Here is a 46,982-nt window from a genome sequence, read left to right on the forward strand (position 1 = left end):
GCTCTCCACCTCACCCATTTCGAATACCGATACCTACCGGATTCTTGTTGAGATCACGTCATTGTGGGACGCACTGCACTCTGGGTGTCATCATTGCTACGCCTATCACCTACGGCGTTGGCCTCGAAATATTCGGCAGCACACTGTGGCCCGAAGTCGTCGGCGCTATGTAGGCGCAGTGGCCATAGGCGTTGCATTTCGCTACTCTGCTGAGGCTCACACGGGTGGTCGAAGAGCGTGGGCCGCAATGCGGAAATTTTTCAGGAGCGACCTGCTGATTTTCAGGAGCGACCTGCTGACCGTGTCCGTCTTCGAGCTCGGCCTATTAGGTTGGCTGGCGCTAATGCATTTTCTTGTTTTCCACGAGACCCTGCGGCCTGGTAGTCCGGTGTTTTGGCTCATGATCCAGGTCGGGCTGATCATCGGCTTCTTCGCCGCCTGGCCGCCGACCTCGTTGCTGATCCGGCGCGGCGTCAAAACGGAATTGCTGGGCACGCCGCAGTAGGTGGTGATGCTGCCCTTGCCGAAAACCTCGTCCGCGCAGGTTACGCGGCATGCTCGTACTCGTGGAGGATGCCGCCGAGGCGCCCGCGTCTTCGTATGTTGAGGTAGACCATCTTGTCCGGATCGACGATCGGCTCCGGCAAGGGGTGGCAGCGGGCGGGCGTTGGCTATGCCCTGGTGAGGCCGGTGGCAGTTGTAGAACTCTTCGAACTCCCGTAGGGCGTGGAGGAGATGGTGCTGGTTCCAGATCAAGGTGCGGTCCAGGAGTTCTCGCCGGCAGGTCTGCACCCACCTCTCCATGATCGAGTTCATGCGGGGCATCCGGACGCCGCTGAGCACGACTTCGATCGCCGCATCCTTGAGGACTGCGTCGAACAACTCGGAGAACTTCCCATCCCGGTCCCGGATCAGGAACCGCGCCCGGCAGCCGGCGTCCTCGAGGTCCATGACCAGGTTCTTCGCGGCCTGCGCCACGCAGGATGCGGTCGGGTGCGCGGTGGCGCCCAGGATTCGGATCCGCCGGTTGGCGTGCTCGATCACCGCGAACACGTACATCCGCGCCCCGGCCAGGGGTAACCGTTTCGAGGAAGTCGCAGGCCAGCAGGGCGTCGGCCTGGGAGCGCAGGAAGTCGGCCCAGGTGCTGGAAGCCCGCTCCGGGGCCGGGTCGATCCCGGCCTCCTTCAAGATCTCCCACACGGTCGACGCGGCCACCTTCACCCCTAGAACCAGCAGTTCGCTGTGCAGGCGCCTGTACCCCCAGCTGGGATTCTCCCGCGCCAGGCGCAGCACCAGGGCGCGGACGGAACGCACGGTCCGCGGCCGGCCCGGGCGCCTAGGCCGGGACATGTGCGCGTGGCGGCGGGCGACCAGGTCGCGGTGCCAGCGCAGCACCGTGTCGGGGCGCACCAGCAGCCGCACTCTTCGTAGCACGTCGCGCGGCAGCCGGTGCAGCAGCGCCGCCAGGAACGCCCGATCGCTCGGGGTGAACCGCACCTTCTCCTTACCGATTTGCCGCTCCAGCACCGTGATCTGATGGCGCAGCGCAAGGATCTCCAGGTCCTTGTCTCGATCGCTCATCGGCCGCAGCCGCAGCATGGCGAACGCGTTCGTCACACCCAGGTAAGCCAGTCGCAGCAGCACGGCGGACCATCATGCCGCAGCGATCACCAGCTGCCCGAGAGGGCAGCGCAAGCAACCCGGGTCAAGGTTCCCGACATCCCGTACACCGGCTCTCACCAGGCCGGATGAGGTTTCCGGCAGGGGCAACGTCGAAGTGGTTGCCGGAGAAGGTCAGCGTCTCCCCGTTGAGTAGGGGCCGGATGATCTGGAGCGCCTCCTCGAACATCTCGTGCCGCTGCTCCACGTGCGGCCAGCCGCCGACCACGTGCTCGTTGAGGTTCTCCCCGGCGCCCAGCCCGAGGGTGAACCGGCCGTCCGAGAGCACCCCGATCGTGCTGGCCTTCTGCACCACCACCGCTGGGTGGTAGCGGCGGATCGGGCAGGTCACGAAGGACATCAGCGCGGCCCGGCTGGTCGCGTGGGCGACCGCGCCGAGCACCGACCAGGTGTACGGCGAGTGGCCCTGCGAGTCGAGCCACGGATAGTAGTGCTCGGACGCGACGAGGTGGTCGAAGCCGGCGGCCTCGGCGCGGACGGCGTGGGAGACCAGCTCCTTCGGGCCGGCCTGCTCGCCCAGACTTCTGATCGAGTGGGGGCGGAACGACGGATATCCCCACCTGACCCCTTGACTGCGAGGAAAAGCGTCAGCAATGATGCCTCGCATGCCGGATTCCCCCACCGTTGACGAGCTGGACAGGCGCATCGTCCTGGCTTTGCAGCTGAACGCCCGCGCCTCGTGGAAGCAGATCGCGAACGCGCTGGGCGCCCCCGAGTCGACGGTGACCCGGCGGGGGCAGCTGCTGCTGGCAGACCACGTCGTTGCCGTGACCGGGGTGCTGGACCACCTGCGCTGCGGACTGGGCATCTCGATCTACATGCGCTTCCGCGCCCGGCCAGGCCGTGCCCTGGCCGTGGCCCAGGCGGTGGCCGCGCTGTCGGCCCCGCGATTCGTCACGATCACGATCGGGTCATTCGACGTCGCCGCGGAGGTCGTGGTCAAGAGCCACCGCGACGTGATGTCCGTCGTCAGCCAGCTCGAGAGCATCGACGATGTCGTGGAGTCGGAGTCGATGGTCGTCATCCGCAAGTTCAGCGCGTTCGAGGAGTGGGATCCGGGCCTGCTCGGCGGCCAGGCCACCGGCGTACTGCGCACCGGCGGTGCGGTCACCGACTACGCCCACCGCGACTGGGTGGAACCGGAGCAGCTGACAGAACAGGAATTCGAGATCGCGCGAATCCTGGCCGAGGACGGGCGCGCCACGTACGCCACGATCGCCGCACGGACCGGCATCAGCGAGTCGACGGCCGCCCGGCGGGTGGAGTCGCTCGTCAAGCGCGGATGCCTGAGGTTCCGCTGTGTCTTCGAATCTCCCGTGATCGGGTTCGGGGTGGAGTTCCTGCTCTGGCTCATCGTCGAACCTGGCCGCATCGATGAGGTGGGGGAGAGGCTGGCCAAACACCCCTCGACACGGTACGTCTCCGCCGCCACCGGTCGGCACAACCTGATCCTCCAGGGCGTCCTGCCGCACTACGGGGACCTGTACCAGTACACAACGCAGGTCGTCGGCCAACTGCCCGGCCTCGTCACGGCGGACCTGACCCTGCAGGTGCAGACCCTCAAGCGCGCATGGGTTCCCATCGGCCCCGACGGCCGGCCATCACCGAAGGAGCACAGATGAACCAAGAGCCCTGGCAGTGGGACGAGCCCACCTGGCGCGGGCACATCGGGAAGGTGCGCGCCGGCCGCAGCCTGACCCCGGACCAGTGGCCTGGGGGAGCACGCGTGGCGGTCGCCATCTCGTTCGACTCGGACCACGAGACGATCCCGCTGCGGGACGGCGAGACCAGCCCAGGCAAGCTGGCGCAGGGAGAGTACGGGGCTCGAGTCGCTGCTCCCAAGATCGTCAGATTGCTGGGTGAGTACGACGTCCCCGCCTCGTTCTTCATGCCAGCGGTCTCAGCGCTGCTGCATCCCGAAGAGGTCGAGGCGTACGTGGCCGGCGGCCACGAGGTCGCCGTCCACGGCTGGATCCATGAGCGGAACATGCTCCTGGGCAGGGACGACGAACTCGACCTGACCGGGCGGGCCCTGGACACCCTGGAGCGGCTCTCGGGGGCCCGGCCCACCGGCATACGCACCCCCAGCTGGGACTTTTCCGAGAACACGCTGTCGGTCATCAGAGAGCTCGGGTTCGTCTACGACTCGTCGCTGATGGCTGACGACGAGCCGTACGAGCTGGTCGCCGAGGGACAGCCCACCGGGATCGTGGAGATCCCGGTGGAGTGGATCCGCGACGACGCGCCGTACTTCATGATGGAGCGCTACGCCAGCCTCCGCCCGTACATGCCGCCGCGTTCAGCCCTGCAGATCTGGATCGACGAGTTCGACGCGGCCCGCGCGGAGGGCGGCCTGTTCCAGCTGACCCTGCACCCGCACATCATCGGCCACCGCTCCCGTCTGGTCGTCCTGCGAGCCCTGCTGGACCACATCAGCCAGCACGGCGACGTCTGGTACGGCACCCACGCGCAGATCGCCGATCTGCTGCGACCTTCCATCTCCCGCGTCAACCGAGAAGAGACAGCATGAGCAGCGCAAGCACCACCGCCACCGAGGCCGTCGGTCGGGTTGCCAGCACGAGGCTCACCCCGAAGCAGCGCAAGGCGATCCTCGCCGGCTCCATCGGCAACGCCGTCGAGTGGGTCGACTGGGCCCTGTACGCGACCCTCGCGCCGGTGTTCGCCAGCCAGTTCTTCCCCAGCGAAGACCCGGTCGTCAGCCTGCTCGCGACCCTGGCCGTCTTCGCCGTCGGCTTCGTCATGCGCCCGATCGGCGGGGCCGTCCTGGGCGCCTACGCCGACCGCCACGGACGAAAGAAGGGCCTCACCCTGACCATCGGGCTGATGGCCGGCGCCTCGATCCTCATCGGTCTGATCCCCACGTACGCCACCATCGGCCTGCTGGCCCCGATCGTCCTCCTGCTGGCCCGGCTGGTGCAGGGCTTCTCCGCGGGCGGTGAGTTCGGCTCGTCCTCCTCGTTCCTGGTGGAGTCGGCCGCCCCCGGCCGGCGTGCCTTCGCCGGGTCGTGGCAGCAGGTGTCCGTCGGCTCGGGGGTGCTGATCGCCTCGGGGACCGGCTACACGCTGACCTCGCTGATTAGCGACGAGGCCATGGCGTCCTGGGGCTGGCGGATCGCCTTCACCGTCGGCGGCCTGCTGGGCCTGATCGGACTGTGGCTGCGGGTCTCCGTCGCCGAGACCGACAGCTTCACCCGGGCGAGCGCCGAGGGCCGGACCCGCACCAAGAACCCCCTGACCGCCGTGTTCCGCGACCACCCCATGGCGGCGCTGCGGGTCGTCGGCATCACCATCGCCGGAACGCTCCTCTACTACATCTGGATGAGCTACATGCCCGGGTACGCCAAGAGCGCCATGGGCATCGACCTCAACGAGGCGCTGCTGGCCAACACCATCGCTTCCGCCTACTTCATCACCCTGCTGCCCTTCGTGGCGCTGCTGTCCGACAAATTCGGCCGGAAGGTGACCATGTTCGGCTTCGCCTTCGGCTTCCTGCTGTTCGCGTACCCCGCCTTCCAGCTGCTGGAGCACGGCACGTTCGGAATGCTGCTCCTCGTCGAGCTGATCGGCGTCACGCTCCTGACGGGATACTCGGCCAACTGCGCAGTGATCATGACGGAGCAGTTCCCCCCAGAGGTGCGCTCCACCGGAGTCGCGCTGCCCTACGCCCTGGCGGTCGCCCTGTTCGGCGGCACGGCGCCGTATGTCACGACCTGGATGGCACAGGCCGGCCATCGCGGCCTCACCTGGGTGTACGTCGCCGCGGCAGCCCTGATCGGGTGCGTCGTCTACGCCACGATGCCGGAGACGAAGGACAAGGAGTTCGTGTGAGCTGCCGCCACGTTCTGATCACCGGCGCCGCCGGCGGCATCGGCCTGGCCTGCGCTGCCGCGTTCGCAGCTGAGGGTGACGCCATCACGGGCGTCGATGCGCGGCAGTCGGAACTGACGTCCGCGATGGCCGACCTCGCCCACCGGTACGGCGTCGCGACCGAGTCGATCGCCGCCGACCTGGCGAGCCCGGACTGCGGCGAGATCATTTCCCGCGCCGCCGCGGCGCAAGGGCCCGTCGACGTGCTCGTCAACGCAGCCGGCATCTACCCGGCGAACCCGCTTCAGCAGATGAACGCCGAAGATTGGGATCGGGTCCAGCACGTCAACGTGCGCGCCCCCGTGCTGCTCACCGTTGCGCTCGCCGCGCAGGACCACCGGCCAAGCGCCGTCGTCAACATCAGCTCCGGCGCCGCGACCCGGGCCCGACCCGGCGCCGCCCACTACTGCACCTCGAAAGCGGCGTTGGAGATGGCCACCAAGGCGTGCGCAGTCGAGTTGGCGCAGGCAGGGGTACGCGTCAACGCCGTGGCGCCGGGCTTCATCGAGGTCGACAGCCCGGTGAACCCGGTGACGGACGACTACGCCGCCGCGGTCTCGGTCAACCCCCTCGGCCGAACGGGCCAGCCGTACGAGATCGCAGCCGCCGCCCTCTGGCTGGCCAGCGACGCCGCCAGCTTCACCACCGGCGCCATCCTGCGCGTCGACGGAGGCGCGACGGCGGGCACCACGAGCCTGCCGACCCACTACCCGACGACCACGCCCCTGCAGCGGGCCCAGTGAGGAACGACGTGACGCCAGCAGAGAAGAGTTCATACACCGTGGTCGGCGCCGGCGCGATCGGCGGCACTCTGGCGCATCATCTCGCCCGCGCGGGCCACCCGGTCACCGTCGTCGACGCTGATCGGGAACACGTTGCCGCCATCGCCGAATCTGGCATCACCCTGGTGCACGGCGACGAGGCGGCCTCGGTGCCCGTGGCGGCGGCCATCACGCCAGACGGGGGAGCGGAGTCCCTCGGACGGGTGCTGCTCGCGGTGAAGGCGCAGGCCACCGAGAAGGCGCTCGACTGGGTCGCGCCCCGCTTGGCCGAGGACGGGTTCGTCGTATCGCTGCAGAACGGGTTGAACGAGCAGCTCATTGCCGCCCGCGTGGGCGCCGGCCGCACCGTTGGCGCATTCGTCAACCTGTTCGCTGACGTGACCGGCCCCGGGCAGATCCGCGACGGCGGTCTGGGTGCCCTCGTCATCGGCGAACTGGACGGCACCGAATCCGAGCGGGTTCGCTCGGTGGTGGCCGACCTGCAGTCGTGGGGTCCGGCCCGTGCCACCACCAACGTGGACGGGTACCTGTGGTCCAAGCTCGGGTTTGGGGCGATGCTGACCGCCACCGCGACAGCCGATGTCGCCATGGCGGACCTGATCGACCGGCACCGCCCCCTGATGCACGCGTTGGTCGCGGAGGTCTTCGCGGCCGCGCGGCAGCGCGGGATCTCCCTCGAGGCGTTCGACGCGTTCGACCCGGCCCCGTACGCCGGAGACGACGACGCGGCCAAGGATCTCGCGACTGACCGGCTGGTCGCCTGGCTGTGCACCCAGCCGAAGGACCGCAGCGGCATCTGGCGCGACATAGCCGTTCGTCACCGTCCGACCGAAGTGCCGACCCACTACGGTGCCGTGCTTGACGCCGCCGTCGCCGCCGGCGTCAAGACACCGCTGCTCGTGGCACTACTTGGGGAGATCGAGGAGCTTGAACGCGGCGGGGAGATGTCCGAGGAGCGCCTGCGCCGGCTGGCGGAGGTCGCGCGGTGAAACGCCTGCCCACCGCCAGCGTTGTCGACGCCGTCGATGTGGAGGCTCTGCACGGCTGGGTTGTCGACCGGGCGCGGCATCTCGTCGACGACCTGGTTGCGCTCGCGGAACTGGAAACCCCCAGTGACGATCGTGAGCTGCTGGCCAAGGGTGTGACGTTCGTCGAGGAATGGGTTCTCGACCGGCTCGGTGCGCCAGCGCGACGTGTGCGGCACGAATCTGCCGAGCACGGGTCGACGCTCGTGCTGGACTACTCGGGGACCGGCCAGCGCCAGGTCGTGGGTCTCGGGCACTACGACACCGTGTTCGGCGCCGGGACGACGCGGTCGTGGCCGGTACGCGTCGACGGCGACCGGGTCAGCGGGCCAGGCGTGTTCGACATGAAGGGCGGGCTCGTGCAGCTCATGTGGAGCCTGCGAGCGCTGCATGAGCTTGGCGTCCCGCGGCCTCCGGTGCGGCTCGTGCTCAACGGGGACGAGGAGATCGGCAGTCCCTTCTCGCGCCCGGTGCTGGAGCAGGCCGTCGCCGACGCCGCTGCGGTGCTGGTCTTCGAGGCCAGCGCCGACGGTGCGGTGAAGACGGCCCGGAAGGGAGTGGGCCTCTTCGACGTCACCGCGCGAGGCGTCGAGTCGCACGCCGGGCTGGACCCGGAAGCGGGCGCGAGCGCGATCGATGAGCTCGCCCGGGTGATAACCACCCTGCACGCGGGTGCCGACCTGAAGCGTGGCACCTCCATCAACGTCGGTGTCGTGAGCGGCGGCACGCGGGCGAACGTGGTCGCCGGGTTCGCGCAGGCCAACATCGACGTCCGGGTCGCCACCGCGGAGGAAGAGGCTCGCGTCGACGCGCTTCTTGCGTCACTGGCCCCGCGAGACGAACGGGTGAAACTGGAAGTCTCCGGAGGCTGGAACCGTCCGGTCATGCCCCGCAGCGACGAAATTGGGCGCATGTATGCCCTCGCCAGAAGGGCCGCCGCGCGGCTGGGGGTGGACCTTCGCGAGGCGTCCGTGGGCGGGGCCAGCGACGGCAACTTCGCCGCCGCACTCGGGATCCCGGTCCTTGACGGCTTCGGCGCCGTCGGCGGCGGTGCTCACGCCAGACACGAGCATGTGAGCATCACCGGCATGGTCGAACGCACTGCGCTGGCCGCCAGCGTCATAGCTGCGTTCGCCGTCGAGTGATCCGCCGCTACGCCAGCAGGGCCCGGCGATACATCGGGGAACTGCCCGAACCGCCGGGTCCGGCCCCTGAGCCACGAAAGGAGGAGTCGTGTTGAACGCCACCTCGGCCTTCGAGCCGATCCGATTGCGCGACATCACCATCCCCAACCGGATCTGGATGTCACCGATGTGCCAGTACTCGGCGAGCGGAGACGGTCTGCCCACCGACTGGCACCTGGTCCACTATGGTTCACGCGCGGTTGGCGGAGTCGGCCTGGTGCTGGTGGAGTCCACCGCCGTCGGGCCACGCCACCGCTCGACGGCGGCCGATCTGGGTCTCTGGAACAAGGAGCAGGCTGGCGCGCACCGGCGCCTGACGTCGTTCATCCTCGACGCCGGGGCCGTGCCCGCGGTGCAACTGCAGTGCGCCGGCCGCAAGAGCTCGCACCAGCGCCCCTGGGAGGGGAAGGGGCAGAACGGCGCCGTCCCGCCGGCCGTCGGCGGGTGGACGCCGTTGGCCCCCTCCGCGATCCCGTTCGGGGACCTGTCGGAACCCTGCGAGGCGATGCCCGAGGACATCGACGAAGTGGTTGCCGCGTTCGCCCGCAGCGCCGCATTGGCACATGAGGCCGGCTACCAGGCCGTGGAGGTCCATGCCGGCCACGGCTACCTCCTTCACCAGTTTCTCTCGCCGCTGTCCAACCACAGGACGGACGAGTACGGGGGAAGCCTGGAGAACCGGATGCGGCTGACGCTGCGGGTCGCACAATCCGTGCGCGAGGCGTTCCCCGCGGACAAGCCGGTGCTCGTGCGGGTCACGGCCACCGACTGGGCGCCGGAGGGGATCACCGTGGAGGAGGCGGTCCCGCTGGCCAAGGAACTCGCGGCGCTCGGCGTCGACCTGCTCGACGTCACCTCGGGAGCTCTGCAGCCCGCCTCCCCTCCGCCGACGGGGGACGGGCTCAACGTGGCGTTCGGCCGAACCCTGCGGGAGGCTTCGGGGCTACCGGTCGCCCCGGTCGGCCGGATCAGCCACCACGCCTTGGTCGATGACGTCCTCGCCCGTGGTGATGCCGACGCCGTCCTGATCGGCCGGGCCTTGCTTCGCGACCCCTATTTCGCACTGAGGAATCGGGACGCAGGCAAGTCGGTCTGGCCGAGGAGTACCACCGGGCGCTCTAGGAAGGCTGCCGCCGCGTCGTGTTGGAGTTGGTTGCTCGCCAACTCCGCACCGCCCGGAACGATCATCGCGGTCAAGGGCGCCGACGGCAAGCTCCTGCTGCAGGGCTGGCTGCGGACACGCCGATCGCACCGACGACCCAGGCCGGTCCCCGTTCGCGGGCGTGGTGGGCTAGCTGCCGCCACAGCGCGTCGGTGATGTCGCTGTCGTAGCGCTCGTACACCAGTAGCTTGCGCAGTTCGTCCAGCGGCATCGTCGTGTCCGGCAGACCTGGCACCGGGCGGGCGTCGAACGCCAGCGGCGCGGGTTCGGAGGTCCGCAGCTCGAACGCCTTCTCGGCGGTGGTCAGCGCCGTGTCGGCCGTCCTCGTGTGGGTTGTCGTTGCCATGGTGTTATCCCTTCGAAGGAAGCGCTTCGCCTTGCGCGAGGGCCGAGACCTCGATTGGGACAGCCGGACCTGACACCACGAGCGGTTGTCAGACCGGGACAGGTCGTGCCCGGTCGTGTCGGGTTCGCCGGTGTGTCGATCGTCCGCGCGCCGCTGTGGCGGTTGTCAGTCGGCCCGGGGACCGGTTCTGTCAGGTCGGTGGCGGGTTCGATCGGCCTGTCAGCGGCGCACCGGGGATCGTCAGTACGCCCGCCGGTCCGGGGGCCACCAAGGATGATCAGTTCGCTGTCAATCGAGCAGTGCCCGCAGGAATACCCGTTCGTCCTCTGGGACATATGAGGCGTAGTAGTCGTAGAGATTCTGGCGGGCGATTCGTGCCGCCGCGGTGCCGTCGCCAGCTCGTACCGCCTCAAGCACCTCGGCGTGGTGGCTGATGCTCTCCTCCATTTGCGCGGTGCGGTCGAGCGCGTGCACGATCTTCTCCGCGATGAGGGTGAGCGCCACCGACCGCACCACCTGATTGCAGACCTGGAGCAGTCGATTGCCGCTGGCTCGCGCGACTGCGTCGTGGAACGCCACGTCGGCCTGGCTGAACTCCTCGTATCCGAGGAAAACACTGTCGCGCATCACCTTCAGCCCCGCGTCCATCTCGGCGAGCTGCTCTTCGGTGCGCAACTGGGCGGCGAGCAGGTTGGCGGTCGCGTCCAGCAACATCCGGAACTGGATGAGTTCGGTGAGGGTCAGTTCGGAGAGGCGGGCCAGGGTGGTCATCGACTTCTGCAAGGTGACCGGGGAAAATGGCATGATCTCCGCACCCGCCGGGTCGCCCGCCCGGGAGCGCACCATGCCGTTGCTTTGGAGGACCCGCAGCGCTTCGCGCACGGTCGCGCGGCTGACCGAAAACTGCTGGACTAGGTCTCGCTCGGAGGGCAGTCGTTCACCCGGGCGCAGGTCACCGCGGAGGATCGCCTCCTCGATCTGCTGCACGATCCGTTCGTACGCCCGCACGGGCTGGACCGGCTGAAATCGCGGCCGTTGGGCCACTGGCTACCCCTCGTTGTCAAAGTCTGCAAGAGCGCTGGCGACCAGCGGGATCGCCGTGGTGGGGCGAAGCGATCCGGTCAATAATGACCGTCTGCCGGAAATGGTAACGCCCTACGGCGTCCGGCCGGCGCGACGGGCGAGTCGCGCCGGCCGGGTTCGCCGAGTGTGATTCGTCAGGTCAGGATCAGCTCCGGACTGCCGTTCGGCGCCGGATCAGCAGGGCGCCGGCCAGCCCGACGAGCCCGACGAGGGCCAGCAGTCCGTTGACGAGCAGCGGTGACGGACCACTGCCGGCAGAGGAGGAAGTGCTGGCGAACGACACCGTCTGCCGCGATTCGTCGGACTTCTTCTGTTCAGATGCCGGCGCGTTCGACCGGCCGCTCTGCCCGTTGGCCGCGGAGCCGCCCACCGGCGGGGTGCCGTCGGAGATCTTCCCGTTGGCAGTGGCCAACGACTCGGCGGTCACCTCCGGTGCCTCGCCCCGCTTGTCCGCGGGTATCGGGCTGAGCGCGTCGCACGCCGAGGGGTACCGGTCGCAGTAGCTCCTCGCCGTGCCGACGGTGGTGGCGTTGAGAATCGCGTGCCCGACCGCCCGGGTCAAGGTGTCGGCGGCCGCGTTGAAGATGCGGTTGAGCTGGCCACCATCGGCGTTGACGCGCAGCGGGGTGCCGTCGCCGGTCGAGATCGCGAAGACGGTGTCACCATCGCTGAGGGTGTGGATCGGGTTGATCGCCCGGGCCAGGCCGTCATGCGCGTTGCTGGCCATGCGGGCGGCGGCGGCCTTCTCCAGCGGCGCGTTGGTCGCGACCACCGCGATGGTGGTGTTCATCGACGGCTCCTCAGCCTTGGCGCCGGATGCGCCGGGCGGGTTGCACTCCTGCTTCTTCGGCGTCTGCAGGCCGCGGAACTCGCCGGCCACCTCGTACCGCGCGGCGAGCAGCGAGCAGTCCCGAGGGTCCACCGGGGACCCGACCGAGTTCACCACGACGATCGCTCCGACGACGATGCCGTTGTCGAGCACCATGCTGGCGGTGCCGACCCCGCCCTTCAGGCCACCCGAACGCGCCCCGGTGCCGCCGCCGACCACACCCTGCGCGACGGCGCCGGCCTTGGCGTTCTCGGCGGCGAGCCAGCCCCAGCCGGGGGCGGTACGAGCCCGGAAGTTGCCGCCCCGGCCGAGATCGAAGATGTCCGCGGCCGGAACGATCGGAGCGACTCCGTTGCCGACGCCGACGCCCTCGCCGCGTTCCTCGAGCCAGCGGATGACGCCGTCGGCGGCGGACAGGCCGTACATGCTGCTCCCGCCGAGCATCACCGCGTTGACGCCGGGGTTGGAGTTGAGCGGATCGAGCAGGTCCGTCTCCTTGGTGGCCGGCGCGCCACCTGCCTGGTCGACGCCGGTCACGGACATGCGTGGGGTGTAGACGACCGTGCTGCCGGTGAGGTACGGGGCCCGGGTGGACTGGACCTGGCCGACCTGGACGCCCGGGACGTCGGTGATCGCGTTGTGCTGGCCGGGCAGGCCGGGAGTGCCCGCCGCCGCGGCGGGACCGGGGGTGGCGACGGTGGCGGCCGCGAACACCAGCGCCCCCGCGAGCAGTGCGGCGGACCGCGATGCCATGGATGTCATGAGATCCCCTCTCTGCGGAGTGGATGCCGGACATTTTCCGAGGCCGGGATCGACGGCCCCGGATCCGGCGAAGACCTTGGGATTGAGCTCTTGACCTCTCCTGCGGGCGAGTGAGAGCGTGGGGTCCACTGAGGCTACTGGTCAGACCAGGCAGGGTAAAGAGCGTCCGCAAAGAACGGAGAGCTCGGCGTGCAGGACCCCCGCGTGGCAGTGATTCCCGGCGACGGCGTGGGCCCCGAGGTGGTCTCGGCCAGCCTTCCGGTGCTCCGCGCCGCCGCCCGGCGCGCCGGCAGCAAGCTGGACACGATCGAGCTCGACTGGGGCGGCGAGCGGTATCTGCGCACCGGGAGGGCGATGCCGCCGGACGCCGTTGACGTACTCCGCGGCTTTTCCGCGGTGCTGTTCGGGGCCGTCGGCCGACCGGACGTGCCCGACCACGAGCTCATCTGGGGCCTGATCATCGGGATACGTCAGGCGCTCGACCTCGCGGTCAACGTCCGGCCCGTCCAGTCCTGGGCCGGCGTGCCCACCGTGCTGCGCGAGCCGGACGGGATCGACCTGGTCATCGTGCGGGAGAACACCGAGGGGGAGTACGCGGGCGTCGGCGGCCGGGCACACGCCGCCACCGCGCACGAGCTCGGCATCGAGGTGGCCGTCCACTCCCGACCCGCCATCCTGCGGGCTGCCCGCTACGCCTTCGACCTCGCGCGGACGCGCCGGGGCAAGGTGAGCCTGGTGACCAAGTCCAACGCGCTCCGCCACGGCTACACGCTCTGGGACTCCGTCGTGGCCGAGGTGGCGGCGGAAAATCCCGACGTGGAGTGCGAGCACGTGCTGGTCGACGCGATGGCCGTCCGGCTCGTGCAACAGCCCCGCGAACTCGACGTACTGCTGTGCAGCAATCTCTTCGGCGACATCCTCTCCGACCTCGCGGCCGTGCTCGCTGGCGGAATGGGCATGGCGCCGAGCGCGAATCTCCTACCTGGTGGCGACGTGCCGGCGCTCTTCGAGCCGGTGCACGGCTCGGCCCCGGACATCACCGGGCGTGGCGTGGCCAACCCGGTCGCGTGCATGCTGTCCGGAGCGATGCTCTTCGACCACCTCGGCCTGCCGGTGGCCGGGCGAATCGTGCGAGACGCGGTCGCGGCCGCGCTGCGCGATCCTTCCCTGCGCACCCCCGATCTCGGTGGCAACGCCACCACGAAGGAGCTCGCGGCGGAGATCCTGGCCGCCGTCGAGATCACCACCGCACCATGATCACGTCCCACCCGTCCGTTCGCCAGCCCGGACCGGCCTCGCCCGGCCCCTGCCCCAGGAGAAAAGCCGTGACACGACCGTTCGCCCGGCTCGTGGCGGTGACCGCGACCGTCACGCTCGCGATCGCCGCCGCGGGTTGCTCATCGGGAACCTCGGGAGGCTCCGCCACCACCTCGAGCCTGTCGGTGGGCTTCGTCGCCGAACCGGCCAACCTCGACTTCACCAGCACCGACGGCGCCGCGATCCCGCAGGCGCTGCTCGTCAACATCTACGAGGGCCTGGTCAAGCTCGACCAGGACGGCAAGATCGTGCCGCTGCTCGCCGAGTCGTGGGACGTCAGCCCCGACCGCAAGACCTACACGTTCCACCTGCGCGACAATGTCACCTTCACCAACGGCAAGAAGTTCACCGCCGACGACGTCGTGTTCAGCATCAACCGGGTCAAGACCGACTGGAAGGTCTCGCTGAAGTCGGCCATGGACGTCGTGGCCAACGTAGAGAAGAAGGACGACACCACCGCGGTCGTCACCCTGACCAAGCCGAACAACTCCTGGCTTTACAAGATGACCACCCGGATCGGCGCCATGTTCAGCCGGGACGGGGTCGCCGACCTGGCCAACAAGCCCGTCGGCACCGGCCCCTACAAGCTGGAATCCTGGCGTCGCGGCGACGCGATCACCTACGTGGCGAACGAGAACTACTGGGGCACGAAGCCGAAGGTGGGCAAGGTCGTGCTCAAGTACTTCAAGGACGCCACGGCCTTGAACAACGCTCTGCTGACCGGCGGCATCGACATCATCTCCACCGTCCAGGCCCCCGAGTCGATCCAGCAGTTCTCCGACACCTCGAAGTACGAGGTCATCGAGGGCACGACGACCGGCGAGGTGCTGCTCTCGTTCAACAACTCGAAGGCTCCGCTCAACGACAAGCGGGTCCGGCAGGCGATCCGGTACGCCATCGACCACAAGGCGCTGCTGGACACCGCCTGGGCCGGGCGCGGCCAGCTCATCGGCAGCATGGTGCCGCCGACCGACTCGTGGTACGAGGACCTGACCAACCTGTACCCGCACGACCCCGCGAAGGCCAAGGAGCTGCTGGCCCAGGCCGGACAGAGCAACCTCAAGCTGCGGATGCGCATCCCCAACCTGCCCTACGCCGTCGCGTCGGCCCAGGTGGTCAAGTCGCAGCTCGCCGCGGTGGGGATCACCGTGGACATCGAACCGCTGGAGTTCCCCGCCCGGTGGCTGGACGTCGTGTTCAAACAGGCCGACTACGACATGTCGATCATCAACCACGTCGAGCCCCGCGACATCACCGCGGTCTTCGGCAACAAGGACTACTACCTGCGCTACAACAACCCGAAGGTGCAGGAGCTGTTCGCCAAGGCCGACGCCGGCACCGAGGACGAGCAGGTCGCCGCGATGAAGGAGGCCGCGCGGATCATCTCCGAGGACGCCGCCGGCGACTTCCTCTTCCTGTTCCCCAACCTCATCGTGGCGAAGAAGGGCATGACGGGTCTGCCGAAGAACCTGGTGTCCGAGTCCTTCGACCTGAGCGTGCTGTCCCCGTCCGAGGGCTAGCACGATGGGCCTGTACCTGCTGGTCCGCGCGGCGGTGCTCGTGGTGAGCACCGCCGTCGCCTCGGTCGTCGTCTTCGCGGTCATGGCGGTGCTTCCCGGCGACCCGGCCGAGGTCGCGCTGGGAGTCAACGCCACGGCGGAGGCGGTTGCGGCCAAACGTGCCGAGTTCGGCACGGACCGGCCCCTGACCACCCAGTTCCTGGACTGGGTGTCGGGCCTGCCGGCCGGTCACTTCGGCGTCTCCTACGTCACCTCGGACCGCATCGGTCCACAGATCGTGGACCGGCTCGGGGTGACGCTCTGGCTGGTGCTGTTCGGGATGCTGCTGGCCGTCGTGGTGGCGGTTCCGCTCGGCACCGCCGCCGCGGTACGTCACCGCACCGTGGGCGGGCTGCTCCTGTCCGGGCTCAGCCAGATCGGCGTGGCCGTGCCGGCGTTCCTCGCCGGCATCCTGCTGGTGTTCCTGTTCGCGGTCACCTGGCAGGCCCTTCCCTCCGGCGGCTACACCCCGCTGCGGGAGGACCCCGCCGCCTGGTTCCAGCAACTGCTGCTGCCGTCCCTCTCCCTCGGCCTGGTGCAGGGCGCGGTGCTCAGCCGGTACGTCCGATCCGCGGTGCTCGACGTGATGCGAGAGGACTACATCCGCACCGCCCGTGCCAAGGGACTCGGGCTCTATCGGGCACTGTGGAAACACGGTGCGCGCAACGCCGCGATCCCCGTGGTGACCGTGCTCGGTCTGCAACTGGCCACGCTGCTCATCGGGGCCGTCGTGGTGGAGCGGGTCTTCACCCTTCCCGGCCTGGGCAGTCTCCTGCTCGACGGTGTCGCCAATCGCGACCTGCTGCTCGTGCGGGGCACCGTCATGGTGCTCGTCGTCGCCGTACTCGGCATCAACTTCCTGGTCGACGTCCTGTACGCCCTGCTCGATCCGAGACTGCGGGGGGTCCGATGACCGCACTGGACAACCTTCCGGCCACGGACCTCCGGTACCGCCGGTGGCGCCGTGTCAACCCCAGCATGATGGTCGGCGGCACCCTGGTGGCACTGGTGGTGCTCGCCGCCCTCACCTCGTTCGTCTGGACGCCGCACGACGCCGTGCACGTCGACGCGGCGCACCGGCTGGCACCCGCGTTCAGCGACGGCTTCCTCCTCGGCACCGACAAGTTCGGCCGGGACGTGGCGAGCCAGCTGATGGTGGGCGCCCGCACGACGCTCTTCGTCGGGATCGTGGCGGTGGGCGTCGCCGCGGTACTCGGAACCCCGCTCGGCGTCCTCGCCGGTATGGCCCGCGGCTGGCTCAGCGAGGTCGTCATGCGGGCCAACGACCTGCTCTTCGCGTTCCCCGCGCTGCTGCTCGCGATCATGCTCGGTGCGGTCTTCGGCGCGAGCACCCTCACCGCGATGATCGCGATCGGCGTCGCGACGATCCCGGCGTTCGCCCGGGTCGCCCGCGGCCAGACCCTCGGCGTCATGCACACCGAGTACATCCTCGCCGCCCGCGCCGCCGGACGGTCCCGGCTCGCGATCGCGCTGCGCCACGTGCTGCCGAACATCGCCAGCATCCTCATCGTCCAGGCGTCGGTGTCGTTCGCCATCGCCATCCTGGCCGAGGCCGCGCTGTCGTTCCTGGGCTTCGGCACCCGACCACCCACCCCCTCCTGGGGCCGCATGCTCCAGGAGTCGCAGGAACTCCTGTTCTCGACGCCCCGCCTGGCGTTCCTGCCCGGCCTCGCCATCGCCCTCGCCGTACTCGGCTTCAACCTGCTCGGCGACGGGCTGCGCGACTGGCTCGACCCCAAGCTGCGGGAGCACCGATGACGGCCGCGGCACAGGCACCCGGCATCGGGACCGCGACGGACGCGGTGCTGACGGTCGACAACCTGGGCATCCAGGTCGGTCCGGTTCCCCTCGTGGAGGACGTCTCCGCCACCATCGGCAGCGGCGAGCGGGTGGGGCTGATCGGTGAATCCGGGTCCGGCAAGTCCCTCACCGCGCTGGCGCTGATGGGCCTGCTGCCCGAGGGCCTGCGGGCCACCGGGTCGATCCGCCTGCGCGGAATGCCCGACGACCTGCTGCGAACCGGTGAGCGCCAGCTGGCGAAGGCCCGCGGCAAGGCCGTATCCATGGTGTTCCAGGAGCCGATGACCGCGTTGAACCCGGTGATGCGCATCGGCGACCAGGTCGCGGAGGTGATGCTGCTGCATCGCACCCGGGCCAGCCGGGCCGAGGCGGCCGCGGCGGCGGTCGAGCTGCTCGACCGGGTACGCCTGCCGGACCCGAGGGCGACCGCCCGGGCCTTCCCGCATCAGCTCTCCGGTGGCCAGCGCCAGAGGGTAATGCTCGCCATCGCGCTCGCCAACGACCCCGCCCTGCTGATCTGCGACGAACCCACCACGGCCCTCGACGTCACGGTGCAGGCACAGATGCTCGACCTGATTCTCGAGCTGGCCGCGGAACGGAACACAGCGCTGCTCTTCATTACCCACGACCTGGCCGTGGTGGCCACGGTGTGCCAGCGCGTCCTGGTCATGTACGGGGGCCGGGTTGTCGAGACCGGCGAGGTGTACGACGTCTTCACCGCGCCCCGGCACCGCTACACCGAAGGTTTGATCGCCGCCTCCGACCTGACCGTCGTCGACGAACGGGGCCGCCTCCAGACGATTCCCGGAGCGGTGCCCAACGGCGGTGACTTCCCGGACGGATGCGTCTTCCGCACCCGGTGCCCCCAGGCGACCGCCCGGTGCGAGCGGACACCAGAGTGGTCCGGCACCACCGCGCGGGGGTTCGCCTGCTGGCACCCCGTGGGGGAGGACCGATGACCGAGACTCCGCAGATCGGTACGCCCGGGCCGGCCCGCGTCCCCGGCGACGCGGTGCCGGCGACCGCGAGCACGGGGCCGGACCTGGTGATCAGCGCCCGGCAGGTGGTCCGCCGCTACCGGCGTCCCCGTCGCTCCCTGACCCGGCCCGGGCCGCTCGTCGAGGCGCTCCGCGGGATCGATCTCGACATCGCGTACGGGCAGCGGCTCGGCATCGTCGGCGAGTCGGGGTCGGGCAAATCGACCCTCATCCGGCTCCTCGCCGGCCTGGACCGCCCGACCTCCGGCTCCATCAGCTTCGCCGGACGGGAGATCACCCGGCTCCCGGACCGGTCGCTCAAGTTCCTCCGCCGGAACCTGCAGATGGTCTTCCAGGACCCGATGAGCTCACTCGACCCCCGCATGACCGTTCGCGACATCATCAGAGAGCCCCTCGTGGCGCTGGACCATCCCAACCCCAGGGTTCGCGTGGCGGAACTGCTTGACGCCGTCGGGCTGCCCGCGGCGGCGGCGCACCGCTACCCGCACCAGTTCTCCGGCGGTCAGCGACAGCGGATCTCCATCGCCCGGGCTCTCTCGCCACATCCGAAGGTCCTCGTAGCCGACGAGCCGGTCAGCGCCCTGGACGTCTCGGTCCGGGCACAGATCCTCAACCTGCTCATGGACCTCGTCGACGACTTCTCGCTGACCCTGGTCTTCGTTTCCCACGACCTGTCGGTCGTCCGGCACCTGTGCGACACCGTGGTGGTGATGCACGACGGCGAGATCGTCGAGCGCGGCCCCACCACCGCTGTTTACGAGCGCCCGACCCACCCGTACACCCGGGCGCTGCTCGCCGCCGCGCCCACGCTGCGACAGGCCCTCGCGGTCCACGCGGCGAACCGAGACCGGAAGGAGTCGCAGCAACGATGAGCGTCTCGGCCGAGGTTGACACCATCCGCATCGACGAGGAGGGCGTGGTCGCCTTCACCCAGGCTCTGGTACGCATCCCCAGCGTCAACGATCCCGGCAACGGCCGGTCCGAACAGCCGGCCGCCGACCTCGTCGCCGCCAAGATGCGCGAGTTCGGCTGGAATCCCGTCGTCTCCGAGGCCGCACCCGGCCGCCCCAACGTGGTGGCCGTCGTGGACGGCGGCGGTGGCGACGGGCCGACCCTCATGTTCGAAGGGCACACCGACGTCGTCACCGAGGGCGCCCTCGACACCTGGACCGTCGACCCGTACGGCGCGGAGATCCGCGACGGGCGGCTCTACGGCCGCGGCTCCGCCGACATGAAGGCCGGGGTGGCGGCCATGCTGTACGCGGTGCGCGCCCTGCAGTCGGCCGGGCCGTTCCCCGGCCGGATCAAGGTGTGCGCCCTGGCCGACGAGGAAGGGCTGATGCTCGGCGTCCATCACTTCGTGGACTCCGGTCTCGCCGCGGACGTCGACGCGGCGATCGTGTGCGAGCCCGAGGCCGGCGAGATCTGCCCGGTGTCCAAGGGGGCGATCCGGTTCCGGGTGGACTTCCACGGCCGGATGGCGCACGGCGCCATGCCGCAGCACGCCCGCAACCCCATCCGTACCGCCGGAGCCTTCGTACTGAAACTGGCCGTGCTGGAGCACGAACTCCAGTCCCGCCACGGCACACACCCCCACCTGGGCCTGCCGTACGTCACCCCGACGGTGGCCACCGCGGGCGACCTCGACCAGATCAACGTGATCCCCGCGTACGCGACCGTCGCGATCGACGTGCGCACCGTGCCGGGAGTGGCTCACCCGTCCCTGGTCGAACGGGTCCGCGGCATCGCCACGGCACTGGGGAAGGACGACGAGGTGCGCGCCGAGGTCGCGGTCCTGGTCGACCGGCCGCCGGTGGACACTCCCGTCGACGCCCCGGTGGTCGCCGCACTCGCAGAGGCGCACACCGTGGTGACGGGCGAGCAGCCGACGTACGGGGGAGTGCCGGGTACCACCGACGGCACCATCCTCACCGCCCGCGGCGGCGTGCCGAGTGTCGTCTACGGCCCCGGCGGCAAGTGGATCGCCCATCAGGCCGACGAGTACGTCGAGCTCGCCGACATCGTCCGCTCCACCAGGGTCTACGCCGAGGCGGCCCGCCGGTTCCTGCACGCACCCCGTCCGGTCGGTAACCGGTGACCGCACCGGTTCGACCTGGGCCGAGCAACACCCTGACCGACGTCGCGGGTGTCCGGGTCGGGCACCACCAGCGGACCGGCGGCGGCTGGCTCACCGGGACGACGGTGGTGGTCGCACCGGCCGGCGGGGCGGTCGCCGGCGTCGACGTCCGTGGCGGCGGCCCCGGCACCCACGAGACCGACGTGCTCGACGCGCGAAACCTGGTCGACCGGGTGCACGCGATCCTGCTCGGCGGCGGCAGCGCGTACGGGCTGGCCGCAGTCGCCGGTGTGGTGGACCGCCTGGCGGATGCCGGGATCGGTTTCCCCGTGGGCACCGAGCCGGGGCAGGTGGTACCGATCGTTCCCGCCGCGGTCCTGTTCGACCTCGGCCGCGGCGGCGACTTCCGCGCCACTCCCGGCCCGGACTTCGGGTCGGCCGCCTACGACGCCGCGACCGACGGGCAGGTGGCGCTCGGCACGGTCGGGGCGGGCACCGGTGCGGTGGCCGGCGGCATCAAGGGCGGCGTTGGCTCGGCCAGCGCAGTCGTCGGTGGTGTGACCGTCGGCGCGCTGGCCGTGGTGAACGCGGTCGGCTCGACCGTGGACCCTGCCACCGGCGAGCTGTACGGCGCCCGGTTCGGCCTGGCCGGCGAGTTCGACGGCGCGCGCCCGCCCAACCAGCGGGAGCGGGCCGCCGCCCTGGAGGCCGCCGAAGCGCCCGCCGCGGCAGCCGGCCGTGGCGTCGACCGGTCGTTCCACACCACGATCGGTGTCCTCGCAACCGATGCGACGCTGACCAAGGCCCAGTGCCAGAAGCTAGCCGGCATCGGGCACGACGGCATGGCCCGCGCCATCCGGCCGGTCCACTCGATGTTCGACGGCGACACCGTCTTCGCCCTGGCAACCTGCGCCGGTCCCGCCCTCGACCCGGTGGCGTTCAACGCGGTGCTCGCCGCGGCCGCGGACGCGTTCACCCGGGCGGTGGTCCACGGCATCCTCGCCGCAGGCAGCGCCGGGGGATACCGCGCGTACGCCGACATCTTTCCCAGCGCCGTTCAGGAATGGAGGCGACGATGAGTCTGTTCGAGGCACCGTTCCCGGCCGGCCTGCCGATAGGCGGTGGTTGGGTCCCGGCGCCGACCGCGCCCGTGCGGTTCCCGTACGACGGGTCGGCGGTCGCCGAGGCACCTCTCGGCGACGTCGAGCTGGCGCGCACCGCGCTGGACGCCGCGGCGGCCAGCGCCGACACGATTGCGCGCCTGCCCTCGCACGTCCGCCGGGCGGCCCTGCTGAACACCCGCGACGCGCTCGCTGCCCGGCGCGAGGAGTTCGAGCGGCTGCTCGTGCTGGAGACCGGAAAGCCGCTGGTCGACTGCCGGACGGAGGTGGCCCGTACCCTCGTGACGCTGGAGACCGCGGCCGAGGAGGTGGCCCGGCTGCACGGTGAGACGGTGCCGCTGGACCTGCTGCCGTCCGGCGAGGGACTGATCGGGTTCTGGACGCGCCGGCCGATCGGCGTGGTGGTCGGCATCGCCGGGTTCAACTACCCCCTGCTGCTCGCCACCCACAAGATCGCGCCGGCGCTCGCGGCCGGCTGCCCGGTGGTGTGCAAGCCCGCGCCGCAGACGCCGCTGGCAACGCTCTGGCTGGTGCACCTACTGCGCGAGGCGGGCGCAACGGTCGGGCTGCCGCCGGAGGCGGTGCAGCTCGTCACCGGTGGCGTGGACGTGGGGGAGACGCTGGTGACCGACCGGCGGGTGGGTGCCGTGTCGTTCACCGGGTCAGCCGCCGTGGGGCACACCATCGCCCGGGCCGCCGCACCCACCAAGGTCCTGCTCGAACTCGGGTCCAACGCCGCCCTGGTGGTGTCCGCCGACGCGGACCTGCCCGCCTCCGCCGACGCCGTGGCACGCGGTGGCTACTACGCCTCCGGGCAGGCGTGCATCTCCGTGCAGCGGGTGCTGGTGGAGGCGCCGGTCGCCGAGGAGTTCCTCGGGCTGCTCACCGATCGGGTCTCCGCCGTGACCGTGGGCGACCCGCGTGACGAGGCCACCCGGGTTGCGGCGTTGATCGACCCGCGGTCGACCCGGCGCGTCCGCGGGTGGATCGCCGAGGCGGTCGCGGCGGGCGCGAAGGTCGTGGCGGGCGGCGACGACGACGGCGGGATGCTCCGGCCGACCGTCCTCGCCGACGTGCCGGACGGCCTGGCCGCGTGGGACGAGGAGATCTTCGGCCCGGTGGTCTGCGTGCGCGCGGTCCCCGACATTGACACCGCGTTCGACCTGGTCAACCAATCGCGGTACGGCCTGCACGCGAGCGTCTACACCCGGTCCCTATCGACCGCTTTTGCCGCCGTGGAACGGCTGCAGGTGGGCGGGGTCGTGGTCAACGAGGTGCCGGGATTCCGCGCCGACAACATGCCCTACGGCGGAGTCAAGGATTCCGGCATCGGCCGGGAAGGCCCCCGCTTCGCGGCGGAGGAACTGACGGTGACCCGGATGGCGATCATCCGGTCGGCCTGAACCCCCTGTCGACGCCATGGGCCCGCATCACGAGGACTATCCATGAGCAACTGCTGCGGAGAATGAGGAGTTGAGCCATGCCCGCGTACGACAAGCTGTTTCGGCTCGACGGCCGAAGGGCTGTGGTGGTGGGTGCCGGCAGCGGCATCGGCCGTGAATGTGCCCGAGCGCTGACGGCGCACGGTGCCGAGGTCATCTGCGCCGACCGCGACGCTGAATCCGCCGCCCTCACCGCCCAGATGGCCGACGGCTCCCCGTACACCCTGGATGTCCTGGATGCTTCCGCAGTTTCCCGGGCTGCGGCTGAGCTGGGCGATGTGAGTGTTCTGGTCTTCACCGCCGCCACGAACGTCCGTAAGCGCCTGCTGGACTACACGCAGGAGGAGTTCGACCGGGTCGTCGGGCTCAACCTTGCCGCCTCCTTCGGGCTGCTTCGGGCATTCGGCGACGGGATGGCAAAGCGAGGCAGGGGCAGCATCATCGGCTTCTCCTCTATCCGCGCCTTCACGGTGGAGCCGGGTCAGGGCGTCTACGCGGCCACAAAGTCTGGTCTGGTGCAGCTGCTGCGGACCGCCGCCGCCGAACTCGGGCCGCGCGGTGTGCGGGTCAACGCGGTCGCCCCCGGTGTCGTGGAGACGCCCCTCACGGCGCAGATCAAGGCCAATCCGGAGTGGTACGACGCATACGCCGCCAAGAGCGCGCTCGGGCGCTGGGCACGACCGGAGGAGATGGCGGGTGCCGTGGTCTATCTCGCCAGCGACGCCGCGAGTTTCGTCACCGGCACCTGCTTGATCGTGGACGGCGGGTGGACTGCGGTCGACGGCCGTTTCGAGCCGCCCAACTGAATTTGGTGACGCGGCCAGCGTGCGATGAGCTCGTCATAACCGAGGCCAGTTTGTGCACCCTGTCCTGGTCCAAAACTAGGTTGCTGGCTTGATCAGGGCTTTACGCTGCGGTCTGGTATTCGTTGATCAGCCCGCCGAGGATCGGTCGCCGGTGGACCCGAGCGGCGTCGAGGTCAACGGCGTGCGGCGCAGGTTTCGGTGGCCGCTGATCCAGCGATTGGTGTGGTCGATGGCCGTTGTAGTGGCGGGTGTACCCAGCGAGCACGGCCGCGAGGTGGCGCTCGCCGACGATGAGTATTCGGTCGGTGCACTCCCGGCGTACGGTGCCCACCCACCGCTCGGCGAAGGCGTTTGCGCGGGGGTGCCTGCGGCGGGGTTTTGATCACGTCGATGCCTTCCGCGGTGAACACCGCGTCGAAGACCGCCGTGAACTTCGTATCTCGATCGCGGAGCAGGAACCGCAGTCCCGCTGCGCGCTGGCCGAGCTCCATCAGTAGATTCCGTGCCTGCTGGGCCACCCAGGCGCCAGTTGGATGGGCGGTCACCTCAACCACGTGGACTTGGCGGGTGGCGATCTCGACGAAGAACAGCACGTAGATCCGCTTGAGCACCACCGTGTCGACGGTGAAGAAGTCGCAGGCCAGGATCGTGTGGGCCTGGGCGGTCAGGAACTGCCGCCAGGTCGGTCCGGACCGTCGGGGTGCCGGGTCGACCCCGGCCTGGTTGAGGACAGCACCAACCTCGGCCGCAGCGCCCTCGTCCAGATCGGTGCCGTCGGCGGCGGCGTGCTGCTCGTCGCGATCGCCGCGCTGGTGCTGTCCCGGCGGCTGCGGTGGCGGGTCGTGTCGTGACCGGAGGGGCCGTCATTCATGCCGTATGCAGCGGCGGTCAGGTCGCCGCGAGCAGCGCCATGATGTTCTTCTCGGTGACGTTCGGGCCGGTCAGCTGACCGGCGACGGCGCCGTCGCGCAGCACCAGGACGCGGTCGCAGGAACCGACGAGTTCCTCCAGGTCGGAGGAGATCAGCATGACCGCCAGTCCGTCCACCGCGAGATCGTCGATGAGGGCCTGCACTTCGGACTTGGTGCCGATGTCGATGCCGCGGGTGGGCTCGTCGAGCATCAGCACTCGCGGGTGAGTGGCGAGCCAGCGGGCCAGCAGCACCTTCTGCTGGTTGCCGCCGGAAAGTTCCCCGACCGGCTGGTGCGGGCTGGTCGCCTTGATCCGTAACCGGCGCATGAAGGTCTCGACGATCCGGTCGAGGCGGGCCTCGGAGACGATGCCGGCGCGGGAGAGCCGGGGAAGCGCGGCGAGCGCGATGTTGTCGCGCACTGACAGCGAGGCGATAATGCCCTCGGTTCTACGGTTTTGCGGCAGCAGCCCCACGCCGGCGCGGACGGCGCCGGCGATCGAGCGCCGGCGCAGGCGGGCGCCGGAGACTGTCACCTGCCCGGCGTCCAGCGGCATGGCGCCGGCGATCGCCTTCGCCGTCTCGCTCCGACCGGCGCCCAGCAGGCCGCTGAGGCCGACGACCTCGCCCGGCCGGAGGTTGATCGACACGCCGCCGAGAACGTGGCGGCGGGTGAGGCCGGTAGCCTGCAGGATCGGCGGGTCGGCGGGCTCGACGGCTGATGCGCCGCCGGGGGCGGTCGCCCCGAGCGCCACCCGGCGGCCGAGCATCAACGACACGAGTCGCATCCGGTCGAGGCCGGCGAGCGGGCCGGTGTGTACCAGCCGGCCGTCGCGCAGTACCGTGGCTCGGTCGCAGATCCGCTCGATCTCGGTGAGACGGTGGCTGACGTAGACGATCGACCGGCCCTGGTCGCGCAGCGTGTCGAGCATGCTGAGCAGTCGTTCGACCTGGTCGTCGTCCAAGCCGGCGGTGGGCTCGTCGAGGACGATTACCGAGGTGCCGGTGGCGACCGCGCGGGCCACCGCGACCAACTGCTGGATTCCGGCGTCGAACGACTCGAGGGGCCGTCGTACGTCGATCCGCAGGCCGCAGTCGGCCATGATGTCGCGCGCCCGGGTGTTCATCCGCGCGACGTTGATGAGGCCGAGCCGGTGGCGCGGTTCGCGGCCCAGGAACAGGTTGCGGGCGATGCTCATCTGGGGGACGAGATTGGCCTCCTGGTGGACCGCGCCTATCCCGGCGCGCTCGGCGTCGCGGGGGGAGGAGAACCGTACCGGCGTGCCGTGCAGCCGCAGCACCCCGGCGTCCGGTCGGTCGATGCCGCAGAGCACCTTGACCAGCGTCGACTTGCCGGCGCCGTTCTCGCCGAGGATGGCGTGCACCTCGCCCCGCCGGAGCGTGAACGAGACGTGGTCGAGGGCGCGTGTGCCGGGGAAGTCGCGGACCACGCCCGCGGCTTCGATCACGGTGCTGCTGCCTGCCACGGTGCCTCCTCGTAGCGGCCGGCGAGTCGGCTGAGGCGAATGATTGCGCACGGCGGGTGCAAAGGTAAAGACGTCAGGGGCGGGCGACGTGCAGCCGGACGGCCCGGTTGGCCAGTTCGTCGAGCACGTCGCGGGGGGCAGCGTCGTCGGTCACGAGGTGGTCGATCTCGTCCGTGGGGACGGTCTGCACCATGGTGTCGACTCCGATCTTGGTGTGGTCGGCGAGTACGACGATTTCCTCGGCGGCCGCGGCGAGCGCCCGGTCGACGCTGGCGACCTGCATGTTCGGCGTGGAGACGCCCCGTTCGGGGGTGAGACCGTTGCCCGAGATGAAGGCCCGGCGGACCCGTAGACCGGCGAGCGAGCGCTCGGCGGCGCTGCCCACCAGCGCGAGGATGGCGCCGCGCAGCGTGCCGCCGGTGAGGACGACCTCGACCCGCGGCGCGTTGGCGAGCGCCTGGGCCACCAGCAGCGAGTTGGTCACGACGGCGAGCTCGGCGTACCGGGTGAGCTGTTGGGCGAAGAGTTGGGTGGTGGTGCCGGCGCCGATGACGATGGCGTCGCCGTCCTCGACGAGCGAGGCGGCGAGCTCGGCGATGGCGGCCTTCTCGGCGGCGGCGACCTGGGCCTTCTGGGCGTAGGTGGGTTCGCGGGACAGCGCGCCGGGTGGGGTGGCCAGCGCGCCGGGCAGGGTTGCGCCGCCGTGATGGCGGTTGAGCAGCCCGTCGGCCTCCAGGATCCGCAGGTCACGTCGCACGGTGACCTCTGAGGACTGGACGGCCTGGGCGATGTCCCGCAGGGAGACCGCGCCGTTGGCGTGCATCAGTTCGAGGATGCGTTGCCGGCGCTCGGCGGCGAACATGGTTCGCCGGCCCTCGGTCGCCGTCCGGGAGTCGTCGCCAGGTGCCACGTTGTCCTCTCTTCGTGAACGGGTCGGTCTGGTTCTGATCGTACTCTTCACGCCTCCCCACCCCGCTGAGAGCGCTCCCGGATCGTTTCTGACCGGATCTGATCGAATGGTATTGACTTGAGATCGTGACGGTGATTGATTGTTTCCCAACGATTTCAGGCAGGCTCTCCCGCCCGGCCTGGCCGGCCCAATCGCCGGCCCGGGCCCGGGCGCTGCGGCCTGCCCTCTCGCGCCACGCTCGTGAGAAAGGGGCCCTGAACGATGAGAAGAGCAGCCACCGCGCTGATCGCCGCGGTCTGCGTGATCGGCGGCGTGCCCGGGGTCGCGCGCGCCGAGGCGACCTGGCATCCGGGCACACCACCGATCGCCACACCGTGGACCGGCCAGGTGTCGCCGGACAACGCGCTTCCCGACTACCCCCGGCCGCAGCTGGTCCGTAAGAGGTGGGAGAGCCTGAACGGGGTCTGGCAGTTCGCGGGGGCACAGGAAGGCGAAGCCCCGCCGATCGGCGAGCAGCTCAGCGAGCGGGTGCTCGTGCCGTACCCGATCGAGTCGGCGCTGTCCGGCATTCAGCGGCACGAGGACCGCATGTGGTACCGGCGCTCCTTCCAGGTGCCGGCGAACTGGCGGATCGGCGGCGACGAGCGGCTGCGCCTCAACTTCGGCGCCGTCGACTACGACGCCACGGTCTGGGTCAACGGAGTCCAGGTCGCCACCCACCGCGGCGGCTACGACAGCTTCAGTGTCGACGTCACCGACGCCCTGCGCGGTCGGGGCGCCCAGGAGCTGGTGGTCGGCGTCGAGGACCGCACCGACAAGACCTGGCAGCCGATCGGCAAGCAGCGCAACGTGCCGGACCGGGGGATCTTCTACACCTCGTCGTCCGGGATCTGGCAGAGCGTCTGGATGGAGCCGGCGCCGGCGAGCCACGTCGACCAGCTGCGGATGACGCCCGACGTGGACGACGCCAGCCTCCGACTCACCGCGCAGGTCACCGCGGGCGACGGCCGTACGGTTGAGGCCGTCGCGTACGCCGGCAACAAGGTCGTCGGCCGCGCGTCGGGACCTGCCGGCGCCGAGCTGCGCGTCCCGGTACCGAACCCGCAGCTCTGGTCGCCCGACTCGCCGTACCTCTATGACCTGACGGTGCGGGTGCTGGACGGCCCGAAGGAGGTCGACCGGGTCGAGTCCTACTTCGGCATGCGCGAGGTGACCAAGATCAAGGGCGCGGACGGGAAGCTCCACCTGGCCCTCAACGGCAAGATCCTGTTCAATCTGTCCACCCTGGACCAGGGTTACTGGCCGGACGGCATCTACACCGCACCGACCGATGAGGCGTTGCGCTTCGACATCGCCGAGACCAAGCGGCTCGGCTTCAACACGATCCGCAAGCACATCAAGGTGGAGCCGGACCGGTGGTACTACTGGGCCGACCGCCTGGGCCTCATGGTGTGGCAGGACATGCCCGCCATGCGTACCGGGGGTATCCCACCGGTCGACGCGCGGCAGGAGTTCGAGCGGCAGCTGAAGGAGATCGTCGACGAGCACCAGAGCTGGACCTCCATCACGGTCTGGGTGCCGTTCAACGAGGGCTGGGGCGAGTGGGACCGCACCGCTACCGGCCGGATCGCCGACGAGCTGCGCGCCCAGGACCCGAGCCGGATGGTCAACGCGCACAGCGGCGTGAACTGCTGCGCCTCCAAGGGCGACTCGGGGCGCGGCGACATCATCGACTTCCACCAGTACCTCGGCCCGGCCTCACCGATCCCCAGCGGGGACCGGGTCGCCGTGGACGGCGAGCACGGCGGCCTCGGGCTGGAGGTCCCCGGCCACATGTGGTTCGGCGACGGGCACGGCTACGAGATGACGCCGGACAGCGCCACCCTCACCCGGCGCTACGTGGAGAACCAGCGCGACCTGCTGACCGTGGCCAACCGCTGCGGGCTCTCCGGCGGTGTCTACACCCAGACCACCGACGTGGAGCACGAGGTCAACGGGTTCTACACCTACGACCGCCAGATCCAGAAGATGGACTTCGACCGGGTCCGGGACGTCAACCGTGCCATCGTCCGCTCGGTCGACGGCACCGGCGCGAACGCGCCGCAGCTGCCGCCGGGCACGCCCGGGCTGACCGGGGTGGGCTGGTGGCCGCTGGACGAGGGCACCGGCACGGTGACCGACGACAAGGCCGGCAACCACGACGGGACGCTGATGAACGGCGCGACGTGGACCACCGGCCACTCCGGCAGCGCGGTGCAGCTCAACGGCCTGAATCAGTACGTCGACACCCGCGCCGCGATCCTCGACACCACCGGTAACTACACCGCGTCCGCCTGGGTGAAGCTGGACAGCCTCGGCGGTTTCGCCACCGCGGTGAGCCAGGACGGCAGCAACCACAGCGCCTTCTTCCTGCAGTACTCGGGCGCGGACAACCGGTTCGCGTTCAGCTTCGCCGGGGTCCGGGCGCTCGCGCCGACCGCACCGGAGACCGGCCGCTGGTATCACCTGGTCGGGGTGCGGGACGCCGCCACCGGCACGCTGACGCTCTACGTCGACGGGCAGCAGGCCGGCACGGCCAGCTCCTGCCTGGGCGAGGCGTCCAGCGGACCGACGGTCATCGGACGGGCCTGGTACAACAGCGGCCCGGTCGACTACTGGCGCGGCGCGATCGACCAGGTGCAGGTCTACGATCGCGCCCTGTCCGCCGCCGAGGTCGCCCAGCTCTATGCAGCGGGAGCCAGCAAGTGAGGCAGATCCGCCTCGTCGCCGTCGTCGCCGCGGTGTTGACCGCGGCGGCGACGGCCGCCCCTGGCGCCGCCGCACCGCCGCAGGGCCCGCCGCCGCCGGCTGCCGCGTCCCCGTATCCCACCGTCGGCGCGGGTACCCACTTCCTCGACCACCGGCGCTACCTGACCGGGTACGCCGAGCCGGCCTGGTACGAGGCGAACATCCCCTTCGTGGACCTGCCCGACCAGCAGATCCAGGACGTCTACTACTACCGCTGGCGGGTGTGGAAGGAGCACCTGCGCTACGCCGGCCCGACCGACGGCTGGGTGCTGACCGAGTTCCTCGACTGCTGCGGGTACGCCGCGCCGTACCAGGCCATCAACGCCGCAGCCGGGCACCACGTCACCGAGGGCCGTTGGGTGCGCGACCAGAGCTACCTGAACGACTATCTGACGTTCTGGCTCACCGGCCCTGGGCAGCGGCCGCAGACGGTCAACCCCGAGGCGCCCGACTGGGCGCACGAGTACAGCTTCTGGGCGGCGACGGCCGCCTACCAACGCGCGCAGGTGACCGGCGACTTCGCCTTCCTCCAGCGCCTGCAGGACGCCCTGATCGCCCAGTACCTCGATTGGGACAACCACTTCGATCCGGAGCTGGGGCTCTACTGGCAGCGCCCGGTCTGGGACGCCAAGGAGCTGTCCCCGGCGAGCTACGCCTCCAGCGACCACTTCGGCGGCGTGCACACCTTCCGGCCGTCCATCAACGCCTACCAGTACGGCGACGCGCTGGCGATCAGCGCGATCGCCCGGCGCAACGGCGACGAGAAGGTCGCCGCCGAGTACGCCGGGCGTGCGGCGGCGCTCAAGGCCAACGCGCACCGGTGGCTGTGGGACCCGGAGGCGAAGTTCTGGCTGGACATCATCGACGAGAACAACCCGACCCACGAGCGGCAGCAGGTCCGCACTGAGGTCGGCTTCATCCCGTGGCAGTTCGGCCTGGCCGAGCCGGCCGACTCGGTGGCCTGGCGGCAGCTGCTGGACCCGCAGGGCTTCGCCTCGGCGTACGGGCCGACGACGGTCGAACGGCGCAGCCCCTACTTCATGAGCGAGGCCGCCCAGGGGTGCTGCCACTGGGACGGACCGTCCTGGCCGTACAGCACCTCACAGGCGCTGACCGGCCTGGCAAACCTGCTCGACGACCAGCCGGCGCGGGACGACATCGGTCGCGACGACTACTACGCCCTGCTGCGGACCTATGCGCTCACCCAGTACCGCGACGGCCGGCCGTACGTCGCCGAGGCACACCACCCAGACGAGAAACGCTGGATCTACGACGGACACTCGCACAGCGAGGACTACCTCCATTCGTCGTACACCGACCTGGTCATCTCGGGTCTGCTCGGCCTGCGCCCACAGGACGGCGGCACGCTGAAGCTGAAGCCGCTGGTGCCGGACGCCTGGGACCACTACGCGATCGAGAACGTGCCCTACCACGGGCACAACGTGACGGTGCTGTGGGATCGCGACGGTTCCCACTACGCGCAGGGCGCCGGGCTGCGCGTTTACGTCGACGGCGCGCTGCGTACGGTGGCCGCCGAGCCCGGCCCGCTCACCGTGCCGATCGGCGCGACCGAACCGGCCCCGCAGACCGTACGCCTGGTCAACGACGCGGCGAATCCCCTGCGCACCGGCTACCCCAAGCCCATCGCGTCCTACACCTCGCCGTACGACAATCCCTGGAACGCGCTCGACGGCAAGGTGTGGTTCAACGAGGTGCCGCAGAACACCCGGTGGACCAACTACCGGTCGCCCAACGCGCAGGACTGGTACGGCGTCGACTTCGGCGGCCCGACCCGGGTCCAGGACGTGCGTTGGTACGGCTACGACGACGGGGGCGGCGTACAGGCCGCGGCGGACTACCGGTTGCAGTACTGGACCGACGGCGCCTGGGTCGACGTCCCGGAGCAGCGCCGTTCCAGCCAGCAGCCGATCGGGAACGGCCTCAACCGGATCACCTTCCCGGCGCTGACGACCGACCGGCTCCGGCTGCTCTTCACCAACCCCGTCGGGGCGTTCGTCGGCGTCAACGAACTGCAGGCATGGAGCACCTCCAGCGCGGCCGCCGGATTCGTCGTCGGCGACGGCGGCCAGGTGTCGGTGCGGCCGGGCCAGGCCACCACCGTGACCACCACGTTCACCAACCGGTCCGACCGGCCCGCCGAGGACGTCTCGGTCAGCCTCGCGGCGCCGCGCGGATGGACGGTGACGCCCCTGGACGCCGTGCTCACCCGGCGCGTGCCACCGGTCGGGACGATCACCACCAGGTGGTTGGTCCGCCCGGCGGACGGGGTGGCGCCGTGCGACGACGCGGCGCTGACCGGCGAGGCTGTCTACACCGTCGGCGGGGTGCGGCAGCCGACGCACGCCCGGGCGACCGTCGAGGTCGGCTACGACCCGGCGCAGCCGCGCGGCCTGCGCGGCGACTACTACGTGAGTACGGGACCGGGGGCCTTCGACTTCGGTGCGCTGAAATCGTCCGCGGTCGACCCCAACCTCGACTTCGACGATCTCGAACCGGTCCTGCGGCAGCGCACCGGCCAGTCCGACGACGTCACGGTCCGGTGGACCGGCTCGATCGTGCCCAGGTACTCGGAGACCTACACCTTCTCGATGATCGGCGACAACGGCTTCCGGCTGTGGGTCGACGGGCGACTGTTGATCGACAACTGGACGGACAACTGGGACGTCGAGCGGACCGCCGCCCCGATCACCCTGCGGGCGGGGACCAGCTACGACATCAAGGTCGAGTACTTCGAGCACTACGGCGGCTCGAACCTGCACCTGCGCTGGCAGAGCCCGAGCCAGCCGAAGGGCGCCGTCGAGACCTGTGCGCTGTATCCCCCTGCCGATTGAAGAATCCCTTAGCGAAAGGACCTCTCATGTCCAGGACATCCGGATTGGCGGCGGTCGCGCTGGCCGCGCTGCTGACCACCGCGGCGTGCGCCAAGAGCGAGGACAGCGGCGACACGCCCACACCAGCCGGCAGCGCGGGCCAGCAGGTCGTGCAGAGCGCGGGCGCCACCGGCCCCACCTGCACCCTGCAGAGTTTCGGCGGGCAGAAGTTCGACCTCAAGAAGGACGTGATCGGCTTCTCCCAGTCGGAGAAGGAAGCCAACCCGTTCCGCATCGCCGAGACCAAGTCCATCAAGGACGAGGCCGCCAAGCTCGGCATCGCCAACCTGCGGGTCACCAACGCCCAGTCCCAGTTCTCCAAGCAGATCTCGGATGTTCAGCAACTCATCGCCCAGGGCGCCAAGCTGCTGGTCATCGCGCCGTTGAACTCCGACGGCTGGGAACCGGTGCTGAAGCAGGCGGCGGAGAAGAAGATCCCGATCATCACCATCGACCGCAAGATCAACGCTCAACCGTGCACCGACTACCTCACCTTCATCGGGTCGGACTTCTACGAGCAGGGCAAGCGGGCTGCCGACCAGATGGTCCAGGCCCTCGGCGGCCAGGGTGAGGTCGCCATCCTCCTCGGCGCGCCCGGCAACAACGTCACCACCGACCGGACGAAGGGTTTCAAGGACCGCATCCAGGAGAAGGCACCCGGCATCACCATCTCGTTCGAGCAGACGGGCGAATTCACCCGGGAGAAGGGTCAGCAGGTCACCGAGCAGCTGATCCAGTCCCGACCCGGCACCAAGGGCATCTACGCCGAGAACGACGAGATGGCGCTCGGCGCGGTGACGGCGCTCAAGGGCGCCGGCAAGTCGCCCAGCCAGGTCAAGATCGTGTCGGTGGACGGCACCCGCGCCGCCGTGCAGGGCATCGTCGACGGCTGGCTGTCCGCGGTCGTCGAGTCGAACCCGCGCTTCGGCCCGCTCGCCTTCTCCACCACCCAGAAGTTCCTCGACGGCGAAGGGATCCCGGCCACCGTGATCATCAGTGACCAGGAGTACACCACGGCGAACGCCAAGGAGAGCCTGGGAAACGCGTACTGATGGCGACCGCGGTTCTGGAGGCCCGGGGAATCTCGAAGGGATTCCCCGGCGTCCTCGCCCTCGACGACGTGTCCTTCCGGCTGGACGCGGGGCAGGTCCACGCCCTCGTCGGCGAGAACGGCGCCGGCAAGTCCACCCTGATCAAGGTCCTCACCGGCGTGTACCGGCCGGACCGTGGGACGCTGCTGCTGCGCGACGAGCCGGTCACCTTCGACAACCCCCTCGCCGCCCAGCGGGCCGGGATCTCGACCATCTACCAGGAGGTCAACCTGGTCCCGCAGATGAGCCTCGCGCACAACCTCCTGCTCGGGCGCGAACCGCGCAGCCGGCTCGGGGTCATCGACACGACGCAGCTGTACGCCGAGGCCGAGCGGGTGATGACCCGGTACGGCATCCGCACCGACGTGCGCCGCCCGCTGCGCTCGCTCGGCATGGGCACCCAGCAGATGGTGGCGCTCGCCCGCGCGGTCTCCATCGAGGCCCGCGTGGTGATCATGGACGAGCCGACCTCAGCGCTGGAACCGCGAGAGGTGGACACCCTCTTCGGTGTCATCGCCGACCTGCGATCCGAGGGCATCTCGGTGATCTACGTGAGCCACCGCCTCGACGAGCTGTACCGGATCTGTGACCGGGTCACCGTGCTGCGCGACGGCCGGGTCGCGCACGACGGGCCGCTCGACGAGCTGGCCCGGGTGGAGTTGGTCGCCCTGATGCTCGGCCGCGACCCCGCCGAGATCCGGCGGGATGGCGCGACGAGGTTCACCGGCGAGCACACCACCACGGCCGGCGAGCCGCTCGTCGAGGCCCGCTCAGTGTCCCGCCGGCCGGTCCTGCGCGACGTGTCCGTGCAGGTCCGTCCCGGCGAGGTGGTGGGCCTGGGCGGGCTGCTGGGCGCCGGGCGCAGCGAGACGGCCAAGGCGATCGCCGGTGCCCTACCGGTCGACGCCGGCACGGTGACGGTGGCCGGGCAACAGGTACGTCGTGGCTCTCCGGCGGCGGCGATCCGGGCCGGCGTCAGCCTCGTCCCCGAGGACCGCAAGGCCGAGGGGATCGTGCCGACCCTGTCGGTACGGGACAACATCGCGCTGGCCGCCCTGCCCCAGATGTCCCGCTCCGGAGTGGTGTCCGACGCCCGGATCGACCGGATCGTCGACAGCTTCATGCGGCGGCTGCGCATCAAGGCCGCCTCGCCGTACCAGAAGGTCTCCGAGTTGTCCGGCGGAAACCAGCAGAAGGTCCTGCTGGCCCGGTCACTGGCCACCGGCGCCAAGGTCCTGCTGCTCGACGAACCGACCCGGGGCATCGACGTCGGCGCCAAGGCCGAGGTGCAGGCGCTCATCGACGAGCTTGCGGCCGAAGGGCTCGGCGTGCTGCTGATCTCATCCGACCTGGAGGAACTGGTCGAAGGGGCGGACCGGGTCGTGGTCCTGCGTGACGGCGCGGTCGCGGGCGAGCTGAGTGGCGACCAGGTGACGGAAGAAGCGATCATGGCAACGATTGCCGCGACGGGAGAGACCGATGGCTGAGCTCGCGGCCGCGCCGCACGTGTGGGGAGGGCGGGCACGCCTGCTCACGTGGCTTCAGGAGTACGGCGTCTACGCGTCGGTGCTCGCGCTCCTGCTCTTCAACGTGGTGTTCACGCCGCACTTTCTGGAGGTGGCGAACTTCCGGACGCAGCTCATCCAGGTCGCGCCGGTCGTGATCACCTCACTCGGCATGGCGCTGGTGATCGGCACCGAGGGCATCGACCTGTCCGTCGGTGCCGTCATGGCGCTCGCCTCGGCGATGGTGGTGCTCTACCTCGGCTACGGCGCTCCGGTCGCGATCGTCGCGGCTCTGATCGCCGGCGCGGCCGCCGGCGCAGCCGGCGGGGCGCTGGTGGCGTACGTGGGGGTGCAGCCGATCGTGGCGACGCTGGCGCTGCTGGTCGGCGTACGCGGCCTGGCGAACGTGCTCGTGCCGCAGCTCACCGAGTTCCGCAACCCCACGCTGATCACCCTTGGCAGCCAATCTGTGCTCGGCCTGCCGCTCGTGGTCATCATCGCGGCGGCGCTCACGGTACTGGTCGCGTTTCTGGTCAAGCGCACCACCTTCGGTCGCCAACTGGTCGCCGTGGGCGGCAACCGGGCCGCGAGCCGACTGTCCGGCCTGCCGGTACGACGCGTCCTGATCACCGTCTACATCATCTCCGGCCTACTCGCCGCGGTGGCCGGGGTGCTGGCCACGTCCCGGCTGCAAGCCAGCGACCCCACCTCGCTGGGCCTGCTCATGGAACTGTCCGCGATCACCGCCGTGGTCGTCGGCGGCACCCCGCTCACCGGCGGCCGAGTCCGCGTGCTCGGCACCGTCATGGGCGCCCTGCTCATCCAGCTCCTCCAAGCCACGCTCATCAAGCACAACCTGCCGCAGTCCTGGACCCAGATGGTCCAGGCGGTCATCATCCTGGCCGCCGTTTACGCCGCCCGAGGGAGGCGCGCATGACCACCACCATCGCCGACGCGGACGCCGGCACCGACGCGCGGCGCCGGCCGGGCACGCTGCGCCGCGAACGAATCGGCCACCTCGTCCAGCACCACGGCGCGCTCATGGTGCTGGCGGTCACCGTCCTGCTCGGAGCCGTCGCCTTCGACTCGTTCACCACGCCACAGAACGCCGCGAACATCGTGGTGTCGTCATCGTTCCTGGCCATCGTCGCGATCGGGATGACCTTCGTCATCATCAGCGGCGGCATCGACCTCTCCGTCGGCTCGTCCTTCGTGCTCGCCGGGGTGCTGGCCGCCTACGGCTCCCGGTATGGGCTGCTCGTCGCGCTTTTGCTGCCCCTCACAGTGTGTGGCGCGATCGGCCTGCTGCAAGGGCTGATCGTGGCGCGCACCGGCATGGCGCCGTTCATCGTGACCCTGGCCGGCCTGCTAGGCATGCGTGGACTCATGCTCGCGGTCTCCGGCGAAGGGGCGAACACCTACCTGGTGCAGAACGGCGCCTTTAGCGCACTGGGCCAGACGTCCCTCCTCGGTCTCACCGTGCCGGTCTGGATCACGCTCGGTCTCGTCCTGCTGGGCGGGGTGCTGCTCCAACGCACCGCCTTCGGGCAGAACGTCTATGCCATCGGCGGCAGCGAAGAGGCCGCAGTGCTCATGGGCGTGCCGGTCACCCGGGTCAAGGTCATCGTCTATCTCATGTCCGGACTGCTCGCCGGGTTGGCGGGGGCACTCAACGCCGCCCGCTTGTCCTCGGGCGTGACCATCCTCGGCGCCGGCATGGAACTCGATGTCATCGCCGCCGTGGTGATTGGCGGCACGTTGCTCACCGGCGGCGCCGGCGGGCTCACCGGAACGATGGCGGGAGTGCTCCTGCTCGGCGTCATCCAGAGCCTGATCAACCAGATCGGCGTGCTCACCTCGTCGTTCCAGCAGGTCGTCAGCGGCGCGTTCCTCGCTCTAGTGGTGGTCACACAGCGGATCCTGCACCGGGCGCAGCGATTGTCCTGAGGTCAGGTCGCGGCACGCGCCACAGCCGCGATCAGGACGCTGCCTAGGTGTCCTGCCGATCTTGTAGTGGTTGATCGTTGACGATGTGCCGGTGGTGCGTCGTGGTGAGCTGACCGATGAGGCGTGGGCCGTGATCGCGCCGCTGTTGCCCGAGCCTGGTGGGTCTCGGGACGGTGACGGGATCACCGGCAGGTCATCAACGGGATTCTGTGGAAGCTGCGAACGGGTGCGCCGTGGCGCGACCTGCCCGAACGGTACGGGCCGTGGAAGACCTGCCACGAGCGGCTGCGCCGGTGGACCGCGGACGGGACGTGGGACCGGATCCTGTCCGCGGCGCAGGTCCACGACGACGGCACACCGGTGCAGTGGACGATCAGCGTCGACTCGTCGATCGTGCGGGCGCATCAGCATGCCGCTGGCGCCCGCAAAAAGGGGGCTCCGCGGCAAGTCCGGCGACGCCTGGTGCGCAAGATGGCGAGGCCATCGGCCGGTCCCGAGGTGGGTTGAGCACGAAGGTTCACCTCGCGGTCGACGGACGCGGTCGGCCGTTGTCGATCCTGCTCAGTCCCGGCCAGGCCGGTGACAATCCGCAACTGCTGGCGCTGTTGGACGCGATCCGGGTCAACGAGCCCGGACCTGGACGCCCTCGCAAACGCCCGGCGCTCTGCCCCGCCGAGGAGGCGACGGTGCATGACGTCGGCCTCCCCTATCGCCGGCTTCTCGCTGGGCCCGCACGTGGAGCCGGCTCTGCCGTTCCCCGCGGCGGACCCGTCTCTGTCGAGATGCCGGAGATCAGTGCTGGGCCTGGAACAGCCAGTACTGCTTCTCGATCGCCGCGGTGATCTCGATGAGCAGGCCCTGCGAGACCAGGTCAGTCTGGGCGGTTTCCGATACGGTCCCGCGCAACGTGCGGATGAGGATGAGTAGGGCGTCGCTGATGATCTCGACCACAGCTCCGTCCTCGATATCGCCGTGCTCGATATCCGGCAGAGTGGACGCGCCGGCCACCGTCGCCGCCCGGCCGTCCGGGTTGAAGCCGATGGCGGCGGCCCGTTCCGCGACCTGGTCCGAGAACCCGCGAGCGAGGTCGGCGATCTCGTCCAGCTGCAGGTGAAGGCTGCGGAAGTTCGGTCCGGTGACGTTCCAGTGGGCTTGCTTGGCGAGCAGGCCCAGGTTGATCAGGTCAGCCAGCACCTGCTGGAGCGCCTCACCGGTCGTCTTCCGGGCCTCATCGCTGAACGTGCCACGCACAATCGCCATGGCTTCCTCTCTTCGTGCTTGGGTGGGACAACCCGCCTGGTCGGTCTGTCCCGTGAATGGACCCCTGCCTCAACGCATTGGTTAGTCACCATCTGTCACCAGATGGGGCACCGACCAGCTTATTGTTGACAGATCAACATGAGGGTACAGTCACCGGTGGCGGCTGGATACTCCGCGGTGCGAAGTCTCTGGGCGGGCCCGTTCATCCTTCGCGAGGCACACCGTCACGTAAGAGACGGGCCCTGCCCCGGCTGCCGGCGGTCCGCCCCCCTCGTGATCTCAGGAGGCCCCCTTGTCGACCCGTGTGACGGACAACGTTGCCGAATCCCGCTTCGAAATCTTCGACGGGGAAGAGCTTGCGGGCTTTGCCCAGTACCACCGCTTCAAGGATGAGGTTGCCTTCATTCACACCGAGGTCGATGACCGGTTCGCGGGCCGGGGGCTCGCCGGCACGCTCGTCGAGGCTGCCCTGACCACAGTGCGCGAGCAGAACCTGAAGGTGCTGCCCTACTGCCCGTTCGTCCGCAACTGGATCACGAAGCACCCGGAGTTCAAGCAGCTTGTGCCTTTGGCGCAGCGCCCGCGTTTCGGGTTCTGAGTGACGCAGCGGTGAGCTACGAGCTGTGACCGGAGCGCGACGAGAGGACGACCGCGATGAGCAACCTCGAACCCACCCCGCAGCTGCTGCTGCGGGGTGGCCGGGAGGCTGTCTCCGGGCAGCCCGTCCAGGAACTGCTGAAGCCCCGCATTGCATCCCTCGGCAGCACTGCGGTGCGGCGGCTGCTGCCCAATCTGGGCCGCCGCATGGTGGGCGCTTGGTGTTTTGTCGACCACTATGGGCCGGACGACATTGCCGAGGAGCCGGGCATGTGGGTGCCGCCGCATCCGCACACCGGCCTGCAGACTGTGAGTTGGCTGCATGAGGGAGAAGTCCTGCACCGGGACAGCCTCGGGAGCCTACAGACGATTCGGCCCCGTGAACTCGGCCTGATGACTGCCGGACGGGCAATCTCCCACGCCGAGCAGTCGCCCCGGCAGCACGCAGCCCTGCTGCACGGCGCGCAGCTGTGGGTGGTGCTGCCCGACGCGCACCGCGATACCGCACCCGCCTTCGAGCACCACGCCGCGCTCCCCACCCTCAACTCCCCGGACGGCCTGCACGCAACCGTCATCCTTGGGGAGATCGACGGCATGCGCTCTCCGGGTACGACCTACACGCCCCTGCTGGGTGTGGACATCGCCCTCGCCGACGGTGCTGACGTCCGGCTGCCTGTTGAGCCTGATTTCGAGTACGCCGTGCTGACCATGTCCGGGGTCACCCGTGTCGACGACGTGCTGCTCGAGCCGGGATCCATGCTCTACCTCGGCTGCGGGCGGCGGGAGTTGCGGTTTGAAGCGGATACTGACGCCGGCCTGCTGCTCCTAGGTGGCGAACCCTTCGACGAGAAGATCGTCATGTGGTGGAACTTCATCGGCCGTAGCCAGCAGGACATCGAGCAAGCTCGGGAAGACTGGATGTCCGGCGATCGGTTCGGCGCTATCAACGGGTTCGACGGGCAACCTTTGCCGGCTCCGGAGCTGCCCCCGACGCCGCTCAAGGCCCGGGGCCGCGTCCGCTGAGAACCTGCGGAGGCAGGCTTGCCGCTGGCCGAACCGGCAATTCGGGCACGAACAGCGGATGTACAGCCGTCGCCCGCCGCGTCGTGTGGACCGCTGTTATGCGTAGACCTGCGGTTTGTTGACGCATCAACGTGGGCTGGTTATTGTTGACGCATCACTAACGACGCCGTGGGTGCGGGCTGCCCGGCGGCGACCTCGGCTCAGACGAGGCGCTGGAACGTTCCTGCCCGGCCGGCACTGACAGGGAGAATCATGAGGGCGCTGGTTGCTCGGTCGTATGGGCCGGTGGAAGAGCTCGACTCCGCGGACCTGCCCGCCCCCGTGCCGGGACCGGGCCAACTGCTGGTCCGACTGCAGGCGGCCGCCTTGAACCCCGTGGACCAGGTGCTGATCACGGGCGCGATGCGCGAGGCTCTGCCCGTACGGCATCCGTTCGTGCCGGGTGTCGACGTGAGCGGCGTCGTCGAAGCCGTCGGTGCGGGCGCCACGCGTTTCCGTGTCGGCGACCCCGTCATCGCGTGGAATGGCGTGCCCTCCGGTGCCCTGGCTGAATACGTCCTGATCAACGACGCTCCCTCCGCGTCCCGTCGACCCGCCGAGCTGACCCCGGCGCAGGGCGCGGCCCTGCCCACCGGCGCGCTCACCGCAGCCGCACTGCTGGACCTCACCAACGTCGCCGAAGGCGCTAGCGTCCTCGTCGTGGGTGCGACCGGCGGTGTCGGTTCCTACGCGGTTCAGCTGGCCAAGCGGGCAGGACTGACCGTGCTGGCTACCGGGCGCTCCGGCGACCGCGACTTCCTCGCCCGGCTGGGCGCCGACCATGTCCTCGACTACCGCAGCGTCAACGTGGCCGAGGAGGCACACCGCCTGGTGCCCGGCGGCGTCGATGCGGTGCTCGACCTGGCCAACGCCGGACCCGGGCTCGCCGCTACCGCCGCCGCCGCCAAGGACGGCGGCCAACTGGTCTCCTCGCTCGGCGGACCGCCCGCGTTCGAGCGCGGAGTCACCGCGGCCTACGGCGGAACCACCACACCCGAGGGCCGGCTTGACGCGCTCGCCGCACAGGCCGCCAAGGGAGAACTGCGCATCGAGATCGACTCCGAATACCCGTTCGACCAGGCCCGCCAGGCCCTTCTTGACTTCACGGCCAAGCACGTCCGCGGCAAGATCGCCGTCGTTTTCTGACCGCCCCTGTAACCCGGGCATCCGCCACGGCCAGCTGCCACGCAGCGGGCCACCCCGATCCCGGCCCGTGCGTCCGATAAGAGGGCTGGAGTTGTGGTGGGTGTCCCGTCCTCGAACCGCGGTGCCCGCCGCATGGTCGCCGCCGCCCGGACGTTGTGCTTGATCACGTCATAAGGAGGACCATGAGTCTTCCCGGCTCGCCCGCTGTCTCTTTGCGCGGCGTCAGCCGTACCTACGGCGAGGGGCCGAAGCGGTGCGCGCCCTCGACAGCGTCGATCTCGACTTTCCGGGCGGCAGGTGGACGGCCGTGATGGGGCCATCTGGCTCTGGCAAGTCGACGCTTCTGCACTGCGCCGCAGGTCTAGAGCGGGTGGACGGCGGGCGCGTGCTGCTCGGCGACACCGACATCACCGTCGCTAGCGACGACACGCTCACCGAACTACGCCGCGCCCGGATCGGATTCGTGTTCCAGAGCTTCAACCTGATCGGATCGCTCACCGCCGCGCAGAACGTGGCGCTGCCGCTGCGGCTCGCCGGCCGTCGCCCGACGAAGGCCGAGGTGCATGGCGCGCTGACGGCCGTCGGCATGGGCGAACGGACCGGGCACCGGCCGCGCGAGCTCTCCGGCGGCCAGCAGCAGCGGGTGGCAATCGCACGGGCAATGGTGACGCGCCCCGAGGTGATTTTCGCCGACGAGCCCACCGGCGCGCTGGACACATCCGCCGCGCGCAACGTCCTCGAGTTGCTCCGCAGGACGGTCCAGGGCGGACAGAGCATCGTGATGGTGACACACGATCCGGCTGCGGCGGCCGCCGCCGACTCCGTGGTCTTCCTGCGGGACGGCCGGGTCGTCGACATGCTGGGCGGCGCCGACGTCCGGGCCGTGGCGGACCGTCTCGTGGCGCTGGAGCGCTGAGATGCTGCGGATGAGCTGGGCGAGCTTCCGCGAGCGCTGGACGCTGTTCATCGGGGCGACGCTGACGGTGTGCCTCGGGGTGGCGCTCGTGCAGTCGTCGCTGTTGTTGCTGATCTCGGCCGCGACCCAGCACACGCCGGCCGGACTCTCGCCGGTCGGCGAGATGCGGTTCGCGCAGAGCCGGGAGACGTTGGTGGCCCTGCTCGGCGTGACGCTCGGGTTCGCCGCGCTGCTCGCGGTGTTCATCATCAGCTCGACATTCGCCTTCACGGTCGAGCAGCGCCGCCGTGATCTGGCGCTGCTGCGGCTGATCGGCGGTGGCCGCGGCCACGTGCGCCGGCTACTGCTCGGCGAGGCCGTGCTGCTCGGCGCGCTCGGCACCGTCACCGGCGTGCCGATGGGCGTCGCGCTGATGGCGGTGCAGACCTGGCTGCTGCGGACGCTGGGTTTCGTACCCGATGGGTTCGTCGGGCAGTGGCGCGGGTGGATCCTCCTCGTCTCGTTCGGCGCTGGCATCGCGCTGGCGGTCGCCGGGGTGCTGGTCGCCGCACGGCGCGCCGGCCGCGTACGCCCGCTCGAGGTACTGCGCGACACCGGCGAGGCCGCCCGGATCATGACGATGGGCCGCTGGGGCACCGGCCTGCTGTTCATGGCCGGCGCCGCCGCGCTGATCGTCCTCTCCCCGGTCGGCGGTGCGGTCGGTGGCCAGGCCATGGCCATGAACGTCTCGATCTGCGCCGCGATCGCGTTCACCTTGCTCGGACCGCGGCTGGTGCCCGCGTTCGCCCGGCTGCTGCCGGGCGGGGAACGCTCGCCGAGCTGGCCCAGGCGAACGTGCGCGACAACGCGCGGCGCAGCGCGTCCACTGCGGCGCCGCTGATCGTGCTGGTCGGACTGGTGCTCGGTCAGGCAGGTTCGGCGACGTGATTCACCGCCTCCGTTGAGGCGGAGCAACGACGCGGAACGGCGGCTGATCTGGTGGTCGAGGGCACCAGCCGGGCCGCGGTGGGGCTCGCCGGGGTGCCGGGGCTCGCCGCGGCCTCAACGGAGATCGAGGCACCGGTGGCGTTGACGACCGGCAGTGGCGAGATGGCCTACACCTGGTACTCGTCCGCGCTGATCATCGACCCCGCAGCGTACGAGCGGGCGCATCCGGGCAGCGCCGGGCTGACCGCTCTGCGCGGGAAAGCGGTGGCCGCGGGCCCCGGCGCGGACGGCTTCTCGGTCGGGGACACCGTCGGCGTACGGATCGGTGACGTCGACCTCGGCCGGCTACCGGTCGTGGCGGCGGTCCCATCCGCGATCGGCGGCGGTGCCAGCCTGCTGCTGCCTCCGGGCCTGGTGCCCGAAGACCAGCTGGCCGAGGCGCCGTCCCGCACGTTCGTGACACTGGCCCCCGGCGCGGAGGCGGAGGCCGTCACGACGGTACTGGCCGGCGTGGGCACCATCCGGGGGCTGGACGACTGGCTGGCCGCCGACGACGCGGCGCGGCGCGCGACGAGCACCGGCGTCCTGTTGATGGTTATGGGACTGGGCGGCCTGTACGCGTTGATCGGCGTCGTGAACTCCGTGGTCATCGCCTCGGCAGCGCGGCGGCGCGAGTTCGCAGCAGGTCGGGCGACCGGACTCACGCGCGGCCAGGTGGTACGGATGGTGTTGGTCGAGTCGTCGATCGTCACCACGATCGGTCTGCTGCTCGGCGCCCTGGCCGCCGCGGGCACGTACGTCGCCGTGCTGGTCACCACGTCGGCCGTCACCGGTGTCGCGACGCTGTCCGTGCCGTGGCCGCTCGTGCTGTCGATGGTGACCGGCGCGTTCCTGTTGACCGGCGTGACGAGCACGTTGACGTCCTGGTCCGCGACGCGCCCAAGCTCGGTGTCGCTTCTCGCGGCACGCGAGTGACGCGTGTCTGCGGCGCTCGCTGGACCTGCCGCCGGGCAGGCGAGCACCGATCCGGATCCTGGCCCCGGCCCACCTATAGTGACTGTGGGTCGGCAGAAGACAGTGGGATGAGGCCGGCCTGACCGGCGAGCTTGCCGATGCCGATGCCGAGGCCGAGCGGCCGAGCCCCACAGTAGCTCGGTCTGAGCCGCAATAACCCGGCAGGGCGCCGTTTCACCTCTCCACACCGTTTCCGTCGGAATCACTAGTCATATGGCTGTCTACGGCACGGAGAAGGCGCTCCAACATCTCTCCGAGGAGAACGACCTCACCGGGCGAGAGTGGATCGAAAAATAGTTTCCGTACTGTCTCCACGTGCCTCGGCGCCGCCGCCTTAATCGCCTGACGTCCCTGTTGGGTAAGGCGCACCATGGAGCCGCGGGGGTCATCAGGACAAGGCTCGCGCTGCACCAGGCCGCGCTTCTCCATGCGGCTGATCTGGTGCGATAGTCGACTGCGTTCCCACCCAACCTCCGCACCGAGGTCCCTGGCCCTGAGCAATCCCTCTGCGGATTCGGACAGTGGTGCGAGCAGGGCGTAGTCCGCTCCGGAGATGTTGGAGTCCCGCTGCAGCTGTAGGTCCTGGGCTCGCTGAAGCTCGCGGCGCAGACGCCGGTACTTCGCCCAGACGTCGGCCTCGTGGGGTGTTAGCCACCGCGGCTCGGACACACCGGCAGGTTAACACGTTGTTGACACGTCACGGCGGGCTGCTGAAGCGATAGGACGTGTGCCTTCGGTGCGTTTGCGGTCGTAGTAGGCCCCCGATGGCGGTTGGCATCCCATGCACGTCAATGCGGCCATGCACATCGCTCGGCGCAACCTGCGGTTGTAGCGGCTGGGGTGTGTAGCCGCCCGGTCCGCTTGCCGGAATTGTTCGCGACCGGAGCGAGGAGGCGCTGCGGGCGCGTCTTGCGTACGCGGCATGAGGACCTACTGGCCAGCCGCAGCGGTGAAGGCGGACAACAGGCTTTTGCCGTTGCCTCGTGGGCGCAACTAATCCAAGAAGGATCAGGTGACAAGCCGGTGCGCGATCGAATGACCGAGATCCACCGCCGCCTCACCGACAGGGAAACGGTGTCGGTAGGCGGCACCCCCGGTCACGCCGACACGGGGCGGGGTTCCTCCGCCGTCTGCGCGAGCGCCTGGAACGGGTACATCAGTGATCTGCCACCGTGGACGAGCAGGACTGGGCCGGCTATGTCGCCGGCCTGGACCGCGGACTCGACGAGCTGAACGTGGAGATCGGTCGAGCCGCGGACCGGCCGGAGACGGGACCGAGCGTCGAGGACGTGCTGCTCACGCACACATCGGCGCTGGAGCTCACCGGCTGGCGCATGCGATTCGGCATCCTCGATGCGAGGGTCGCAGCGGTCCTTTCGGGGAATCCTGGCCGCTGAGGACGAATTGAGCCCTATCGAGGCGCTGGTGTCGGCGGTACCGCCGCACCGGCTGAGCCTCTCGCGCGGTCGATGGACGACCTGCGGCGCGTTGCCGGGTCGTGACAGTCGCGTCGTGGGGCCGGACGCCTCGATGAGGCGACCTCACCGGCAGGCGGTGTCCGGCACCGATGGCGCGGAGAGCGTTCCGAGCCATCGGTGAAGATCCCCTGACCGATACCAGCCGGCACGGCGAGAGGTCCGGGTCACGCGGGATTCTGTGCGACGACGACCTTCACCGTGGAGTGCTTGCGACGCAGTTCCTTGAGTGGCTGGTACTCGGGCGAATCCCAGAACCGCTGGACGGTCTCTCGGTCGGGAAATTCGTGGATCACCACGGTCGGCGGCGTCCAGTCGCCTTCCAACACCAGGGCGTTGTCATCGGTGACGATGTTGCGGCCCCCGAAACGCTCGATTAGCGGCCCGGCGCCCTCGACGTACTCCCGGAATCCGTCCTGGGTGGCGATATCAAGGTCGATGACGACATAGGCAGTCACGATTGGTCTCCTCCTTCGACTTGCAGATGGGCGTACGCCATCCACGGTAGGAGCCGATCATGGACGTATCCATGCGAGTGATGCCTCATTCAATACTCGGTCGTACCATCCCGAGGTATCTTTGGCCGCGTGGACGTGTTCAGCGAGGTCATCGGCTCCATGCGGACCGGGCGGGCCAAGTTCGCCCGGACCCGGCACCTGGGACGCTGGGGTAACAGGTTCGGGCCGCATGCGGGGGCGGGCTTCCATATCGTGCTGGCCGGTAGCTGCTGGCTCGTACCGGCTCAGGGTGAGCCTGTTCAGCTGTCCGCCGGCGACGTCGTGCTGTTGCCCCACGGCACGGCGCACGGCCTGACCGACAGCCCGGACCGAACGCTTGCCGCACTGCCGCCGGACACGGATGGCCCGGATGACGGCGACGGGGATCAAGACGTCGGCTCCGCGACCCTGCTCTGCGGCGCCTACCGTCTCGACCACACGCAGGCTCATCCGTTCCTGCGGTCCCTGCCGCAGGTCATCCACCTGCCCGCGCAGCTGGGTCAGCACCCCGCCCTGCGTTCCGCCGTGGACCTGTTGACATCTGACCTGTCCAGCCCACAGCCGGGCGCCGACGCCGCCCGGCCGGCTCTGCTGGATCTGCTGCTGGTGTACATGCTGCGCGCCTGGTTGCAGGAGGAGTCCTCCCGCCGTCCGGGCAGCGGCTGGCATGCGGCGCT

41 protein-coding genes and 6 pseudogenes are annotated in these 46,982 nt (G+C 69.8%); 35 read left to right on the forward strand and 12 right to left on the reverse strand.

All coding sequences use genetic code 11. The features are described 5' to 3' along the window. Window positions 1-178 precede the first annotated feature (178 nt). Window positions 179-505 (forward strand): DUF4396 domain-containing protein, encoded by a 327-nt coding sequence (locus tag ACFOYX_RS09320; RefSeq protein WP_377533882.1) that lies wholly within the window; start codon window positions 179-181, stop codon window positions 503-505. 212 nt (window positions 506-717) lie between these two features. Here the strand turns inward: ACFOYX_RS09320 and ACFOYX_RS09325 are convergent. The 3 pseudogenes from ACFOYX_RS09325 to ACFOYX_RS09335 form a co-directional block, all read right to left on the reverse strand. Next, window positions 718-1,059: pseudogene (locus tag ACFOYX_RS09325) on the reverse strand (integrase); the annotation flags it as partial. A gap of 187 nt (window positions 1,060-1,246) precedes the next feature. Continuing rightward, window positions 1,247-1,600 (reverse strand): annotated as a pseudogene (locus ACFOYX_RS09330) (integrase); the annotation flags it as partial. A gap of 136 nt (window positions 1,601-1,736) precedes the next feature. Then, window positions 1,737-2,210 (reverse strand): annotated as a pseudogene (locus ACFOYX_RS09335) (TIGR03557 family F420-dependent LLM class oxidoreductase); the annotation flags it as partial. A gap of 76 nt (window positions 2,211-2,286) precedes the next feature. Between ACFOYX_RS09335 and ACFOYX_RS09340 the strand changes: the two are divergent. The 8 genes from ACFOYX_RS09340 to ACFOYX_RS09375 all read left to right on the forward strand — a co-directional run bounded on the left by ACFOYX_RS09340 (window position 2,287) and on the right by ACFOYX_RS09375 (window position 10,141). Continuing rightward, window positions 2,287-3,303: an AsnC family transcriptional regulator gene (locus tag ACFOYX_RS09340; protein ID WP_322443239.1), complete on the forward strand. Its 1,017-nt coding sequence runs from the start codon at window positions 2,287-2,289 to the stop codon at window positions 3,301-3,303. Beyond that, window positions 3,300-4,211: a polysaccharide deacetylase gene (locus tag ACFOYX_RS09345; protein WP_322443238.1), complete on the forward strand. Its 912-nt coding sequence runs from the start codon at window positions 3,300-3,302 to the stop codon at window positions 4,209-4,211. The genes ACFOYX_RS09340 and ACFOYX_RS09345 overlap by 4 nt, the downstream gene beginning before the upstream one ends. Then, a complete protein-coding gene (locus tag ACFOYX_RS09350) occupies window positions 4,208-5,530 on the forward strand; it encodes an MFS transporter (protein WP_322443237.1) in 1,323 nt (440 codons plus the stop codon). Before ACFOYX_RS09345 ends, ACFOYX_RS09350 begins: the two co-directional genes overlap by 4 nt. Then, window positions 5,527-6,312, forward strand: a complete 786-nt coding sequence (locus tag ACFOYX_RS09355; RefSeq protein ID WP_322443236.1) for an SDR family oxidoreductase — start codon at window positions 5,527-5,529, stop codon at window positions 6,310-6,312. Before ACFOYX_RS09350 ends, ACFOYX_RS09355 begins: the two co-directional genes overlap by 4 nt. Then, window positions 6,309-7,340 (forward strand): 2-dehydropantoate 2-reductase, encoded by a 1,032-nt coding sequence (locus tag ACFOYX_RS09360; RefSeq protein ID WP_322443235.1) that lies wholly within the window; start codon window positions 6,309-6,311, stop codon window positions 7,338-7,340. Before ACFOYX_RS09355 ends, ACFOYX_RS09360 begins: the two co-directional genes overlap by 4 nt. Continuing rightward, window positions 7,337-8,521, forward strand: coding sequence for a M20 family metallopeptidase (locus tag ACFOYX_RS09365; RefSeq protein ID WP_322443234.1), 1,185 nt, complete (start codon window positions 7,337-7,339; stop codon window positions 8,519-8,521). Before ACFOYX_RS09360 ends, ACFOYX_RS09365 begins: the two co-directional genes overlap by 4 nt. 88 nt (window positions 8,522-8,609) lie before the next feature. Continuing rightward, window positions 8,610-9,878, forward strand: a complete 1,269-nt coding sequence (locus ACFOYX_RS09370) for an NADH:flavin oxidoreductase/NADH oxidase (protein WP_322443233.1) — start codon at window positions 8,610-8,612, stop codon at window positions 9,876-9,878. 32 nt (window positions 9,879-9,910) lie between these two features. After that, window positions 9,911-10,141 carry a hypothetical protein gene (locus tag ACFOYX_RS09375; RefSeq protein WP_322443232.1) on the forward strand — a complete coding sequence of 77 codons (231 nt, stop codon included), beginning with the start codon at window positions 9,911-9,913 and terminating at the stop codon, window positions 10,139-10,141. A gap of 215 nt (window positions 10,142-10,356) precedes the next feature. Here the strand turns inward: ACFOYX_RS09375 and ACFOYX_RS09380 are convergent, their stop codons facing one another. Then, window positions 10,357-11,055, reverse strand: coding sequence for an FCD domain-containing protein (locus tag ACFOYX_RS09380; RefSeq protein WP_322443231.1), 699 nt, complete (start codon window positions 11,053-11,055; stop codon window positions 10,357-10,359). Between the two features lie 241 nt (window positions 11,056-11,296). Further along, window positions 11,297-12,733, reverse strand: coding sequence for a P1 family peptidase (locus tag ACFOYX_RS09385; RefSeq protein ID WP_322443230.1), 1,437 nt, complete (start codon window positions 12,731-12,733; stop codon window positions 11,297-11,299). Between the two features lie 213 nt (window positions 12,734-12,946). Between ACFOYX_RS09385 and ACFOYX_RS09390 the strand changes: the two genes are divergently transcribed. From ACFOYX_RS09390 to ACFOYX_RS09435, 10 genes are all read left to right on the forward strand, one after another. After that, window positions 12,947-13,999, forward strand: a complete 1,053-nt coding sequence (locus tag ACFOYX_RS09390; protein ID WP_322443229.1) for an isocitrate/isopropylmalate dehydrogenase family protein — start codon at window positions 12,947-12,949, stop codon at window positions 13,997-13,999. A 68-nt stretch (window positions 14,000-14,067) separates the two neighbouring features. Continuing rightward, window positions 14,068-15,579, forward strand: a complete 1,512-nt coding sequence (locus tag ACFOYX_RS09395) for an ABC transporter substrate-binding protein (protein ID WP_322443228.1) — start codon at window positions 14,068-14,070, stop codon at window positions 15,577-15,579. 4 nt (window positions 15,580-15,583) lie between these two features. Next, complete coding sequence (locus tag ACFOYX_RS09400) at window positions 15,584-16,531, forward strand: ABC transporter permease (RefSeq protein ID WP_322443227.1); 948 nt, start codon at window positions 15,584-15,586, stop codon at window positions 16,529-16,531. Next, complete coding sequence (locus tag ACFOYX_RS09405) at window positions 16,528-17,397, forward strand: ABC transporter permease (protein ID WP_322443226.1); 870 nt, start codon at window positions 16,528-16,530, stop codon at window positions 17,395-17,397. Before ACFOYX_RS09400 ends, ACFOYX_RS09405 begins: the two co-directional genes overlap by 4 nt. Then, window positions 17,394-18,398 (forward strand): ABC transporter ATP-binding protein, encoded by a 1,005-nt coding sequence (locus ACFOYX_RS09410; protein ID WP_322443225.1) that lies wholly within the window; start codon window positions 17,394-17,396, stop codon window positions 18,396-18,398. Before ACFOYX_RS09405 ends, ACFOYX_RS09410 begins: the two co-directional genes overlap by 4 nt. Beyond that, window positions 18,395-19,309: an ATP-binding cassette domain-containing protein gene (locus ACFOYX_RS09415; protein WP_322443224.1), complete on the forward strand. Its 915-nt coding sequence runs from the start codon at window positions 18,395-18,397 to the stop codon at window positions 19,307-19,309. Before ACFOYX_RS09410 ends, ACFOYX_RS09415 begins: the two co-directional genes overlap by 4 nt. Next, window positions 19,306-20,535 (forward strand): M20 family metallopeptidase, encoded by a 1,230-nt coding sequence (locus tag ACFOYX_RS09420; RefSeq protein WP_322443223.1) that lies wholly within the window; start codon window positions 19,306-19,308, stop codon window positions 20,533-20,535. Before ACFOYX_RS09415 ends, ACFOYX_RS09420 begins: the two co-directional genes overlap by 4 nt. Continuing rightward, window positions 20,532-21,593, forward strand: coding sequence for a P1 family peptidase (locus ACFOYX_RS09425; protein WP_322443222.1), 1,062 nt, complete (start codon window positions 20,532-20,534; stop codon window positions 21,591-21,593). The genes ACFOYX_RS09420 and ACFOYX_RS09425 overlap by 4 nt, the downstream gene beginning before the upstream one ends. Next, complete coding sequence (locus tag ACFOYX_RS09430) at window positions 21,590-23,038, forward strand: aldehyde dehydrogenase family protein (RefSeq protein WP_322443221.1); 1,449 nt, start codon at window positions 21,590-21,592, stop codon at window positions 23,036-23,038. The genes ACFOYX_RS09425 and ACFOYX_RS09430 overlap by 4 nt, the downstream gene beginning before the upstream one ends. Window positions 23,039-23,115: 77 nt before the next feature. Further along, a complete protein-coding gene (locus ACFOYX_RS09435) occupies window positions 23,116-23,883 on the forward strand; it encodes an SDR family oxidoreductase (RefSeq protein WP_322443220.1) in 768 nt (255 codons plus the stop codon). A 100-nt stretch (window positions 23,884-23,983) separates the two neighbouring features. On the opposite strand, the gene ACFOYX_RS09440 is transcribed toward ACFOYX_RS09435, so the two are convergent. Further along, window positions 23,984-24,214, reverse strand: a complete 231-nt coding sequence (locus ACFOYX_RS09440) for an integrase core domain-containing protein (protein ID WP_322443219.1) — start codon at window positions 24,212-24,214, stop codon at window positions 23,984-23,986. A gap of 202 nt (window positions 24,215-24,416) precedes the next feature. Between ACFOYX_RS09440 and ACFOYX_RS09445 the strand changes: the two genes are divergently transcribed. Further along, window positions 24,417-24,734: a hypothetical protein gene (locus tag ACFOYX_RS09445; protein ID WP_322443218.1), complete on the forward strand. Its 318-nt coding sequence runs from the start codon at window positions 24,417-24,419 to the stop codon at window positions 24,732-24,734. A gap of 37 nt (window positions 24,735-24,771) precedes the next feature. Here ACFOYX_RS09445 and ACFOYX_RS09450 read toward each other — a convergent pair whose 3' ends face one another. Together ACFOYX_RS09450 and ACFOYX_RS09455 are read right to left on the reverse strand one after the other, a co-directional pair. After that, window positions 24,772-26,280, reverse strand: coding sequence for a sugar ABC transporter ATP-binding protein (locus ACFOYX_RS09450; protein ID WP_322443217.1), 1,509 nt, complete (start codon window positions 26,278-26,280; stop codon window positions 24,772-24,774). Window positions 26,281-26,353: 73 nt separating this feature from the next. Then, a complete protein-coding gene (locus ACFOYX_RS09455; RefSeq protein ID WP_322443216.1) occupies window positions 26,354-27,190 on the reverse strand; it encodes a DeoR/GlpR family DNA-binding transcription regulator in 837 nt (278 codons plus the stop codon). Between the two features lie 261 nt (window positions 27,191-27,451). Here ACFOYX_RS09455 and ACFOYX_RS09460 point away from each other — a divergent pair, with 261 nt between their 5' ends. From ACFOYX_RS09460 to ACFOYX_RS09490, 7 genes and pseudogenes are all read left to right on the forward strand, one after another. Next, on the forward strand, window positions 27,452-29,938 hold the full coding sequence (locus tag ACFOYX_RS09460; protein ID WP_322443215.1) for a LamG-like jellyroll fold domain-containing protein: 2,487 nt from the start codon (window positions 27,452-27,454) through the stop codon (window positions 29,936-29,938). Next, window positions 29,935-32,829: a PA14 domain-containing protein gene (locus ACFOYX_RS09465; protein ID WP_322443214.1), complete on the forward strand. Its 2,895-nt coding sequence runs from the start codon at window positions 29,935-29,937 to the stop codon at window positions 32,827-32,829. The genes ACFOYX_RS09460 and ACFOYX_RS09465 overlap by 4 nt, the downstream gene beginning before the upstream one ends. 26 nt (window positions 32,830-32,855) lie before the next feature. Further along, window positions 32,856-33,920 (forward strand): ABC transporter substrate-binding protein, encoded by a 1,065-nt coding sequence (locus ACFOYX_RS09470; protein WP_322443213.1) that lies wholly within the window; start codon window positions 32,856-32,858, stop codon window positions 33,918-33,920. Continuing rightward, on the forward strand, window positions 33,920-35,446 hold the full coding sequence (locus tag ACFOYX_RS09475; RefSeq protein ID WP_322443212.1) for a sugar ABC transporter ATP-binding protein: 1,527 nt from the start codon (window positions 33,920-33,922) through the stop codon (window positions 35,444-35,446). Before ACFOYX_RS09470 ends, ACFOYX_RS09475 begins: the two co-directional genes overlap by 1 nt. After that, complete coding sequence (locus ACFOYX_RS09480; protein ID WP_322443211.1) at window positions 35,439-36,401, forward strand: ABC transporter permease; 963 nt, start codon at window positions 35,439-35,441, stop codon at window positions 36,399-36,401. Before ACFOYX_RS09475 ends, ACFOYX_RS09480 begins: the two co-directional genes overlap by 8 nt. Further along, window positions 36,398-37,411 (forward strand): ABC transporter permease, encoded by a 1,014-nt coding sequence (locus ACFOYX_RS09485; protein WP_322443210.1) that lies wholly within the window; start codon window positions 36,398-36,400, stop codon window positions 37,409-37,411. The genes ACFOYX_RS09480 and ACFOYX_RS09485 overlap by 4 nt, the downstream gene beginning before the upstream one ends. Window positions 37,412-37,505: 94 nt before the next feature. Next, a pseudogene (locus tag ACFOYX_RS09490) lies at window positions 37,506-38,247 on the forward strand (IS5 family transposase); the annotation flags it as partial. Here the strand turns inward: ACFOYX_RS09490 and ACFOYX_RS09495 are convergent. Beyond that, window positions 38,204-38,605 (reverse strand): DNA starvation/stationary phase protection protein, encoded by a 402-nt coding sequence (locus ACFOYX_RS09495; RefSeq protein WP_377533880.1) that lies wholly within the window; start codon window positions 38,603-38,605, stop codon window positions 38,204-38,206. The pseudogene ACFOYX_RS09490 and the gene ACFOYX_RS09495 sit on opposite strands and share 44 nt — an antisense overlap. A gap of 358 nt (window positions 38,606-38,963) precedes the next feature. Between ACFOYX_RS09495 and ACFOYX_RS09500 the strand changes: the two genes are divergently transcribed. The 6 genes and pseudogenes from ACFOYX_RS09500 to ACFOYX_RS09525 all read left to right on the forward strand — a co-directional run bounded on the left by ACFOYX_RS09500 (window position 38,964) and on the right by ACFOYX_RS09525 (window position 44,294). After that, window positions 38,964-39,269 (forward strand): GNAT family N-acetyltransferase, encoded by a 306-nt coding sequence (locus tag ACFOYX_RS09500; RefSeq protein WP_322443208.1) that lies wholly within the window; start codon window positions 38,964-38,966, stop codon window positions 39,267-39,269. A 56-nt stretch (window positions 39,270-39,325) separates the two neighbouring features. Then, a complete protein-coding gene (locus ACFOYX_RS09505) occupies window positions 39,326-40,291 on the forward strand; it encodes a pirin family protein (protein ID WP_322443207.1) in 966 nt (321 codons plus the stop codon). Window positions 40,292-40,576: 285 nt separating this feature from the next. Then, window positions 40,577-41,476 carry an NADP-dependent oxidoreductase gene (locus ACFOYX_RS09510; RefSeq protein ID WP_322443206.1) on the forward strand — a complete coding sequence of 300 codons (900 nt, stop codon included), beginning with the start codon at window positions 40,577-40,579 and terminating at the stop codon, window positions 41,474-41,476. A gap of 182 nt (window positions 41,477-41,658) precedes the next feature. Then, window positions 41,659-42,392, forward strand: a pseudogene (locus tag ACFOYX_RS09515) (ABC transporter ATP-binding protein). Window positions 42,393-42,402: 10 nt separating this feature from the next. Then, the gene (locus ACFOYX_RS09520) at window positions 42,403-43,272 is read left to right on the forward strand and encodes an FtsX-like permease family protein (RefSeq protein WP_322443205.1); all 870 of its coding nucleotides are present in this window, start codon (window positions 42,403-42,405) and stop codon (window positions 43,270-43,272) included. 98 nt (window positions 43,273-43,370) lie between these two features. Further along, a complete protein-coding gene (locus tag ACFOYX_RS09525) occupies window positions 43,371-44,294 on the forward strand; it encodes an FtsX-like permease family protein (protein ID WP_322443204.1) in 924 nt (307 codons plus the stop codon). 213 nt (window positions 44,295-44,507) lie between these two features. On the opposite strand, the gene ACFOYX_RS09530 is transcribed toward ACFOYX_RS09525, so the two are convergent. Next, the gene (locus ACFOYX_RS09530; RefSeq protein WP_322443203.1) at window positions 44,508-45,002 is read right to left on the reverse strand and encodes a MarR family winged helix-turn-helix transcriptional regulator; all 495 of its coding nucleotides are present in this window, start codon (window positions 45,000-45,002) and stop codon (window positions 44,508-44,510) included. Window positions 45,003-45,050: 48 nt separating this feature from the next. Beyond that, window positions 45,051-45,223, reverse strand: a pseudogene (locus tag ACFOYX_RS09535) (transposase); the annotation flags it as partial. A 282-nt stretch (window positions 45,224-45,505) separates the two neighbouring features. On the opposite strand from ACFOYX_RS09535, the gene ACFOYX_RS09540 reads away from it, so the two are divergent. Beyond that, the gene (locus ACFOYX_RS09540) at window positions 45,506-45,730 is read left to right on the forward strand and encodes a hypothetical protein (RefSeq protein ID WP_322443202.1); all 225 of its coding nucleotides are present in this window, start codon (window positions 45,506-45,508) and stop codon (window positions 45,728-45,730) included. Window positions 45,731-45,975: 245 nt separating this feature from the next. Here ACFOYX_RS09540 and ACFOYX_RS09545 read toward each other — a convergent pair whose 3' ends face one another. Continuing rightward, window positions 45,976-46,266, reverse strand: coding sequence for a DUF1330 domain-containing protein (locus ACFOYX_RS09545; RefSeq protein ID WP_322443201.1), 291 nt, complete (start codon window positions 46,264-46,266; stop codon window positions 45,976-45,978). A gap of 129 nt (window positions 46,267-46,395) precedes the next feature. Here ACFOYX_RS09545 and ACFOYX_RS09550 point away from each other — a divergent pair. After that, the coding region (locus ACFOYX_RS09550) for a cupin domain-containing protein (protein ID WP_377533881.1) at window positions 46,396-46,982 on the forward strand (587 nt) is incomplete at its 3' end.

Origin of the sequence: Micromonospora sp. GCM10011541, from assembly GCF_042650725.1 — a bacterium.
In the GTDB taxonomy this organism is placed as follows: Bacteria; Actinomycetota; Actinomycetes; order Mycobacteriales; family Micromonosporaceae; genus Micromonospora; species Micromonospora sicca.

What these genes read in the sequence shown, in the direction of transcription:
- ACFOYX_RS09430 (WP_322443221.1), top strand. Translation starts at nt 21,590, where the DNA reads ATGAGTCTGTTCGAGGCACCGTTCCCGGCCGGCCTGCCGATAGGCGGT.
- ACFOYX_RS09470 (WP_322443213.1), top strand. Translation starts at nt 32,856, where the DNA reads ATGTCCAGGACATCCGGATTGGCGGCGGTCGCGCTGGCCGCGCTGCTG.
- ACFOYX_RS09445 (WP_322443218.1), top strand. Translation starts at nt 24,417, where the DNA reads ATGGGCGGTCACCTCAACCACGTGGACTTGGCGGGTGGCGATCTCGAC.
- ACFOYX_RS09475 (WP_322443212.1), top strand. Translation starts at nt 33,920, where the DNA reads ATGGCGACCGCGGTTCTGGAGGCCCGGGGAATCTCGAAGGGATTCCCC.
- ACFOYX_RS09405 (WP_322443226.1), top strand. Translation starts at nt 16,528, where the DNA reads ATGACCGCACTGGACAACCTTCCGGCCACGGACCTCCGGTACCGCCGG.
- ACFOYX_RS09420 (WP_322443223.1), top strand. Translation starts at nt 19,306, where the DNA reads ATGAGCGTCTCGGCCGAGGTTGACACCATCCGCATCGACGAGGAGGGC.
- ACFOYX_RS09350 (WP_322443237.1), top strand. Translation starts at nt 4,208, where the DNA reads ATGAGCAGCGCAAGCACCACCGCCACCGAGGCCGTCGGTCGGGTTGCC.
- ACFOYX_RS09410 (WP_322443225.1), top strand. Translation starts at nt 17,394, where the DNA reads ATGACGGCCGCGGCACAGGCACCCGGCATCGGGACCGCGACGGACGCG.
- ACFOYX_RS09435 (WP_322443220.1), top strand. Translation starts at nt 23,116, where the DNA reads ATGCCCGCGTACGACAAGCTGTTTCGGCTCGACGGCCGAAGGGCTGTG.
- ACFOYX_RS09480 (WP_322443211.1), top strand. Translation starts at nt 35,439, where the DNA reads ATGGCTGAGCTCGCGGCCGCGCCGCACGTGTGGGGAGGGCGGGCACGC.
- ACFOYX_RS09460 (WP_322443215.1), top strand. Translation starts at nt 27,452, where the DNA reads ATGAGAAGAGCAGCCACCGCGCTGATCGCCGCGGTCTGCGTGATCGGC.
- ACFOYX_RS09505 (WP_322443207.1), top strand. Translation starts at nt 39,326, where the DNA reads ATGAGCAACCTCGAACCCACCCCGCAGCTGCTGCTGCGGGGTGGCCGG.
- ACFOYX_RS09485 (WP_322443210.1), top strand. Translation starts at nt 36,398, where the DNA reads ATGACCACCACCATCGCCGACGCGGACGCCGGCACCGACGCGCGGCGC.
- ACFOYX_RS09520 (WP_322443205.1), top strand. Translation starts at nt 42,403, where the DNA reads ATGAGCTGGGCGAGCTTCCGCGAGCGCTGGACGCTGTTCATCGGGGCG.
- ACFOYX_RS09340 (WP_322443239.1), top strand. Translation starts at nt 2,287, where the DNA reads ATGCCGGATTCCCCCACCGTTGACGAGCTGGACAGGCGCATCGTCCTG.
- ACFOYX_RS09415 (WP_322443224.1), top strand. Translation starts at nt 18,395, where the DNA reads ATGACCGAGACTCCGCAGATCGGTACGCCCGGGCCGGCCCGCGTCCCC.
- ACFOYX_RS09400 (WP_322443227.1), top strand. Translation starts at nt 15,584, where the DNA reads ATGGGCCTGTACCTGCTGGTCCGCGCGGCGGTGCTCGTGGTGAGCACC.
- ACFOYX_RS09385 (WP_322443230.1), bottom strand. Translation starts at nt 12,733, where the DNA reads ATGGCATCGCGGTCCGCCGCACTGCTCGCGGGGGCGCTGGTGTTCGCG.
- ACFOYX_RS09345 (WP_322443238.1), top strand. Translation starts at nt 3,300, where the DNA reads ATGAACCAAGAGCCCTGGCAGTGGGACGAGCCCACCTGGCGCGGGCAC.